General features: G+C 45.3%; 50 protein-coding genes and 2 pseudogenes (1 of these 52 running past the window's edge). 11 read left to right on the plus strand and 41 right to left on the minus strand.

The window, feature by feature from the left end; all coding sequences use genetic code 11:
- Positions 1-680, minus strand: a 680-nt coding sequence (locus AB4Z17_RS12030) for a DUF2600 family protein (RefSeq protein WP_441959960.1), incomplete at its 3' end; no start/stop codon positions are given.
- A gap of 23 nt (positions 681-703) precedes the next feature.
- Positions 704-1,021 carry a hypothetical protein gene (locus tag AB4Z17_RS12035; RefSeq protein WP_076266822.1) on the minus strand — a complete coding sequence of 106 codons (318 nt, stop codon included), beginning with the start codon at positions 1,019-1,021 and terminating at the stop codon, positions 704-706.
- A gap of 134 nt (positions 1,022-1,155) precedes the next feature.
- Here AB4Z17_RS12035 and AB4Z17_RS12040 point away from each other — a divergent pair, with 134 nt between their 5' ends.
- Entirely contained in the window at positions 1,156-2,343 is a 1,188-nt protein-coding gene (locus AB4Z17_RS12040) for an MFS transporter (protein ID WP_441959962.1), read from the plus strand.
- Positions 2,344-2,476: 133 nt separating this feature from the next.
- Here the strand turns inward: AB4Z17_RS12040 and AB4Z17_RS12045 are convergent, their stop codons facing one another.
- The 3 genes from AB4Z17_RS12045 to AB4Z17_RS12055 all read right to left on the minus strand — a co-directional run bounded on the left by AB4Z17_RS12045 (position 2,477) and on the right by AB4Z17_RS12055 (position 4,563).
- On the minus strand, positions 2,477-3,196 hold the full coding sequence (locus AB4Z17_RS12045; protein ID WP_441959963.1) for a YebC/PmpR family DNA-binding transcriptional regulator: 720 nt from the start codon (positions 3,194-3,196) through the stop codon (positions 2,477-2,479).
- Positions 3,197-3,490: 294 nt separating this feature from the next.
- On the minus strand, positions 3,491-3,688 hold the full coding sequence (locus AB4Z17_RS12050; RefSeq protein WP_054024152.1) for a cold shock domain-containing protein: 198 nt from the start codon (positions 3,686-3,688) through the stop codon (positions 3,491-3,493).
- An 83-nt stretch (positions 3,689-3,771) separates the two neighbouring features.
- Positions 3,772-4,563, minus strand: a complete 792-nt coding sequence (locus tag AB4Z17_RS12055; RefSeq protein WP_441959964.1) for a class I SAM-dependent methyltransferase — start codon at positions 4,561-4,563, stop codon at positions 3,772-3,774.
- A gap of 56 nt (positions 4,564-4,619) precedes the next feature.
- Between AB4Z17_RS12055 and AB4Z17_RS12060 the strand changes: the two genes are divergently transcribed.
- The 3 genes from AB4Z17_RS12060 (at position 4,620) to pepF (ending at position 7,153) form a co-directional block, all read left to right on the plus strand.
- On the plus strand, positions 4,620-4,853 hold the full coding sequence (locus AB4Z17_RS12060) for a hypothetical protein (RefSeq protein WP_076266819.1): 234 nt from the start codon (positions 4,620-4,622) through the stop codon (positions 4,851-4,853).
- Between the two features lie 132 nt (positions 4,854-4,985).
- Complete coding sequence (locus AB4Z17_RS12065; protein WP_076266818.1) at positions 4,986-5,168, plus strand: hypothetical protein; 183 nt, start codon at positions 4,986-4,988, stop codon at positions 5,166-5,168.
- Positions 5,169-5,362: 194 nt separating this feature from the next.
- A complete protein-coding gene (pepF, locus tag AB4Z17_RS12070; RefSeq protein ID WP_441910513.1) occupies positions 5,363-7,153 on the plus strand; it encodes an oligoendopeptidase F in 1,791 nt (596 codons plus the stop codon).
- 73 nt (positions 7,154-7,226) lie between these two features.
- Here pepF and AB4Z17_RS12075 read toward each other — a convergent pair whose 3' ends face one another.
- Positions 7,227-7,574 carry a winged helix-turn-helix transcriptional regulator gene (locus AB4Z17_RS12075; protein WP_441910488.1) on the minus strand — a complete coding sequence of 116 codons (348 nt, stop codon included), beginning with the start codon at positions 7,572-7,574 and terminating at the stop codon, positions 7,227-7,229.
- Between the two features lie 188 nt (positions 7,575-7,762).
- Between AB4Z17_RS12075 and AB4Z17_RS12080 the strand changes: the two genes are divergently transcribed.
- A complete protein-coding gene (locus AB4Z17_RS12080) occupies positions 7,763-8,491 on the plus strand; it encodes an SDR family oxidoreductase (RefSeq protein ID WP_441959966.1) in 729 nt (242 codons plus the stop codon).
- Positions 8,492-8,565: 74 nt separating this feature from the next.
- Here the strand turns inward: AB4Z17_RS12080 and AB4Z17_RS12085 are convergent, their stop codons facing one another.
- From AB4Z17_RS12085 to AB4Z17_RS12150, 14 genes are all read right to left on the minus strand, one after another.
- Positions 8,566-9,060, minus strand: a complete 495-nt coding sequence (locus AB4Z17_RS12085) for a DinB family protein (protein ID WP_441959968.1) — start codon at positions 9,058-9,060, stop codon at positions 8,566-8,568.
- A gap of 465 nt (positions 9,061-9,525) precedes the next feature.
- Positions 9,526-10,386 (minus strand): DUF92 domain-containing protein, encoded by an 861-nt coding sequence (locus AB4Z17_RS12090; RefSeq protein ID WP_076266814.1) that lies wholly within the window; start codon positions 10,384-10,386, stop codon positions 9,526-9,528.
- Between the two features lie 80 nt (positions 10,387-10,466).
- Positions 10,467-11,228 (minus strand): glycerophosphodiester phosphodiesterase, encoded by a 762-nt coding sequence (locus AB4Z17_RS12095; RefSeq protein ID WP_441959970.1) that lies wholly within the window; start codon positions 11,226-11,228, stop codon positions 10,467-10,469.
- A gap of 24 nt (positions 11,229-11,252) precedes the next feature.
- Entirely contained in the window at positions 11,253-12,545 is a 1,293-nt protein-coding gene (locus tag AB4Z17_RS12100; RefSeq protein ID WP_441959972.1) for a CapA family protein, read from the minus strand.
- Positions 12,546-12,645: 100 nt separating this feature from the next.
- Entirely contained in the window at positions 12,646-14,112 is a 1,467-nt protein-coding gene (hemG, locus tag AB4Z17_RS12105) for a protoporphyrinogen oxidase (protein ID WP_441910493.1), read from the minus strand.
- Between the two features lie 5 nt (positions 14,113-14,117).
- Complete coding sequence (gene hemH, locus AB4Z17_RS12110) at positions 14,118-15,071, minus strand: ferrochelatase (RefSeq protein ID WP_430054089.1); 954 nt, start codon at positions 15,069-15,071, stop codon at positions 14,118-14,120.
- Positions 15,064-16,134, minus strand: coding sequence for a uroporphyrinogen decarboxylase (hemE, locus tag AB4Z17_RS12115; protein WP_441959974.1), 1,071 nt, complete (start codon positions 16,132-16,134; stop codon positions 15,064-15,066). Before hemE ends, hemH begins: the two co-directional genes overlap by 8 nt.
- Before the next feature lie 220 nt (positions 16,135-16,354).
- Positions 16,355-16,954 (minus strand): hypothetical protein, encoded by a 600-nt coding sequence (locus AB4Z17_RS12120; protein WP_441910496.1) that lies wholly within the window; start codon positions 16,952-16,954, stop codon positions 16,355-16,357.
- Positions 16,947-18,458 carry a pilus assembly protein PilM gene (gene pilM / locus AB4Z17_RS12125; RefSeq protein WP_441959976.1) on the minus strand — a complete coding sequence of 504 codons (1,512 nt, stop codon included), beginning with the start codon at positions 18,456-18,458 and terminating at the stop codon, positions 16,947-16,949. Before pilM ends, AB4Z17_RS12120 begins: the two co-directional genes overlap by 8 nt.
- Before the next feature lie 16 nt (positions 18,459-18,474).
- A complete protein-coding gene (locus AB4Z17_RS12130; RefSeq protein WP_441959978.1) occupies positions 18,475-19,230 on the minus strand; it encodes a prepilin peptidase in 756 nt (251 codons plus the stop codon).
- A gap of 104 nt (positions 19,231-19,334) precedes the next feature.
- Positions 19,335-19,841, minus strand: coding sequence for a type II secretion system protein (locus AB4Z17_RS12135; RefSeq protein WP_441959980.1), 507 nt, complete (start codon positions 19,839-19,841; stop codon positions 19,335-19,337).
- Between the two features lie 73 nt (positions 19,842-19,914).
- The gene (locus AB4Z17_RS12140) at positions 19,915-21,123 is read right to left on the minus strand and encodes a type II secretion system F family protein (protein WP_441959982.1); all 1,209 of its coding nucleotides are present in this window, start codon (positions 21,121-21,123) and stop codon (positions 19,915-19,917) included.
- The gene (locus AB4Z17_RS12145) at positions 21,123-22,169 is read right to left on the minus strand and encodes a type IV pilus twitching motility protein PilT (RefSeq protein WP_441910501.1); all 1,047 of its coding nucleotides are present in this window, start codon (positions 22,167-22,169) and stop codon (positions 21,123-21,125) included. The genes AB4Z17_RS12140 and AB4Z17_RS12145 overlap by 1 nt, the downstream gene beginning before the upstream one ends.
- A 15-nt stretch (positions 22,170-22,184) precedes the next feature.
- Positions 22,185-23,849, minus strand: a complete 1,665-nt coding sequence (locus tag AB4Z17_RS12150) for a GspE/PulE family protein (protein ID WP_430054107.1) — start codon at positions 23,847-23,849, stop codon at positions 22,185-22,187.
- 263 nt (positions 23,850-24,112) lie between these two features.
- On the opposite strand from AB4Z17_RS12150, the gene AB4Z17_RS12155 reads away from it, so the two are divergent.
- Complete coding sequence (locus AB4Z17_RS12155; protein WP_441959984.1) at positions 24,113-28,330, plus strand: DUF5057 domain-containing protein; 4,218 nt, start codon at positions 24,113-24,115, stop codon at positions 28,328-28,330.
- Between the two features lie 123 nt (positions 28,331-28,453).
- Here the strand turns inward: AB4Z17_RS12155 and AB4Z17_RS12160 are convergent, their stop codons facing one another.
- The 3 genes from AB4Z17_RS12160 to AB4Z17_RS12170 are packed head-to-tail and all read right to left on the minus strand — an operon-like array spanning position 28,454 to position 31,206.
- Positions 28,454-30,202 carry a hypothetical protein gene (locus tag AB4Z17_RS12160; protein WP_441959986.1) on the minus strand — a complete coding sequence of 583 codons (1,749 nt, stop codon included), beginning with the start codon at positions 30,200-30,202 and terminating at the stop codon, positions 28,454-28,456.
- Positions 30,203-30,212: 10 nt separating this feature from the next.
- Complete coding sequence (locus AB4Z17_RS12165; RefSeq protein ID WP_441910505.1) at positions 30,213-30,701, minus strand: PilW family protein; 489 nt, start codon at positions 30,699-30,701, stop codon at positions 30,213-30,215.
- Positions 30,685-31,206 carry a type IV pilus modification PilV family protein gene (locus AB4Z17_RS12170; protein WP_430054114.1) on the minus strand — a complete coding sequence of 174 codons (522 nt, stop codon included), beginning with the start codon at positions 31,204-31,206 and terminating at the stop codon, positions 30,685-30,687. Before AB4Z17_RS12170 ends, AB4Z17_RS12165 begins: the two co-directional genes overlap by 17 nt.
- Before the next feature lie 188 nt (positions 31,207-31,394).
- On the opposite strand from AB4Z17_RS12170, the gene AB4Z17_RS12175 reads away from it, so the two are divergent.
- Complete coding sequence (locus tag AB4Z17_RS12175) at positions 31,395-32,618, plus strand: MFS transporter (RefSeq protein ID WP_076266798.1); 1,224 nt, start codon at positions 31,395-31,397, stop codon at positions 32,616-32,618.
- Between the two features lie 707 nt (positions 32,619-33,325).
- Here the strand turns inward: AB4Z17_RS12175 and AB4Z17_RS12180 are convergent.
- Positions 33,326-33,958 (minus strand): O-methyltransferase, encoded by a 633-nt coding sequence (locus tag AB4Z17_RS12180; RefSeq protein WP_441913040.1) that lies wholly within the window; start codon positions 33,956-33,958, stop codon positions 33,326-33,328.
- A 142-nt stretch (positions 33,959-34,100) separates the two neighbouring features.
- On the opposite strand from AB4Z17_RS12180, the gene AB4Z17_RS12185 reads away from it, so the two are divergent.
- Both AB4Z17_RS12185 and AB4Z17_RS12190 read left to right on the plus strand, forming a co-directional pair.
- Entirely contained in the window at positions 34,101-35,243 is a 1,143-nt protein-coding gene (locus AB4Z17_RS12185) for a THUMP domain-containing class I SAM-dependent RNA methyltransferase (protein ID WP_441913042.1), read from the plus strand.
- A 63-nt stretch (positions 35,244-35,306) separates the two neighbouring features.
- On the plus strand, positions 35,307-37,304 hold the full coding sequence (locus AB4Z17_RS12190; RefSeq protein ID WP_441959987.1) for an LTA synthase family protein: 1,998 nt from the start codon (positions 35,307-35,309) through the stop codon (positions 37,302-37,304).
- A gap of 198 nt (positions 37,305-37,502) precedes the next feature.
- Here the strand turns inward: AB4Z17_RS12190 and AB4Z17_RS12195 are convergent.
- From AB4Z17_RS12195 to AB4Z17_RS12215, 5 genes and pseudogenes are all read right to left on the minus strand, one after another.
- Positions 37,503-38,759: pseudogene (locus tag AB4Z17_RS12195) on the minus strand (IS1182 family transposase); the annotation flags it as partial.
- Between the two features lie 237 nt (positions 38,760-38,996).
- Positions 38,997-41,141, minus strand: a complete 2,145-nt coding sequence (locus AB4Z17_RS12200) for an oligosaccharide flippase family protein (RefSeq protein ID WP_441959988.1) — start codon at positions 41,139-41,141, stop codon at positions 38,997-38,999.
- Positions 41,142-41,268: 127 nt separating this feature from the next.
- Complete coding sequence (spoVT, locus tag AB4Z17_RS12205) at positions 41,269-41,811, minus strand: stage V sporulation protein T (protein WP_054025813.1); 543 nt, start codon at positions 41,809-41,811, stop codon at positions 41,269-41,271.
- Between the two features lie 343 nt (positions 41,812-42,154).
- Positions 42,155-42,340 (minus strand): hypothetical protein, encoded by a 186-nt coding sequence (locus AB4Z17_RS12210; RefSeq protein WP_076271291.1) that lies wholly within the window; start codon positions 42,338-42,340, stop codon positions 42,155-42,157.
- Positions 42,341-42,352: 12 nt separating this feature from the next.
- Positions 42,353-43,225, minus strand: coding sequence for an SPFH domain-containing protein (locus tag AB4Z17_RS12215; protein ID WP_339205884.1), 873 nt, complete (start codon positions 43,223-43,225; stop codon positions 42,353-42,355).
- Between the two features lie 155 nt (positions 43,226-43,380).
- On the opposite strand from AB4Z17_RS12215, the gene AB4Z17_RS12220 reads away from it, so the two are divergent.
- Positions 43,381-43,872 (plus strand): hypothetical protein, encoded by a 492-nt coding sequence (locus AB4Z17_RS12220; protein WP_441959990.1) that lies wholly within the window; start codon positions 43,381-43,383, stop codon positions 43,870-43,872.
- 26 nt (positions 43,873-43,898) lie between these two features.
- Complete coding sequence (locus AB4Z17_RS12225; RefSeq protein ID WP_441959991.1) at positions 43,899-44,771, plus strand: phosphotransferase; 873 nt, start codon at positions 43,899-43,901, stop codon at positions 44,769-44,771.
- A gap of 87 nt (positions 44,772-44,858) precedes the next feature.
- On the opposite strand, the gene urtE is transcribed toward AB4Z17_RS12225, so the two are convergent.
- The 12 genes and pseudogenes from urtE to glmU form a co-directional block, all read right to left on the minus strand.
- The gene (gene urtE / locus AB4Z17_RS12230) at positions 44,859-45,554 is read right to left on the minus strand and encodes an urea ABC transporter ATP-binding subunit UrtE (RefSeq protein WP_441959993.1); all 696 of its coding nucleotides are present in this window, start codon (positions 45,552-45,554) and stop codon (positions 44,859-44,861) included.
- Positions 45,532-46,305 (minus strand): urea ABC transporter ATP-binding protein UrtD, encoded by a 774-nt coding sequence (gene urtD, locus AB4Z17_RS12235; protein ID WP_339205878.1) that lies wholly within the window; start codon positions 46,303-46,305, stop codon positions 45,532-45,534. The genes urtE and urtD overlap by 23 nt, the downstream gene beginning before the upstream one ends.
- Complete coding sequence (gene urtC / locus AB4Z17_RS12240) at positions 46,277-47,359, minus strand: urea ABC transporter permease subunit UrtC (protein ID WP_441959994.1); 1,083 nt, start codon at positions 47,357-47,359, stop codon at positions 46,277-46,279. Before urtC ends, urtD begins: the two co-directional genes overlap by 29 nt.
- A 22-nt stretch (positions 47,360-47,381) precedes the next feature.
- Positions 47,382-48,287 carry an urea ABC transporter permease subunit UrtB gene (urtB, locus tag AB4Z17_RS12245; protein ID WP_339205875.1) on the minus strand — a complete coding sequence of 302 codons (906 nt, stop codon included), beginning with the start codon at positions 48,285-48,287 and terminating at the stop codon, positions 47,382-47,384.
- A 129-nt stretch (positions 48,288-48,416) separates the two neighbouring features.
- The gene (gene urtA / locus AB4Z17_RS12250; RefSeq protein WP_441959996.1) at positions 48,417-49,691 is read right to left on the minus strand and encodes an urea ABC transporter substrate-binding protein; all 1,275 of its coding nucleotides are present in this window, start codon (positions 49,689-49,691) and stop codon (positions 48,417-48,419) included.
- Between the two features lie 327 nt (positions 49,692-50,018).
- A pseudogene (locus AB4Z17_RS12255) lies at positions 50,019-50,357 on the minus strand (iron(3+)-hydroxamate-binding protein yxeB); the annotation flags it as partial.
- A gap of 94 nt (positions 50,358-50,451) precedes the next feature.
- Entirely contained in the window at positions 50,452-51,522 is a 1,071-nt protein-coding gene (locus tag AB4Z17_RS12260) for a foldase protein PrsA (protein ID WP_441959998.1), read from the minus strand.
- Positions 51,523-51,593: 71 nt separating this feature from the next.
- On the minus strand, positions 51,594-55,121 hold the full coding sequence (mfd, locus tag AB4Z17_RS12265) for a transcription-repair coupling factor (RefSeq protein ID WP_441959999.1): 3,528 nt from the start codon (positions 55,119-55,121) through the stop codon (positions 51,594-51,596).
- Between the two features lie 109 nt (positions 55,122-55,230).
- Positions 55,231-55,461 carry an anti-sigma-F factor Fin family protein gene (locus tag AB4Z17_RS12270; RefSeq protein WP_339205871.1) on the minus strand — a complete coding sequence of 77 codons (231 nt, stop codon included), beginning with the start codon at positions 55,459-55,461 and terminating at the stop codon, positions 55,231-55,233.
- 63 nt (positions 55,462-55,524) lie between these two features.
- Complete coding sequence (gene pth / locus AB4Z17_RS12275) at positions 55,525-56,085, minus strand: aminoacyl-tRNA hydrolase (protein ID WP_076271325.1); 561 nt, start codon at positions 56,083-56,085, stop codon at positions 55,525-55,527.
- A 184-nt stretch (positions 56,086-56,269) separates the two neighbouring features.
- Positions 56,270-56,920 carry a 50S ribosomal protein L25/general stress protein Ctc gene (locus tag AB4Z17_RS12280; protein ID WP_441912670.1) on the minus strand — a complete coding sequence of 217 codons (651 nt, stop codon included), beginning with the start codon at positions 56,918-56,920 and terminating at the stop codon, positions 56,270-56,272.
- A gap of 296 nt (positions 56,921-57,216) precedes the next feature.
- On the minus strand, positions 57,217-57,671 hold the 3' portion of the coding sequence (gene glmU / locus AB4Z17_RS12285; protein WP_441960001.1) for a bifunctional UDP-N-acetylglucosamine diphosphorylase/glucosamine-1-phosphate N-acetyltransferase GlmU. 943 nt of this gene lie beyond the right edge of the window; 455 of the gene's 1,398 nt are visible here — the last part of the coding sequence; the start codon falls outside the window, past its right edge; its stop codon occupies positions 57,217-57,219.

Consider the following 57,671-nt stretch of genomic DNA (forward strand, 5'->3'; position numbering starts at 1 on the left):
GAAAGAAACAACATAAACATGCCCAGCGTCGAACCTGATGCCGCAGCAAATTCATTCCATTTCAGGTTTGGATAGTTCCCTCGATGCTGCTCCCACCATGCAAACAAATGCTCCTCGCGCAATTCCTTGCGTATATGCTTGTACACCTGCAAATCGCCATATAAAGTGACTAGCTCAATCACATGCTGTTGAACACTTCCATAGGAAGGCAATTGCGCGACATGGATCTGACAAGTTCGAACCAGATGATGCAAATAACCGCCATCATCTTTTTCATCACGAAATGCATAATAATCCTGAAGCTGAGCCTCGGGATTGACGGCATCGAGCATCGATTGATGCAATAATCGAAAATCATTCGGATCAAGAGAGGTGCTGCGATCACATAGATTATCCAAATAGTCGCTAATGGTCTGCAGCGCAACAATTAACGGTATGAGCACATGTCTGTGCTCTAAGTTCGCCGCTGCATAAACTCCGCCGCCTTGGCAATGAAACTTCTTGCTGTCCATACTGCTAAGAGCTTGTGTTCGCAGCTCAGCATCTGGTATTCGCAGTGCAAATACGCGATGTTGCTCGAGCTCTCGCGCCACTTCGGGAAGTACATATTTATATACGCGATGCATGAGCTTTAGTGGGCTCTGGGGCACTCGATGGCCTGTCAAAGTCGTCAATCTCATGATGCACCTCTCCTCAAAATCGTTCATGAATGCCAGCGCGGCTCTAATTGCTGCTCTAGGCGATACCAAATATGAAGGTCGTTTATCCTACTTGCATAATCGGCAATTTCATAGTTTAGTATACAGGATTGCTCAAAGCTATCTTCTTCAAACAGCTTTGCCTGCTTTTCATTGATGAACGCTTCAAACTCTTTCACGCGATCGGGGATCGTCCCACGAATGAGTTCCCACTGCTCTACGATCGCAAGCTGCACAGCTGCTGCATACTGCTCCCATTCCATTTCCAGCACGGGAATACGGATCCGAAGCCGTTCATTCCAGTCAAAACGATAAGCACCCATTGTAAACCTCCGCCTCTAAATGTATCATCTCAGCTCATAATAATCCAGCTTCAAATCTCATTGGTTCGATAACTAATCCATGTTATACTGAGAACCATATTGTTTTTGTAAAGAGATGGAGTGAGCTTTAAAAGATGGACACATCTGAGATTGCGCAAGCAGAGCGCTCTTCGACTGCACGCAAGGAAACACTTTCACTGCGAATTTACAGCTTCTCTTCTTATTCTACCGCTGCGATGGTTGTTTCCTTTATCCCGTTATACTTTTTGGATAGAGGTTTCTCTGAGCARCAAATTGGAATTATTTACTCAACGGGACCGTTCATATCAATCTTTGCGAATATCCTTCTTGGGATAGCCAGCGACAAATTCAGAACGATAAAAAAACTGCTTATGATTCTGTTATTTGGGCAGCTTGTCATGATTTCATTGCTTTTCCCTATTGAGAACTTTGCTCTTGTTTGCCTTGTTATGATGGGCTTTTATTTTTTTCAGACACCTATTAATCCATTAAGTGACAGTCTGCTGCTATTATCAAGTCAGTACACCGGAACGCCATACGCTTTAATACGCATATTCGGCTCGCTTGGCTTTGCAGTAACGGCTTATACGTTCGGACTTATTCTAAAAGAAATTGGCTCAAAGTGGACGCTTCCGCTAGCACTTTGTACCATAGCCATCACCCTCGCCTTAACGACGAGAATTAGAGACTATCAAGGAAGCGCTCGTAAAATCGATTTCTCTGGATTCTTTAAGCTTATTCGCCAGCGCGATGTCCTATTGTTCTTTTTAATTATTTTGACCATTTCGATCCCGCACCGTATGTACGAGGGATTTCTTGCCGTCACCATGCGCCAAATGGGAGCAAGCGATTCTTTGGTTGGACTTGCATGGCTCGTGTCCGCGATGAGCGAGATTCCGATCTTGTTTCTGCTCGGCAAATACGGCCATAAATTTAAGGAGCTGCCGCTGCTTATGATCGCATCCATCATGTATGCTGTCAGACTATGGCTGCTAAGCGACATTCAAGATCCACGCTGGGTAATTGCTACCCAAGCCATGCACAGCGTTTCGTTCGGCATTTATTTTTCAACTGCGCTGCGTTATTTGTCCCACCTGATTCCCGACGAGTTCCGCGCATCCGGCCAAGCCGTTTATGCCGTTGTCTGGACTGGACTTGCCGGTGTGATCAGCGGCATGTTCGGCGGTTATATTTATGAGCATTTCGGACGCGAGACCTTCTTTCGTATGGGAGCTGCCTTAGCACTGGTTGCAGCAGCTGCCTTCCTAACAAGATACTTTTTCAGTCGCACGAACCGATAATGAGCTCTAGTTCATCCAAGCAAAAACACCTTCAGTGTCACAAATGAAATCATTTCTTATAGTTAAACAAAGGCTGCTCCAGAAGGCGTATCACCTACGCTTGGAGCAGCCTTTTTTATTGCTTACGCAGATACTATTCTACAATTTCAAAATTGGAGTATACATCCTGCACATCGTCGTTGTCTTCAAAAGCATCCATCATCTTAAGCAGCTTCTCCGCATTTTCGCCGTCGACTTTAACAATCGTTTGCGGAAGCCAGCGCACGCCAGCATTTACGAAGGTGTACCCTTCCTTCTCAAGCGCATTTTTCACCTGCTCGAACTCATGCGGATGTGTCAAAATTTCAAAGCTGTCGTCATTGACGATAACGTCCTCAGCTCCAGCTTCAAGCGAAACCATCATCATCGTATCCTCATCTGTCTCATGAGCATCACGATCGACAACAAGCAATCCTTTATGGTCGAACATATAACCTACACAGCCGCTCTCACCCATATTGCCGCCACGTTTATTAAACGCAGAACGAACGTCCGCTGCCGTACGATTCCGATTATCCGTCAAGCATTTAACCATAATAGCTACGCCGCCTGGGCCATAACCCTCATACATAATATCATCGTATTCGACGCCATCGCCTGCACCAGCTGCTTTCTTGATCGCACGCTCGATATTATCGTTTGGCATTTGCTCCGCTCTTGCGTTGGCAATCGCTGTTTTCAAACCAAAGTTCGCGTCTGGGTTTGGTCCGCCTCTGCGGGCTTGTACATAAATTTCACGTCCAAGCTTGACGAACTTGTTATTTTTAGCCTGATCGGCCTTTCCTTTACGGTCTTTGAACAATTTAAATTTCATTATGCTCGCTCCCCTGACAAAGTTTCCAAGCAACAGTTTATCATTGCAAACAGGTCTTGGTCAATGAAAGCAAGCGCAAACGGCGGTTATTTCACGTTATCTATTGATCTGATTATGGCTTGGAAATTCGTATTGCAAAGATGGTTTAATAGTCCAGCTTCAAAATATATAAAAAATGCTTTGATTATTTATAAAAGGCTGACATTAGAATCTAAAAATACTGTTAATGGTAATATGTTCATATTAAAAAAGGGCTCCCTGCTTCCAGGGAACCCTCTCCATTCGCACATTTTCCTATAGTTTAATGACGTTGGCCGCTTGAGCACCGCGGTTACCTTCAGTAATGTCGAATTCAACCGCTTGCCCTTCATCTAAAGATTTGAAGCCATCGCTTTGAATCGCTGAGAAATGTACGAATACGTCTTCTCCGCCCTCTGTTTGGATAAAGCCGTAGCCTTTCTCTGCATTAAACCATTTAACTGTTCCTTTCAATTGAACAACCTCCTAAATATGACCGCCGTTTTATTTGAACGTGCGAGTAAAATTATTATAGCTATCCCATTTCAAAAAAGCAATTAAAGTAAAATTTTCAAATATTGACTAGATCCAGGGATAAACGGAAGATTTGAGTTTCCAAGCTCTGTGCGCCCTCCGTTAGGAGCTATCATCGCAATCAGGTTATCTAGTTCCGAATAAGGTTCCCAGTTAAGCGATATAAGCGGATAAATTCGAATTTGACCGCCTGGCTTACAAATACGCATCAGTTCCAGAACAGCCAGCGAATGAAATTCATGACCAAATTGATTCGCATACAAAAACATAAAATGGCTGCACAAAATGAGTGAAAAGCGATTTTCCTTGAAGGGCAGCTCTGGAAGCTTGCCATCTATATAGATTTGTTTATTCTCGTTTCTTAATACATCGGCTTTAAATCGCTCAATGGATGCTTCGCGTCCAGCTCGATGATTCTCAACCGACCCGTAATAGCTCCAGTCAAAATGCTCCTGAATTTTTGCAATCTTCGCCGTTGATGTTTCGATTTCCTCAGCAGCCTCAGAAATCCATTGCTCAATTCCTGCCCCGTAGCGCGGATCAACAGCAGTTGCTGAAAAACCTTTCTCGTTTACTTCTGCAGTAAATGATGAACCCCCGGCTGCAACATCAAGAATTTCCCCTTTAGCAAGATCCTCCTGCTGTAAATCAAACATCCTTAAATACTCTTCGTAGCTTCTGCAAGTCATAGCGACTCCCATTTGCTCATAGCCCTGTTTACTCATTCTTGCACTCTCCTCTGCTCGTCTCATCTCAACTATTCTCGTTACAGCTATAGCTTCTTCTTGCAGCGTCGTATTGATTACCGCCGACATAATGGCTATGATGATAAGAATACCATAATTAACTACTATAAGGGTGGAATTTACGCATGTTTAAGAAACACGAAATTTACAAGACCGACAAATACAATATGTTGACGGTTGAAGTTCAAGGCAAAACACTTATTGTTCGGGAAATTTCTGATCAATGGGGCGAGGACACACATACTTTTATTAGCCGCCCTGAGATGCTTCACTGGGCACAGAATCGGTTTCGCGCAGCTGACTTTGTTGGACGCGAAGATGAACTAGCATCCATTATGAGTGCGCTAAAGGAAGTATAAGCAGTCTATTTCTAACCAATCAGCAGGATATTTCACACATCGCGGCGAACATATCGTTACGCATTTGTGCATAGGTAAAATTAGAATGCTGCCTTTTGAGGCCAGCTTACAATCAGGAGGACTTACCTTCAAATGGATGCTACCGCTTCAGTTATTTTCATTATTGCAGCCTTTGCGCTAGGAGCCATCGTTATCATGAAACGAGATACCTTGCCTCCTGGCATACGCAGAGGTCTTGCGCTTGTATCCATTGGATTTATTGCATTTGCGTTTTTTCTGATCGTATATGCTTTTTTCACAATGGGTACAGCTTAGCCGGCAGGCAGCTGAATATTCATTATCCCGTACGGACATAGTAGAAACAAACTGTGTCCTGAGGTGATAACTGGATGAAATGGCTTCCCCTGCTGCTTGTTTTAAGCCTCGTGCCAGGTGCTTCCGCTACAAATGAGACCGCGGCACATGCAGAGCATGCTTTACCAACCTTATCCATACCAAGGAGGAATTCGATGAATCACGTACCTAAACGTTCAGAATCGGCACCTGAGACCCGCTGGAAGCTAGAGGATATTTTCGCAAGCCAAGCGGCATGGGACAAGGAATATGCAGAAGCAAAAGGATTAATCAAAAAAATATCCGAATTCCAAGGCAAATTAGCCGACGTCGCGCAGCTTAAAGCTTGCTTCGAGCTTGAAGACGAATTGTCACTGCATGTTGAACGGCTTTATGTATATGCAAATATGAAGCATCATGAGGATACGGCAGAACCTACTTATCAGGCTCTTTCCGAGAAATCCAAAAAACTAAGTGTGGAATCCGGCGAAGCATTATCATTCATCACACCTGAGGTTCTCAGTCTATCCGATGAGCAGCTGGAGCAATTGATAACCAACGAATCCGTTGCCAAATTCCGCCACACACTCGAAGAAATGCGTCGCCAGAAAGCTCATATTTTATCCAAAGACGAGGAAGCGCTGCTTGCACAAGTAGGCAATATGAGCTCCGCTCCTGGTACAATCTTCAGCATGCTGAACAATGCAGACCTCAAATTCCCAAAAGTGAAAAACGAAAAAGGCGAATTGGTTGAGCTGACACACGGCAGTTACATACAGTTTCTTGAGAGCAAAAACCAAGACGTACGCCGCGAGGCATTTAAAGCAGTGTACGAAACATACGGCAAGTTAAAAAACACACTTGCTACAACATTGACGGCTAACGTTACAAAAAACAGCTTTTATGCAAAAGCTCGCAAATATGACTCCGTGCTGGATATGTCCCTTTATGGTGACAACATTCCGCAGGAAGTATATACAAACCTTATCAACACCATTCATAAGCATCTGCCATTGATGCATCGTTATATGGAGCTTCGCAAAAAGCTGCTCGGTTTGGATGAGCTGCATATGTACGACTTGTTCGCACCGCTCGTTGACGAGTTTAAAATGGACATTACGTATGAGGAAGCCAAAAAAACAGTAAAAGAAAGCTTGAAGCCACTGGGCGAAGATTATTTGAAGGTGCTGCAAGAGGGCTTCGATAATGGCTGGATTGATGTGTACGAGAATGAAGGCAAACGCAGCGGTGCTTATAGCTGGGGCGCTTTCGGCACGCATCCGTATGTATTGCTCAATCATAATAACAACTTGAACAGCATGTTCACATTGACGCACGAAATGGGTCATGCTCTGCATTCCCATTATTCGGATACAAATCAGAACTACCGCGACGCACAATATACGATTTTCCTTGCTGAGGTTGCTTCGACATTAAACGAAGCTTTGTTGATGGATTATCTCCTTAACAAATCAACTGATCCAAAAGAAAAAATGTATTTGCTCACTTATTATGCGGATCAGTTCCGTACAACCGTATTCCGTCAAACGATGTTTGCAGAGTTCGAGAAAATCATCCATGAGCGCACGGAGCAAGGCGATTCGTTAACGCCGCAAGACCTTAGCAAAATCTATTACGATCTTAACGTTCAGTACTACGGCTCAGGCATGGTCGTAGATAAAGACATTGAAATGGAATGGGCTCGTATCCCCCATTTCTATAACAGCTTCTATGTGTACAAATATGCAACGGGCTTCTCAGCTGCAACCAGCTTCTCCAAACAAATTTTGGAGGAAGGCGAGCCTGCGGTTGAGCGTTATCTTGGCTTCCTCAAAAGCGGCGGCAAAGACTTCTCGATTAATATCTTGAAAAAAGCCGGCGTGGATATGTCTTCACCTGAGCCAATTGAGCAAGCAATGAGCGTCTTTGAAGAGCTTATTGGTCAAATGGAGCAATTGACGAAATAACCGAAATACGTAAAGAGACCGTCAAGCCTGCTTGACGGTCTCTTTGCTGTTTATTTTTGAGAAGCTGGATTGATTATTTTATTTCTTTCGTATTAACGTAAGCCAAATGCTCCCTACCCCAGCCGCACATGCTGTCTAGCACCGAGGTCAGTGTTCTTCCGTGTTCAGAAATGCTGTACTCCACCTTCGGAGGCACTTCTTGATAGATAACACGGGTAATGAGCTCATCCTCTTCCAGCTCGCGAAGCTGCTTCGCAAGCGTGCCTTGCGAGACATCAGGAATAAGCCGTCTTAGCTCACCAAATCGTTTGGTCCCGTCAATTAATAAAATAAACAATATAAGCGGCTTCCATTTCCCGCCAATCATATGAAGGGTGGTAAGTACACCTTTTAGCCTTGGTTCCTTCAAATCCGTAATCATCGTATCCCCTCCACTATCATCATACCGCATGTTATTTGCATGCGCACGTTAGTTCCAGTCATTATATTTTTTTATGATTAGTACGATTTTTCGTACTAAGTACGAACAAAGTGCGTACTTGGCAGTCTTGTTTTTGTCATGAATAATAAACATTAGAAGTGATTTGACTGCAAAAGGAGAACATGATCATGTCTAATTTTTCATTAAAAAATAAACGTATCGTCATTATCGGAGGAAGCTCAGGAATTGGCTTAGCGACTGCAAAACAAGCGATAGGGCAAGGGGCTCAAGTTGTCATTGCCGGCCGGTCCAAAGAAAGGTTGGATGCTGCACGGCAGTACTTAGGCCATGAGCATGTTGAAGCCTATGCATTAGATAACAAGAATGAACTGGCGCTTCTGTCTTTTTTCGAGCAGATCGGTCATTTCGACCATTTGTTTACACCGGGAGCCTCCTATGTTCGAGGACCAATTACGTCAAGTGTTGAGGTTGCACACAGCTGCTTCAATTCAAAATTTTGGCCGCAGTACAATGCGGTGAAATACGCTGCTCCATTTATTAATTCGAATGGCTCAATTGTGCTCATGTCCGGTGCCTTTGGCCAACGGCCGCTTGAGGGCGGCGCTTCCTATGCTGCCTGCAACGGCGCTATCGAAAGTCTTGGCAAAGCGCTGGCGGTTGAACTTGCTCCGATACGTGTCAACGTTATATCTCCCGGCACCATCCATACGAATTTCAACTGGGAAGGTGCAGAGCAGGAAGTCAGAGACCAGTCTTATGATGCCTATGCAAAAATCAATCTGTTAGGCAAAATCGGTCAAGCTGACGAAGCAGCCCATACTACGATTTATTTAATGACTAATACGTATACAACTGGAAGCACCCTTTTTCCTGATGGCGGATATATTTTGCGTTAAGCAGGTATTTTGTAGAGCTCGGATAACACCAAAAGATTCCTTAGCAATGGCAATGAATCTTTTGGTTCTGCAATCTATTCGTATGACTTTGGGCGAACCACTGAAGTGGATGTGTATTCCTCTTTCAAACATAGTTTTGCAATATAGAATAGTTGTCCCATATGTTCAGAATAATGGGCAGTACATTGATGCAGCATATCCAAGTTCGTTCTTTCCCGGTTCCTCACCGTTTGGGTTTGTTCCAACGCTTCATCCGAAATCGTCTGAATCGTATCGATGACTAGCTGCAGCCTATCCTGAATAATCTTTTGCAAGACTGCCTTCTTTACATATTCAGGTTTAAACTCATTGTCACGGCTTCTTTTATTGTCTTCGCGTAAAATGCCTTTTACGATTCTCTCTTCAATATTGCCATCTATATGATTGATCAACATCGATATGCTGTGACTAGCGAGATCAGGCTGCCAATTCAACTGGTCATCATCAAGCTGATCGATCGCCTTCAGCATTCTTTTTCGGATTTCTTCAAATTTATTGGTTAACCACTCTCGATTAAAACTGTCGTTCATAAGAGTCCCTCCTTGGATTTCGGGTGCTGTAAGCGCATTTGTGTGCTAAATGCGCGGGTTTGAGGTTGCTCATGCGCTGAATTTACTCTGTAAGCACGTATGTGTTCTTACATACATCTAATTAGGCTGCTTTTGGTGCTGTAAGCRCATATTTGTGCTTATTGCGCGGGTTTGAGGTTGCTCATGCGCTGAATTTGCTCTGTAAGCACGTATGTGTTCTTACAGACAGGTAGTAAGGTTACTTTTGGTGCTTTAAGCGCATATTTGTGCTTATTGCGCGGGTTTGAGGTTGCTCATGCGCTGAATTTGCTCTGTAAGCACGTATGTGTTCTTACAGACAGGTAGTAAGGTTACTTTTGGTGCTGTAAGCGCATATTTGTGCTTATTGCGCGGGTTTGTTAAAAAAGACTGATCAGATGAATTTCTTCATCCTGATCAGTCTTTTCACATAGCTATTCGCATCGGTCACAGAAAAACTTGACCGATCCCCCATGCTAGCACGCCTGCGAATAACGACGACAGAAGGTTCACTCTGTCGTTGTTCAGCCAGGCGAAGCCGCGCACTTGCTCCGCCGCGCTGCCGCAATGCGCGGCGCGCTCGATCTCGCTGCCGCATACCCGGCAGCGATACATGGCCTGGCCGGTTGCGCCGAGCAAAGAGTCGGCGAACGCCCCGGCCAGGCCAGCGGCGGCCGCTGCGGCGATATATACCGCCGCCGCGCCGCCAAGCGTACCCGCAGCAGCCTCTGCTGGCTGCGGGGCCGCAAGCAGCAGCGCGGCAACGGCGCCGATGAACACGGCGCCTGCGAGCGCTGCTGCGCTGCCGAGCGGCGTGACGCCGCCGCTCGTTCCAGGCGTGACCGGCTTGCCGCTCGTCACCGATCGCGGCGCCGTCTTACTTAAGGCCCCGATCTCCGTGGCCCATGTATCCGCGTTTACAGCAGCCATCACGCCGATGTACGCGAATAGCCACCCCTCATCAGGCCAAATTGCATGAGCGGCGCATAATAGGAGTCCTACGCCGCCATTTGCCCATACTTGCCCTGCATCACGGCGGCCCGTCTTCGCATATTTGGCTTCAGCAGCTTCCTTCGCTCTATGTTTTCTCTTCCACTTCGACCATACACTCGATGAAACAAAAAAACCGATCAATAACCCAAACCAGACCGGTTCACCTAGTGTTACGAAGCCGGTTCCCATTACGATCGCCGAGCACGCGCCTGAAGCAGACAATGATTTCACATGATAGGCTGCTGCCGCAATAAAGCAGCTGCCCACTAAACCGATAATCAGACGCAACCACCATTCATCTATCCATCCTACCATCTAGCGAGCAACCTCCTGCTTATTCACAACCCCATAAATGCTTGCTATCTTATTCTTTGCACTCTATTTATTATTTTTAATCATTTTTTTCTATTCACTACTTCTAATTCCATGCTTTCAGCCCGCAGCTCATGCCAGCGTTCCGGGTAATTTGTACATATTAATAATTCCGGATCAAGTGCAGCAATTTTACGGATCGTACGTTTCTCATTGATCGTCCAGGCCATAATTTGAATGCCTGCATTTTTCAGTAGCTCGACTCGTTCCTTGTTTAGCTTGGAATAGCTGATCGATAAAAAATCTGCTCCAAGCTCTTTTAGCTCCTTAGGCAGCGAATTCCGCCAGCCGTCTATAATAATACCGGTACGAATTTGGCTGCATAGGCGCTTCATTCGGTATAATGTCCCTTCATGAAAGGACGTGATGACTACTTCACTTTCTGCTTGATATGCCTGTATACATTCAAGCACCTTCTGCTCGATCAACGGATAACGGATGCCGTCTGTCTTCAGCTCGATGTTAAGCTTGCAATGTCCGACTGATTCTTTAAGCACCTGAGCAAGCGTCGGAATATGCTCGCCTTGATACTTTTGTGAAAACCAATTGCCCGCATCCAGTGCTGCAAGCTCATCAGCCGTCTTTTTTTTCACATCGCCTTTTCCATCTGTCGTTCTGCGCAGCGTGTAATCATGAATCACCATCGGTACATGATCCTTTGAAAGATGAACATCAATTTCAATCCATTCAATTAGCGGATCAGCGAGCGCCAATCGTATAGCTGCCATCGTATTTTCCGGCGCGCGGCTAGACCAGCCTCGGTGCGCTACGCACGGATTTTTCATTAAACGCTCATCCTCTCACTCGGCTCATTTTTCAGGTGTAATGCGTCCATCCTCGTTCAGCTTTACGCCAAAGGAGACCGATGTTAGCCGATCGAGTAACGCTTTTGCTTTTTCACCCTCGAGTGGGGTAGGCTGCGCATTAACTGTAAACATCGGATGAAACGTCATCTCGCAATCCCCATTTTTTGTGCATACAGCGTCAAGAACACCAGTCTCTCCCGCTGTCTCCTTGGGATATGAGCTAAAAATAAAGTTTCCTAAACTGTATGCAATCCATTTGCCTTTATACATTTCGAAGCCTTGCAGCACATGCGGGTGGCTTCCGATCACCAGATCTGCTCCCGCATCGATATATTGTTTGCCAAAATCCTTTTGATAAGGCTCGGGCTGATCGACTCGTTCCTTGCCCCAATGCACCATCACGACAACGATATCGGCTTCCTTCTTTGCTTTCGCAATCGCTTCAGTAGCACGCCGAGTATCATAGGTTTCAGCTAATCCTGCTGTATTTTTATCCGCTTTCCATGAAGAGAACGGCACGACTCTGCTGAGGCCAATATAAGCTACTTTAATGCCCCGAACCTCTTTGATCACCGGAGTGAAAGCCTCGGTATCATTATTGCCCGCCCCCATATGCGATAGGCCTGCTTCATCCAAATATTTCATCGTGTCGAGCATGCCCTCAACACCTTGGTCAAGCGCATGGTTGTTAGCTAAGCTCAAAACATCAAAGCCTGCATTGCGTATCGATGGAAGAACATCAGGCGAACCTTTAAACACATATGGCGTTCCGGTTACCGGAGTACCACGCTTCGTTACTGGAAATTCCAAATTGCCAGCCGTCAGATCCGGTTCGCTTAAGTACAGCATGGCAGGTTGATAGAGATACTCATAGCCTTCACGGGCAGTGATGGCGCTCACATAATCAGCAACGAGCAAATCCCCTACAAAGGAAAGGCTGACTCTCTCTTCCTCGCTGCCGGCTCCGTTAGGATCCGTTACAGCAGAAGTATCTTCCTCTTCATTTGGTAGATTGGACCCTGTATCATTTCCAGACAAATCGACGTCTTCTGTTAAATCCGGCTCTTTTTCTGAACCTTTATCACCTGTGTTAACCGTTTGATTTTGTCCTTTATTCCCATTACTCGCGAAGCTTAACAACCCTTTGAGCTTATCTGAATTTTCAGCCGCAAGCCAGGCACCTAATATGATGATAATGATGCCTAGCAGCGACAAATTAACGAAAATGAGTCTTCGAAGCCTCTTTTTACGTTTAGACCTATCCTGCTGATGCGYTTCAGAACGTGATATGTGCATGGAAGATGGCTCCTCTTTAATAGAATCAAAGTCTATGAATAGCTAGACTCTTCCATTATAGCAATGATCCACCTTCGCGGGGAGAACTATTATTGCGAGCTTACTTTAATAGTTCCTGAGCAGCTTCCTTGCCCTGTCTTATGCAGTCCGGAAGACCTACTCCATCGAATGCTGCACCCGTAACCCAAACTCCTGGCAGCTCCTGTTCGAAGCGTTCTCGCAGCTGTTTCATATTCTCAACATGACCCACCGGATATTGCGGCATGGAGCGCGGCAACCTCGTAATTTCAACAAACAAAGGCTCTGCCTTTATGCCCATTGTTTCTTCAATATCTCGCCGTACAGCCTTAATAAGCTCAGCATCCGGAAGTCTAACACTTTCTTCATCACCCGACCGTCCGACATAGCAGCGAAGCAGCACCTTGTCTTCCGGACTCGAATGCAGCCATTTATTTGATGTCCATGTGCAAGCTGTAATTTGCAAACCTTCAGAGCGAGGCACTACAAATCCCGATCCGTCAAAATCGAGCCCAAACGTCGCTTTATCAAATGCCAGTACGACGTTCGCAACGGATACATAATTAATAGCGCGCAGCTCATTAACTTCTGTCAAAGGCGCAAGCAGCTCTGCCGCGTTATATGCAGGTGCCGTCATCACGATTTGATCCGCCCACAGCGTCTCGCCGCTATCAAGGACAACCTCATAACGAGCTCCCTCTGACGCACTCGAAACAGCTTGATCGCTGCTTAATGCTAGATCCGCACATCGTTTAATTTCCACAACTTTTGTACTGAGTCGTCGCTGCACTTTACTCAAAGCTTTATCTAGTGCGTTAACAAGCGAAGACAAACCACCCTTGAACGTCAAAAAAGTTCCACCCTTTGCGACGGCTGGAAGCGCTCCTGCAGCAGCACTCACTTTACGGTTATGCTGCATGCCGCGAATAAGGCTGCCATGCTTGCGCTCTGACGCGGCAAACTGCGGAAACGTAGCTTGCAGACTTAGCTTTTTCAGATCACCTGCATAAATACCTGCTAGCAGCGGCTCTGCGATGCGCCGCATTACTTGATTGCCTACTCGCCGTTCCAAAAAACCGCCAAGCGACTCATCGCTTTGCTCCTTGCGAACAGGCAGCACCAAATCCATCAGCGCTCGCAGCTTGCCGCCCCATGACAATAAGCCTGTTTTCACGAACGGCCCAATTTCAGTCGGAACCCCAAGCACGAGCCCCGCCGGCATCGGAAACAGCTTTCTTTGATGCAAAATATATGTTTTTTTCGCTCCTGGATTCGTTGTCGTAAGCTCGTCCGCTATGCCTAGCTCCTCCGCCAAATCAATGATGGCAAGCTTGCGCGCCAAAAAAGAATCCGGCCCTTTCTCGATGACGAACCCGTCACGCTGCAGCGTATTAATTTTTCCGCCTAAGGCAGGAGCCCCATCTACGATGGTTATCTCCAGCTCCCTGCCTTGCCGCTCCGCTTCCCGCTGCAAATAAAAAGCGGAGCTCAGTCCGCTGATCCCTCCGCCAATAATGACAATTCGATCAGGTTTTCCGATTCTCCGCATCTCATTCATTCCTTCCCTTGGCTGTCCAAAGCCTCGATGACCGATTCTGCCAATGTTTCCATATATAAAGGATCGCGATTCAGCATCGCAATTCTATCCAAAGTCATATTCAGCTCTTTCGCAGCAGCTTGGGCTTCAATATCAAGATCGTACAGCACTTCCAAATGATCTGATACGAAACCAACTGGTGCAACAAGTACTGCTTTTACACCCTCTTCAGCGAGCACTGGCAATGTTTCCAAAATATCAGGGCCAAGCCAAGGATCTCTTGTTCGTCCTGCGCTTTGCCAAGTAAACTGCCAATCCTTCACGTTAGCTGCTTTCGCAACCGCTGCGGATGTTTCAAGCAGCTGCTGCTCATAAGGATCACCAAGCTCACGAATTTTTTCAGGCAAGCTATGCGCGCTAAAGAGTACCTTCACACGCTCTTCACCGTCTGTAGCAGCGTCCAAGCGTTCTAATCCAGCTACAACTCGATCCGTAAGCGCCTCAAGCAATTTCGGATGCATATGGTATTGCTTTACGAAAGTCATCGCGATACCTAGCTCTTTCGCCTTTTCTTCCGCACGCTTAATATAACTGCCCACACTCATCGTTGAAAAATGTGGCGCAAGTACGATACCCACCGCTTGCGTAATGCCGTCCTTCGCCATTTGCTCAACACCGTCTTCAATATACGGTTTTGCGTGCTTCAAGCCCTGATAGCATGTAAATTTATTAGGAGCCAGCTGCTCTAGTTTGTCCTGCAAGCCGGCAACCTGACCGTTCGTATTTTCACGCAGCGGGAAAACCCCGCCAACAATCGCTTCATAACGACCCTTTAGCTCAGCAAGCAGCTCAGGAGTTGGTGCATTGCCACGGCGAATATGCGTGTAATACGTTTCAACATCATCCATCGATTCCGGCGTTCCGTAGGACATTACAAGTACGCCTATTTGTTTCGCTTTATGCTCAGACATGACTAGTCTCCTTATGGCTGCGTGCAGCGATTGCCTTTTTAGAATACGATTGTACGAATGCAGTTAACTGAGCCAGCTTCTCGAGTGATGCTTCAGGGAACAAACCATGACCAAGGTTGAAAATAAATCCTGGCTCCTCTATTCCGCTGTCAATGATCTCTTTCACATAGGACTCAATCACGCTAATTGGCGCAGTCAGAATGGTAGGATCTAGATTGCCTTGCACGGCAAAGCCATGATCCAGTCTCCGGCGGCCTTCTGCGATTGAAACGCGCCAGTCGAGACCGATAACATCTGATTTGACATTTAATAGTTCGGGAAGCAGTTCACCTGAGCTTACGCCTGGGAAGTAAATTTTCGGCTGCGGCAAGTCTGACAATTCTGCAAAAATACGCTCAATCGTCGGCAAGACAAATTTCCGGAAATCCGCTGGCGTCAAAGCGCCTACCCAGCTGTCGAACAATTGAAAGGCTTTACCGCCTGCCGCGATATGCGCGCGCAAATAAGTGATGACCATGTCGCCAAGCTTACGCATCAATTCATGCCATAGCTCCGGCTCGCTGTACATCATTTCTTTCGTACGCAAATAGTTTTTGGATGGCCTTCCTTCAATTAAATAGCTGGCGATGGTAAATGGCGCACCAGCGAACGTAATTAACGGCACTTCCAGCTCACGGTCCAGTATCCGAATTGTCTCAATGACATGGCCTAGATCGCCCTCCACATCAATCGGCTTCAAGCGCTCAACATCAGCAGCCGAACGAATCGGGTTCGCAATTACGGGTCCAATATTAGCTACGATATCAAAATCAATTCCGATAGATGCTACCGGATTCATAATATCAGAATACAAAATAGCTGCATCGACACCTAGCTTACGAACCGGCATCATCGTTACTTCAGCCGCAAGCTCCGGCTGTTTGCATATTTCAAGCAAAGAATACTTCTCTTTTATTTTGCGATACTCCGGATCATATCGTCCCGCTTGTCGCATGTACCATACAGGTAATTGATCTACTTGTTCCTTCCGGCAAGCCCGTATGAAACGGTCGTTATAAGACATTCCCGTTCCCCATTTCTATGTATTTTCCTATGCTTCCATTATGCCCTTTTTCCGCAAACCTAACAACCGCCGACACTCCACTTCCTATGACAATAGTATGACAATCAGCAGCAGCTTGCATGAAGGATGTATGAATGTTCAAATAAAAAAAGCACGAAAGACTTGGAAATCAACACCAAATCGTACTCGCGCTTTTATTTATTCGTGATTAGCAGCAGCATTATTCAGCTGCTTTTGGCAAAACCGGATTATCAAGCATAAACGCATACGAAGGATCAAAAAAGGCTGTAATTGAAATTTCTGCAGAAATGGATCCGCTAATCGCCATTGAATATCGGATATTATCAACGATGACCAAACGTGGCAGCTTCTGAACCTCAACAAGCCAGCTCCGTATCTGTTCATAACTGCCTTGTATGACTAACTGCGTCTTCAACTCTTTTACACTTGGGTACATCGGTTCTTTAGTTCCAATTAAAGTGTTCAGTTGGTTCGTTTCCGATACACTAAATGAAACACTGCTCAGCTTTGTTTGTGTGCTCAGTCCGATCTCCTTCAAACTGACGATCATCTGCTCCGTATTGTCCCAAAGCGGCAAAGTCGCTTGAATCTCTTGCTCGGGCAACTTCCCTTTTTCCTTTTTGTTGCTAAGAGCTTTGGTCAGCAGCTCGGTCGTTTTTTGCAGCTGAACAACCTGATCTTTTTTGTCCCCAAGCTTCTTATAAGCCGGTTGAAGCATCGTCACATAGCTAACTAGCAAAATGAGAAACATCAGCATGATCGCGAGGATGATGAGCGAATGGTTTTTGTTGTTATCCATTAGCAGCAACTCCTCCTTCTTCTGTCGTTCCCGTAGTATCTTGCGTTTCGCTTTCCAGCTGACCCTTCCATTTCATCTCGAAGCGGGCGATTTGCTGCGTTTCTGTCCCTGTAAAGCCTTGAAGCAGCGCTCCGCCTGAAAAAGGCAGCGTTCTTAAAACACTTAAATAATCAGCAACATCCTTCATATCAACAAATTTCACAATAAGTGCTATGGAGCCCGGCTTGCTGTACTCCATCGTTTGAATAGCAGCGAGTGCTGGCAAATGGTCTTGCAATTGATCAAGGACAGCGACGGCATCTTGTCGATGCTCTCGAATGCTCTTAATAACTGACTCCGGATCAACATCGAGCTGACTTTGCTTGTTTAAATTAGCGAGCTCTTGTTCTAATAAAGCATTGCTTTGCGTCAGAGCGTCAGCTGCTTTCGTTTGCTTTTGCAGACTAGAGCTAGCCCCTGCATACAAGGACACAATGACGATCAGGCATGCAAACCAAAGGACACTTGCAACGACAAGCTGAGCAGAAAATTGCTTCTTGTTAATGCTTCTCTCTGGAAGAAGATTTATAGCCTTATCCTTGTTTTCTCTAATCGCAAGTCCAAACGCCATGCGGTATTCGTCCGCTTCATTGCCCTTCATCTGAGGTGATGAGGAAGCAAAGCTTTGGCTTTCAACCAGCATGTCCGGCTGCAGCAAGCTGAACTCACTAATGAGCTGCTCTTTTCCTATGACATTGCCCGTTACAAGCGTATGCGTTATTTTCGATTGGCCCTCGTGAATACTATATTGATAAAAGTTTAATAGTCTCGAAATTTCCGCATTGATGCTAGCTATTAATTCAGGAGCAAGTCCCGTCTCTTTGATCGCTAGCTGCTCATATTCATTCATGACTCGCATAAATACGGGCTGGCTATTATGGAACATATAAATTTCAATATTCGAATCATCCAAATTAATCAGCATCGTGCTCTCTAGCTTTGTATCATTTTTCTCTTTAATAGCCCGTGCTAGAGCAGTAGAAGCTAATTCAGCATACTTTACCTTTAGACCTGCACCCTCTAATAGTGCCACGCACTGCTGAATCCATTTGAGCGGCGACACATAAACGAGCACTTCACTTCTATCATTTGCTGAAGATATGATCACATAGTCGTATACTGGTTTTTCAAAAGGCAAATGAAGGGCTGTTTCGATTTCAAGCTCGATCAGCTGCTTTAATTCCTTTGCATTTGACGATTCAATAAAAAGCTTACGAATAATCACTTGAGAAGTCGGTATCGACACAGTAACAAATGCCCCTGTTAGCTTTTCAGCTTTTACCCAGTGCTTAAGCTGATTTCGAAGCTCCTCAACCGCTGTAAATTGATCCTCTACTATTAATCCTGCTGCAAAAGGCAAAAAGCCGCTTTTTTCGATTTCCCAACCCTTTTTCTTCTTCGCTTTCACATATCGAACACCTGTATGATCGATTGTCAAACCTATTCGGTTCAATCCCGTAATCATTAATCATCACATCCTGCTACTCAAATATCGATAAGTAAAACGAAATCCAATCCTCGCCATAAGCAAAGGCTAATAATGCGCCAAACACAAGAAAAGGGCCAAAAGGTATAGGCTGTTTTCTCTGCACGATACGCAGCAGCAAGAGAGCCCCACCTACGAGAGTACCTGCTAAACAAGCAATCATGAAAGCTGGAATTAAATTTTTAAATCCAATAATCCAGCCAAGCAGCATAATCAGCTTCACATCGCCCATTCCCATCCCGCCGCGAGTCACTATTACGACCAGYAGCAGAACACCCCCGCCAAGCAGAGCTCCCCACACATGAATCCAAATGGAGTCCAGCGGATAAATAAGACGAAGAATGATAAACAGCGGCGCAAAAGCAAGCAAAATCCGGTTCGGAATAAGCATATATTTCAAATCAGAAACGGTGATGATTACTCCCATACTGACGAGCAATAAACCAATTACCATTTCCCACGAAATTCCAAAAGTTAAGTATATCCATAAAAACAAAAGACCTGTCGTTAATTCTCCAAGCGGATAAACAACAGATATTAGAACACTGCATTGTCTGCACTTTGCTCTGGCAAACAGCCAGCTTAGTACAGGGATAAGATCTCTAGCTTTCAAGCGGTTCCCGCAATTCGGGCACTGCGAAGGCGGATTAACAATTGATTGTTTCATTGGAACTCGTAGTCCTACTACATTAAAGAAAGAGCCAAAGATGAGGCCGAGGATGAATAGGTAGGTGGAGATTAGTAGGTTCATGGTTATTGGTCGCTTTCTTATTTCTAAAAATCTTGCATCATTAAAATTATTATTGTGGGAGAGTAACTAATTAATCATTAGTTACTCTCCCGTAACCTCATCTACTATTTCCCACTTTTTAGTACAGTGGCACCAATATAAAGTTTATTACCTGCAGTTGTAATATTATCTGTGGCGCCTGTAAGAAGAGATCCATCTGCAATTGTTGGGGCAGCCGCAGTGCCTCCCGTTGCTAACGTTACTGAAGTTAGATTACCATTTCCATCAAATATAACCTCACCATTTGTTAATGGCTCTTTATTACTAGGAAGCATAATTTGCGGTTCAAGGTAACCTTTACTTACTAGACCTTCAGTAGTGCTATTACCTACTACTTTTATTTTTTTGCCTTTAAAATCACCGTTCAATTCAGAAGTAACATACAACCGAGCCGCATCATAAACCTGACGAGCAGTCGCTACATCAGCATCACCTTTAGTTTTACTAATAATATTACCAATCAAAGGAACCGCGATTACCGCGATAACAGCCAAAATAACGATTACTGCCAATAGCTCGATTAGCGTAAAACCTTTCTCTTCCTTCTTAAAACGTTTCAATAACATTTGCATTTGTAATTCCTCCTGAAAATAGTTTATTTATGAATAGCAGCAGATAGATGAGCGGACTCATCGCATCCTGCGCTTACCCAACAGTAGAATATAAGCTAAACATCGGCAGCATGATCGCCATAACGATCAAACCAACAACGCCAGCCAGAAATACGATTAAAAGCGGCTCAATTAATGACTTAAGACGGTCAACCGTGTTGTCGACGTCCATTTCATAAAAATCAGCTACTTTCGAGAGCATCTGATCGAGCGCTCCCGTTTCTTCTCCGACCGCTATCATTTGCGTAACGAGCGGCGGGAACACCCAAGATTTTTTGAGCGGATCGGATAACGGACTACCTTGTCTTAACGAGTCTCCTGATTTGCGAATTACTTCTCCGATAACCTTATTGCCAACTACTTGCTCTACGATAGCCAGAGACTGCAATACCGGCACGGAACTCGCATACAGGGAAGAAAGTGTCCTAGTCATTTGTGCGATGGCGCCCTTCTGGAGCAGCTTGCCGAAAATCGGAATCTTCAGCTTCGCATAATCAATAAAGTAACTTCCTCGCTCCGAGCGTATCGCAAATTGATAGGCAGTGAGGACAGCTACTAGAGCCAGCACCCATATATACCACTGATTAGATATACTATCGCTTAATGACAATACGACTTTCGTAATCATCGGCAATTCAGCGTCAAATGAAGCGAACATCGTGACGAATTGCGGCACAACACCTTGAAGCAAGTAAACGACCGCCGCGAGAGACATTATGCCAACTACAATCGGATAGGTCATCGCCGATTTGATCTTTTCCTTCGTCGTATGTGCTTTTTCGAAAAATACAGCAAGACGATCCAGCGTACCCTCTAAATCTCCCGTYTCCTCGCCTGCGCGAACCATGCTGATGAACATAGGCGGGAAAATCCTCTTATGATCCTGCGCTGCTTGCGAGAACGAAACCCCTCTTAGCAAAGACGAGTTCACATCAACTAAAGCCTTTTTCAGTGGTTTGCTCTCCGTCTGCTCAGACAAAATGGCGGTTGACTCGACGAGTGTAACACCTGCACGAATGAGCGTTGCAAACTGTCTGCAAAAAATAATGAAATGAATCCCTTTTACTGGATTCCCAATGTATAGCTCGGTTGATAAAACCGTATATCGAACCTCTTGAACCGACAACACCTTTAAGCCTCGTTTACGGAGCTCCTCCACTGCAGAAGYTTTATCCATGCTCGAGAGCTTGCCTTTAATCAGCCGTCCGGTGTTTGCCTTGACTTGATAGTTATATTGCGGCATTAGAGTCCTCCCTCCACCAAATAAGATTTGGCTACCAGCGGATCAATCATGCCCTTTTGCAGCAATTCCTTAATCGACATATCGAGAGTATGCATCCCTAACGCTCGACTTGTCTGCATCACGCTTCTAATTTGATGAACCTTCTCTGTACGAATTAAGTTTGCTACTGCCGGAGTATTGACTAGAATTTCTGTCGCAGCAATTCTGCCTTGACCGTTTATTCGAGGAAACAAACGTTGAGATATGACTGTCACTAGAACCGCAGCTAGCTGTGCTCTAATTTGCGCCTGCTGATGACCTGGAAAAGCATCGATAATACGATCAATCGTCTGAGGCGCATCCGTAGTATGTAATGTAGCCAGCACGAGGTGGCCTGTCTCTGCAGCCGTTACGGCAGCAGCAATCGTCTCCAAATCTCGCATTTCCCCTACCAAAATCACATCTGGATCTTGCCTGAGCGCAGCACGCAAGCCATTGGAGAAACTTCTTGTGTCACTGCCTACCTCGCGCTGATCGATAATCGATCCTTCGCTCTTATGTACGTACTCAATCGGATCTTCCAGCGTAATAATATGTTTCTTCTGCGTTCGATTGATATAACCTAAAAATGCAGCCAGCGTTGACGATTTCCCACTCCCAGTCGGGCCCGTCACAAGAATTAACCCTTGAGGTTTATTGGCAAGAGGCGCAATCATCTGTGGAAGCTGAAGCAGCTCCAGTGTAGGAATTTGCGTCGGTATTAATCTTGCCGCAATACTTACATTGCCCTGCTGCCGATAAATATTAATCCGGTAACGGGAATAGCCCGTCATGCTGTAGGAGAAATCAATCTCCCCTTGATCCTGAAAAAATTTCATTTGCTGCTCATTAAGCATCGAACCCGCCATTTCCATAGCTTCCTCTGAGTTAACAGGCTCGACTCCACTTGCTTTTAAACCGCCGTTTACCCGAAATGTTGGGGCAGAACCAACCGAGATATGAAGATCGGATGCTTTCTGCTCATGGGCTTGCCTAAGCAGATCCATTATTTTCTCTTTTGCAGACATGTTACCACCCTCCGCCTAATGTGCTACCGTCTCGCGCAGCACTTCCTGCAGCGTCGTAATCCCACGTGTTACTTTTTCCAAGCCGTCGTCCATCAATTGAATCATACCTTGCCCTGCTGCCGCTTCACGCAATTGTTGAACCGATGCCCCTTCGTTAATAAGCTCGCGCAGCTCATCATTTACAAACAATACCTCGTGAATAGCAACTCGGCCGCGGTATCCAGTATTGTTGCAGCTTCCACAGCCTTTGCCTTTTATAAGCGTCTCTATCTCAATTGAACGACTTCTCAAAAATATTCGTTCCTGGTCGGTCACAGCATGCGACTGCTTGCAGTCCGCACAAACGCGTCGGACAAGCCTTTGCGCAACAACGCCTACGAGAGAGGAAGCAATCAAATAGGGTTCAACACCCATATCTCTAAAACGGGTAATCGTACTAACCGAATCATTCGTATGTAAAGTCGACAATACCAAATGCCCCGTCAACGATGCACGGATCGCAATTTCTGCAGTCTCGCTGTCTCGAATTTCACCCACCATAACGACGTTCGGATCTTGCCGCAAAATAGAGCGCAGTCCCGCTGCAAATGTCAGCCCGATATTCGGACTCACATGCACCTGATTGATGCCTTCCAGCTGATACTCAACAGGATCTTCAATCGTAATAATATTTGTATCTTCCTGATTCAAATGCTGAAGTCCAGAATATAAAGTAGTTGTTTTACCGCTGCCTGTAGGGCCAGTAATAAGCAAAATTCCGTACGGCTTGTCGATCATTTCTTTAAATAAGGTGAAGTTATGCTCGTTAAAGCCTAGCTGGTCAATGGCCTTCACACCTGTACTTAAATCGAGAATACGCAATACAATTTTTTCACCGTGTATTGTAGGAAGTGAGGATACGCGAATATCGACATTTTTAAAATCAACCTGCATCTTGATGCGTCCGTCTTGAGGCAATCTGCGTTCGGCAATATTGAGCTTTGCCATAATTTTGAGCCTGGCTGTGATGAAGCCTTGCATTTGCTTCGGAACCGTCTTCTCCGTTCTAAGCACACCATCAACCCGATAACGAATCGATATTTGCATCTCGCCTGGGTCCACATGTATATCCGATGCCCTTAGTTGAACGGCTTGCTGAATCATCTGATTCACAAGGCGAACGACCGGCGAATCTTCATCCATCACTTCTATTTCTTGAATATCATCCGAAGAAGAAAGATCGACCAGCATCTGATTCATGGAATCTTGAAGACCGTAATGACGAGCAATAGCTCGTTGTAGTTCATCTCTGCTTGAAATGGCTGGTTCGATACGGAAACCCGTGCTCATTCGCAATTCTTCTATTGCAAAATAATCAAGCGGATCGGCCATTGCGACCATCAGCCTTCCGCCTTCTTTTTGAATCGGGATAGCTTGATATCGTCTTGCCATGCTCTCTGGAATAATCTGAGCGATTGCCGGATCTATTTGAAATTTGTATAAACTCACATGCGGGATACCGAGTTGGAACTCTAAAACCTCTATTAGTTGCTGTTCGGTAATATAACCTTGTGTAATGAGCAAGTCACCCAGCTTTTGCTTGGTCTTACTCTGTTCACGCAATGCTTCCTGCAGCTGCTCCTCAGAAATCAGCAAGCTCTCAACAAGCAAATCTCCTAGTCTTTTTTTGATTGCCGCCACAGCTTCAACCCCTATCTCTATCCCTATTCAAATGCCAATAAATAGTTTTATACATTTGGTTCTATATACCTACTTCACATTGAATCCTATTTTTATATCTACAATATTCGTACTCTTATATGTATTTCGTTAGTTTATCTTGCAACAACTAGCGTTGTCGCTTACACTGATTATATCCTACATATGGCAAATTACAACAGTTTTCATTGCAATTTTTAGGTAATAAGACTCATTTGATTTTAGTTTACAAGGAGGAAAGGATCATGAATCTATCATTTCTTAAGAAAAGAGTTTCAATCGTTTGCATTATTACGATACTAGCTATGACTTTTACATACATCGGGGTTCAGCCTTACTTAGTTAAAGCAGCAGTGCCTAGCACCACGATTACATTGAGTAATAATTCGAAGTTTGTTTCCGTGAAGAACGATTCAATTAGCGTTAGTACAAACCAATATTTCTTTGATGAGTTATTTGAACTCGAGGATCATGGAGATAATATTGTATCTATTAAGTCCAAGAGCAGTAATAAATATCTTTCTTATTCCACATCAACTAATTCAAATTCGATCTATAGATTGACTTTAATTGCCAAAAATGATCCTAGCGCAACTGAAAAATTTGTAAGAAGTATACTTACTGATGGTACTGCTACATTTAAAACAATTAAAAACACTAATTTGGATCCACGCTACGTAGAAGTAGGGTCCGCAACACTTGTAGTTCAAAACCCCATTACTTCTGATGCGAATAATAATCAAAAATTCACTTTGCCTTCCAAAAAATTCCGCCCTACTATAAACGTATTGGAAATTACAGAAACAGGTGTTTCTGATTTGAACGCCATCATCGGCGGTAATTCCCTAATCACAATAAAAACGTTAAAAATGAAACATTTTGTGGCATCACGAGAACAGTTAGATGGTAACTATGACGCGATATACATTGGTAAGGGTAGTTATAATATCACACTCCCTACTCAAAGCTCTACGTCAAGTGCCCATAATACTGCTAGCAAGCAAAATGATATTACTCAATTAAAAGCTACAGAGATTATTAAAAACTTCGTTGACAAGGGGCTTCCCGTAATACTCTACAGCGATGACAGCAGCAAAAAAGGATTACTATACCAAGACGATCTTGGAAGCGGTAATAACAAAAAAGAAGCTCTTTTGAAAAAGAACTTCTCCATCTACAACCAAACTGGCAAGACTAAAAGCAACGTAATTTTTGTGAACAATAATGACATTTCTAGCCAAGCTAATTTTGTATCAAAAATCAATCTTCTGGATAAAGGGAATATTAGACCTTTACTCACCTTAACCGAGAAGCCTGACGGGTACACATCAACTTCTACAAAAAAATACTCTCCTGATGAGATCATCACATTTAAGTATGCAGTCGATAACCTTGGCGATGTCGCTTCCAAAAACATTAATTTAAACTTATATATTGGAACTGACAGCTCTCTGCCATTTGGCGCTGAACAATTTGTTACTTCTCAAACAGTTACAGAGAAGAGCGGTACGCTTACGTATAAGCTTCCACCCGGATACTCTGGTCTTCAATATTGGAGGCTCGAGCTATCTGAATTCGGCAGTCCTTTAAAAGATATTCAAACTGGTGTATACCGCTTCCAAGATGAGAAAATCAATATTAAAGTACTTCAAGTATTGCCGAACAAAAACACAAACGACAGCAATTTAAACAATAATTTACAATCCAAAGATTTAATAACTAATGATTATGGCATTACCATCGATACGACCTCAATTACTAATTTTAATAACAGCGGGTACAACACATTAAACGGAAAATATGACATGCTCATATTCGGATTTGTCGATGAGTACAACAACTTTGCACCAATCGGTAATAACGCAACAGCTGCTGTACAGCAGTTCATAAGTACAGGTCAGAGCGTTATGTTTACGCATGATACTATTTTTGTGAATAATAATAGCGAAAGTCAAAACTGGCTCAATAAATTCCAAACGACAACTGGACAAATTGCCCCACGTACAGACATGGGACTCGGAAATCCACTACAAGCTACATCAACAGAAAAAGTAAATGAAGGACTATTAACGCAATACCCTTTTTTATTAAACGAATCCACACAGGTCGCTACGACGCACAACCAGTATTTCACTCTTGATTTAGAGGACGCTACTGTTATCCCTTGGTACAATATGATCGGTGGTGTCCGTACTTCCGGTGACAGCTGGAATCATTATTACACGTATTCAAAAGGCAATGTGACCTATTCAGGTTCAGGTCATACGAATAAAGGCTTCCCAGCGTGGGAGCAAAAGTTGTTTATCAATACCATGTATAGAGCATTTATGGGATCTAATCATGCTCCTCAACTGACTGTCTTCAGTCCAATTGAGTATAATCAAGCCGACAATAACTTTATCCCCTCCTATCAGGATCTTCTGATTAACTACAAGGCTGAGGATTTCGACTTGAACGATCGAGAACTAACAACATCAATAAACCTGATATACAATGAAAAATCTTATCCTGTAACAACTAACGAAAAGATTCTATCAGGATCAACCGTGAATAAGACTGTTACTAATCCTCTTCCAAACGGCGGAGATTTGAAAGTACAAATTATTGCTAGCGATGCTAAAGGTGCTGAAGTAGTTAAATTCATAAATGTAAGGGTTGTAAAAGTCTCCTCCAACCTCGAGCTGAGTCGTACCGTTTCCAGTAATGTCGTTCAGGAGACCGTTGAGAAAGATACAGCAGCAACCTTCACTTATACACTGACACCTAGACCAATAAACAGAAACGAAGCACTTGCCGCTGATCGAATGATCGTTACATCGTTGAAATTTAAAGAAACTTTTCCTGCTAATTTAGAGATAGGAGCACTTCCGACTGATTTTAATAAGATCGGTACTTTGGCTACAGGCTACACTGTCACTGGAACAATTAAAGATATCAGATATACGCTTTCTGGAAACACATACACTGCTAATCCGTTTACTTTCAGTATTCCGGTTACACCGAAAAAAGACGGGTCTTATCCATTACTTGATGCCCAATTAGACTTTAAAGATATTGGTGAGCAGGCTTCCAAAAAGCTGCAATTCCCACATTATGTATTAAAAGCAATTACTAAAATCAAGACGGTAACTGTAAATAATAAAACGATTTTAGTAGGTGACAGACTGCCTTTGATTCCCGTATTTACGCCTGAAGATCCTACTAATAAGCAACTGATCTGGACGTCTGATCATCCAACTGTTGCTTCCATCGATAGCAGTACTGGCATTATTACAGGCATCACATCAGGTACTGCACACATAACTGCGTCAACAACTGATGGCAGTAAAATTACAACAAGCGCAGTCGTTACCGTTATTAGCCCAGGGCTTAATATTACTGGCCCTGAAAATGTCGCCGTTAGTGAATCCATTATTCTGGAATCAAAACTATTTACAGCAGATTATGAGAATATCACGTCCTATAACTGGAAAGTCACATCAAACACTGGAAATATAAGCTTAAGCAACACCAGCGGCAGCTCAACGAATGTACAAGGATTATCAGCTGGCGATGCAACCATTACCCTAAAGGTGACTACTGATCAGACAGATCCTGTAACGAACAAAAAAAGAGAATATACCGCGACAAAGACAATATCGGTATACAAGAAGCTAATAAGTATCGATTTAGCTGATGCAACGCTTTTACTTAACGAAACAAAGCAAATGACACCTGTGTTTAATCCAGTCGATGCAAAAAACAAAGCGGTTACCTGGTCATCGAGCGATACCTCTATTGTAAATGTCGGAAGTGACGGTAAAATTACAGGGGTTGGTATTGGAGCAGCAACGATTACAGTTACAGCTTCGGATGGCAGTGGGATATCCAAAAATGCATTAGTAACCGTGACAATACCGAACCCAGTCATTAGTGGACCAAGTAATATTCCATTAGGTACGAGCATTGCATTATCGGCTGTCATTCCTGCTTCTGGCAATGACCCGATTAAAACAGCAGTTTGGAGTGTTACGGAAGGAAATGCGAATGGTATTTTGACTTCACAAGCACAAGACTCTGCAACACTTAAAGGCATAAAAGCTGGCAATGTAGAAGTTAAACTAACGGTGACGACGAACGCAGGGCGTATTTACGTTTCTAACAAGCTAACCATTGAAGTAAACCAGGTTAAATTGAAATTGTTAAACAGCAAAACAGTTGACCCAGGAGCAGTTGTAGAATTATGGGGTGAACTTCAATCCATTCCTAGAGATGGTAAAGACAAAATTAAAAACGAGCTTTTATGGAGCAGTAGTAACAACGAGATTGTGAGCGTGAATGTTGACGGAGTGATTACTGCTCTTAAATCAGGCACAGCAACAATCACGGTAGCTTATACAAATGATCCAAAGGTTGCTGCTCAGATCACCATCATCGTTAATAATCCAACCACAACAACAACAGACGGCAAAGGAAGATACTAGTATGACAAAGCCGCCAAGCATCAAATGCTTGGCGGCTTTGTTGTTCCTTAGCTTTAATTGGGCAATAAAGGCAATAAAGTAGCCTTCAGAGTTAGTTCTCAGAAGGCTACTTTATTTTGTATACTAATTTATTAATTCAATTCTACCGACCATCACGCTTATTCGTTGCACTCTAGGCAAACCAGTCGTGTACTGTTCTTCAAAAATATGAGGGTTGTGTTCTATAATGAATCTTGAATCGAGACTGCCTAAACTTCCTATTTGAGGAGGGAAATCTATGCCAGAAGCATCTAATTTCTCTTTAACATCCCCTAAAACGGCGTTTATCGTAAGATTCTTTTTTGCAAAAAAACCACCGTTTAACCAAAACGTCGACCCTACTCCATATAACTCTGCTTCATCTTCCGTATAAAAGAAAGCATCGAGTCTATTTTTATCGATATTCTCTCCCTCGTATTTCTTATAATAGGAGAATGAATCAAATCGATTAAGCAAGATTTTTTTCTTGGATATGAGGACAAGCTGCTTTGTATCGTTTCCCACTTTCATACCTTTTATCTCAGCATCCTGTATAATAGTTTCTTTCTTTTCTGACCCTGCTCCTAAACAAAATATCGTACTATCTACTTTAATCTTCTTGCCTGAAATCGACACATTGCCCGTTACAAGTATATTAGCAGAAATGAAAAGATCACTATTGCTATCAGTGTTATTAATCGTCAAATCACCATTCACAATAAACCATTTCCCTGATTTTTTCGCCGTTTCTCCATAGGTGAGTTTTTTAAAGAGCACGCCCTCTAAATTCAGATCTCCCTGATGAATAATAGATTCTGATAACACACTGTTAAATGTATTTATGTAATTGTCATACTTCTGCTTCTTTTTATTGTAATTATCGACTTCTACGGAATTTTCAAAATTTGGTAATGGTGGCTCATGCTCAATCGAAACTTCCTTTATTCCGTTGTTGAGCAATTCATTAATAAATGGAGTCATGTTATCATCATTAAAAGCCAATTTGAGCTTACCTCGAACAACTTCATTCACCACACCAGTCGCTTCTACTGCCTTGTCAATGAACGATTGATCAATATTAATGGATCTAAATTTACTCGCATCTTTGATATGAATTTTATCATAATTAATACCGAGTATTTTTTTGAGCTCGTTCTGATCGTTTGTTAACAGACTTTTATAGCCATTTTCCGGATTTAAGTCTGAGCCTTCATAATATTTGATAGCATTGAAGGAGGGCACATATACGTCTCCATTATCTTCATTAAGCTTGGGAAACTGCGTAGGCTGTCGTAAATTCACATTTTTGTAGTCATAAAAAGCTTGGTTGTATATTTTTAATTCATCACCTGCATAAATTTTCCCTATTGCATAGGGAGCCCCATTGATAATGACATCCTCCTCAGAACCAAATGCATAATCGAGAAATTCAGGATAAGAATCAATCTGTACAGTTTGCTGCATCGCACGCTTAACACCATTAACAATCGCTTCAGATGTTAGCTTGATTTTATAGCTCTTTGGATCATTGCCACTAACAACTTCAATTTTTGTTTTGGCGTTTGCCCCGTCAAGCTTTGTATTTGTAGTATTTGATTTCTCAAACTCATTCATATATTTTTTTAAGTCTTCAGAGCTAATATCATCTCGTCCATCATACTCGGAAATTAAATAAGACACGGCTTGATTAAGAGACTTTTCCGCTAAATGAAGGCTTTGCACATCGTTTTCGCGTGTCTCTGTTCGAGTTGCTCCGCCTAAACTAGCACCTAAAATGGCAGTCCCTAATATCGTAAATAAAAGAATCATAAATATAACAAGCAATAACGCATAGCCGCGTTCATTTCGAATCATGGCATATCTCCTAGAATCCAAATTTACTTTCTAATGCTAATTGCTGTGTTTTTCCAGCGTGGGTTTGATTAAGTACAAGCTTAATCTCAATAAGTCCTGTACTGCAGGCCCCAGGCTTCTCACAAATGAGTTTGATGGTAGATGCTGGAGCAATCGTTGATTTTATTTTGAGATCGCGGTTTCCTACCATTATTTCGCCATTATCGATCTTGATCATCTTCACTTCGACGGGATCGCTTTTGGACAGCTCAATGCCATACCCCGTTGACCCTATTAAATCTGGCGCGAAGGTATACAACTCGTTAATAACAGAGGACATAACTAAATCTCCCTCATCACGCAAGGAGTTTTCAACCTCGATTTTGTTATAAGTGCCAATTCCGAAGACGAGTACTGAATATATGATTCCTCCAAATATCGAAAGCAAAGCCATTGATGCGATGAGTTCAATTAATGAAATTCCTTCTTCATTTCGAAGCTTACTAACGTATTTTCTCATTTGTTATGTAGCCCTCCACCCTTGTTACCTCACGAGCATTGTTGCTGCCCCCAATAGGCTCTACAAGAACGTTAATCGGGATTAAATAATTCGCTGTTTTTCCTTGAAGCGAAAGATCGGTCATAATGTCTTTCTGATATTCAATCGATATTTGATATGCAACACCGTTAATCGTTGGGTGAAGAACCTCAAATAATATATCCCCATTCGAAACCAGCTTTTTCACTTCTTCAGAGCAGCTTGTCGCCCCGCATGAAATCTCCGTTTTGCCATCCACAACAAAGTATTTTTTGATCGGATCAAATTCTTGCTTCTCCATATAAAATAAAGCATTCCGTGCTAGATTCACCATAACTGTCTTATTCTGATTCCCTTTCGCATAGGTGAGTGCATTCGTGAAAAATGCTGTCATTGCTAGAGCAACGATGGATAGTATTGTAAATGCAGCTAGCACTTCAATTAGTGAAAAGCCTGCTTGTCCTTCTGCTTTCTTATAAAATCTCATTTGTGATTCCTCACCCGCTTCTTCATAGCCACCATCGACATAATTAATTCCTTTTCTTCTAATCTCAGTTTACTATAGCTAGGTATATTTTTCTATGACAAAAGAACGAGTTTCGACATTAATATGAAGATTTGATAAGTCATTCGAACCATTTTTGTTGCCTTGATCACATATGTTATAATTTTCTTATGGAACAATGGAAAAAAAATCTGATCGTGTTGTGGTTCGGACAGTTTCTCGTTATGGCTGGGATGACGATGATCATTCCGTTCCTGTCCCTCTATTTGCAATTTGATTTAGGTTTAACCGATAAGCATGAGATCGGCGTGTGGGCGGGGCTTATTTTTGCGGGCAACTTTGTGACGTCATTTATTTTTCAACCCATATGGGGAAAGATGGCTGACAGGTACGGTCGCAAAATGATGCTTCTCCGCTCTGGTTTCGGTATGTCCATCGTTATGGTATTGATGGGATTTGCCACAACTCCATGGCACTTGCTGCTGCTTCGTATGGTTAATGGGACAATATCCGGCTTCAACCCTGCATCTATCGCATTAATTTCAGCAACAACGCCTAAAAACAAGATGGGCTTCGCGATGGGAACGATTCAATCAGGAGGCATTGCCGGAACGATACTTGGCCCATTTATTGGCGGCTTGCTCGCGGATTCCATTGGCTTTAGGCCGATCTTCTACCTGACAGGAGCCTTGCTGTTCGCAGCCTCGCTGCTTGCTCTATTTGTTGTAAAAGAACCGTTTGACCGCATGAAAGCAGCTGCTCGCGTGCAAGCCTCCGTCATCGAAGGTTTTCGGAAGTTAAGCGGCATTCCTCAGCTTACTGCGTTATTTGCCGTCACTTTTCTCATTCAATTCGCTATGATGAGCCCAATGACGCTTATTCCGCTTTATGTTCAGGAGCTTCACGGGACAACGGCCAACCTTGCTTTCTTGGCAGGCTTCGTCGGATCAGTCACCGGTCTCTCTAATCTCGTGTCCTCGCCGCTGCTCGGTAAGCTTAGTGACCGAATCGGCGCAGAGCGTGTACTTGGCGTAGCACTTGTTGGTTCGTCGCTCGCCTTTATTCCGCAAGCGATGGCAGGCACTGTATGGCAATTGCTCATTGCCCGCTTTTTTCTTGGCATCTTTCTCGGGGGGCTTATCCCAGCCGTAAACTCCCTTATTCGAAAATACACACCTGACGGTATGGAGAGCCGTTCCTACAGCTTCAACACCAGCACAATGAGTCTAGGCAACATGATTGGCCCGATCACGGGTGGTGCCCTCTCCGGTTGGATCGGCATTAAAGGTTTATTTCTTTTATCTGCGGTCATGCTCATGATTAACGCTGGATGGGTATGGCAGTCGCTGCTTCGCAAGCGGCCACAGCCAAAAGAGCCGGTCAAGGACGGCTGATCGATTACATGGAGACAGCAAAGGGTCATGAAGGAGAGTGTAAATTCCTTCATGACCCTTTTTTAGATTAAAGTTGTACCTTCGTTGTACATGCATATAGGTTCTTATTGAGTTCAAACGAAACGACACATGCGACATCTACCGTATGAGCACACATATGCGCTTTAAGTTTACTTCCAACGCCAAATAGAAGCTGTAAGAACACATAGGTTCTTACAGCTCACAAATCAACGTTACTCCTACCCCATAAGCACACATATGCGCTTAAAGCCTACTCCGAGCACTCCCAACACGCCAGATAGAAGCTGTAAGAACACATAGGTTCTTACAGCTCACAAATCGTCGCTACTTTCACCCGATAAGCACACATTTGCGCTTAAAGCCTTCTCTGAGCACTCTCAACACGCCAAATAGAAGCTGTAAGAACACATAGGTTCTTACAGCTCACAAATCAACGTTACTCCTACCCCATAAGCACACATATGCGCTTAAAGCCTACTCCGAGCACTCCCAACACGCCAAATAAAAGCTGTAAGAACACATAGGTTCTTACAGCTCACAAATCAACGTTACTCCTACCCCATAAGCAAACATATGCGCTTAAAGCCTACTCCGAGCACTTCCAACAAACCTAACTCCCACCACCAATCAAAAAAAAGCCCTGAACCCCTCCAGCATTATACCGATGGAGGTCAGGGCTTGCTCTTTTACTTCACAATCGCTATCGCTAATCCATCGTAGCCCGGCAATATCGTGCTCTGCAAACGATCGTCTGTTGCGATGATCTCATTAAAAGAGCGCACGGCACGAACCGCTGGACCTTCCTTAGCTGGATCGATCGTTCTTCCGCGCAGTAAAATATTATCGCCTACAATAATCGCCCCCGGATTAGCGAGTGCGATCGCGTAGTCCAGATAGATGGGATATCCTTCCTTATCTGCATCGATAAAAAAGAAATCAAACTTCCTGCCAGCAGACTTCAGCTCCGCAAGGCTTTGCTTCGCATCACCGACCCTATACTCTACCTTATCTCCGAGTCCTGCTGCTTCCATATGCAGCTTGGCTAGATCAGCATAGTTTTGCAGCAGCTCAAGCGATACTAATTTACCGCCCTCTTGCAGGCCCCGTGCCAAGCAAATGCCGCTATAGCCGCCTAGTGCTCCAATTTCAATAATATTTTGTGCTTTCGACAGTGATACAAGCATCGTTAACAGCCTGCCATACCCATCAGCAACTGATATATCAGGCATTCCATTAGCCGCTATACCTGCTTTTGTACGCTCAAGATCAGCATCTGCCACATAAAGCGAATCCACATATTGTTCATTTTGCAACGTCATTCTACTCTCTCCAATTTTACAATTTGTAAAAACAAGCTAGTTTGTCCTATACTTGATTGTATGTTTTTGTTCACGGGGTTACAAGCTTATGCTTTAGATATGAAGCTAAGGTCACCAAGAATTAATGAAAAGAGAGTGTAAAATGGAAAAGTTACAATTGATCGCAACTGCGCCAATGGGGCTTGAAGCGGTTGTTGCACGTGAATTGAAGGATCTAGGTTATACCGATCTTCAGGTAGAGAACGGACGCGTTAATTTCACAGGCGGTCCTATCGATATTTGCCGCACCAATCTTTGGCTGCGCACAGCAGGCAGAATTCTAATCAAAATGGGAGAATTCCCTGCTACCACCTTCGATGAGTTGTTTGAGGGCACCAAAGCGCTTGATTGGCCGACATGGATTCCGAACGACGGTGAATTCCCTGTAAATGGACGCTCGCAAAAATCTCAGCTGACAAGCGTACCCGCCTGCCAAAGTATCGTAAAAAAAGCGGTCGTTGATAAAATGTCTGCACGTTATGGTACCGAATGGTTTCCCGAAAACGGCGGACGTTATGTAATAGAAGTTACGCTTATGAATGACCGTGCCATGCTGACACTGGACACTACAGGCGATGGCTTGCATAAACGTGGATACCGGAAAGTAGCTACCGAAGCTCCAATTAGGGAAACGCTTGCCGCTGCTCTCGTTCAGCTTAGCCGCTGGCGTCCTGATCGGCCGCTCTATGACCCATTTTGCGGTTCCGGTACGATATTAATTGAAGCAGCAATGATTGGCTGGAACATCGCACCTGGCCTTCGCAGAAGCTTTAACAGCGAAGGCTGGCCGCTTATTCCGAATGAGCTGTGGGATGAAGCGCGCGATGAGGCATTTGATTTGGTAAAAGATGATGTTCCGCTTCAAATTGCAGGTTCTGATATTGATCCAGGAGCGATTGAAATCGCAGAAGCTGCGATTAAGAAAGCGGGTTTCGGCAAAGAAATCAAGCTTTCTGTACAGCCTGTTGCCAAAGTGAAGCTTGAAGGCGATTACGGCGTCATTATTACGAACCCGCCATACGGCGAACGTCTCGGCGATGATGTACAAGCAGAGGCTGCGCTGCGTCAGTTCGGATTGACTGCGCTCCATTACCCAACTTGGTCGTATTTCTCGATTAGCCCCTCTACGACAATCGAGCACTATTTTGGACGTCCTGCGGATAAGAAGCGGAAGCTGTTTAATGGACGTATCGAGTGTAATTACTTGCAATTTTTTGGCCCGCTTCCCCCTCGCGGAAATCGATAGTAACGAAAGAGGAAGGATATTTTATAGATGTTATATAATAACCACTCGGCTTTACGCCGCTTGATGAGCAAGATTCTGATAGGGCTCGAGCGGCTGAAGGCTGTAGACTTGCTTTTATTTGTGGCTGTGATGATGGCGAAGGTTTATCTATTCAATGCTATTCTTGACGTACCAAAAATGAAAATGACCGATAAAGATGCCCTTATCGAGCTCGGAGCCATTTTATTGTTCAGCTTCTGGACTATATGGCTGCCCGCACGCGGACGGATCGTTGCACTTATCGTGTTGAATGTGATCGCATCCTTTGTTTTGTATGCCGATATTATTTATTATCGCTACTTTCAAGATCTGATCTCCGTTCCCGTATTGCTTCAGTTCAGTCAAGTGGACTCCTTAGGCGAGAGTATCGGCACACTTCTTCGAGCGACGGATTTTATTTTGTTCCTTGATTGGATTATTATCATTCCCTTTGCGATTTACGCATTATGGCGAGGGCGGAGTGATCTTCGTCAAGCGAATGAGTATCGTCGCAAGCCTGCTGGCATGCAAAAGGCAATCGTCCGCATCGTTCTAAGCGCTGTGATTTTTGGCATCGGAACATCGCTTGTTTTCACAAACGTAAATGAAGCGAAGCGTACGTGGGGACAAGGTATTTTGGTCGGCAATTGGTGGAATCTGTCCATTTACAACATGACGGGCGCGCTTGGTTTTCATGGCTATGATGTGTATCGGTATGTCAAACAACACTGGCTGGATGCGGAGACGGTTACCGCTGAGCAGTATTCTGGTGCGAAAAACTGGATTCAAGAACGCGGCGACCAGCGGAAATCGCTCGAGCAGGATGCTTTATTTGGCGCATACAAAGGCAGCAATGTCATTATGCTTCAGCTCGAAGCTTTCCAAAACTTTATGGTTAACAAATCAATGGGGGGTCAAGAAATTACCCCGAATTTAAACGATTTAATCGAGCAGAGCGCCTATTTCAGTCAGTTTTATCAACAAACCGCTCAAGGCAGAACCTCGGATGCCGATTTCATGGCAAACTGCTCCATGCAGCCCGTCACGAACGGCTCGGTTTTCATCCAATATGCACCAAACGAATTCGATTGTATGTCCAGCACCTTAAAAGCAAACGATTATGGGACATCCGTCTTCCACTCTTATGAGGGTGGTTTTTGGAACCGAAATACGATGTACAAAAACATGCAATATGATCAGTTTTACAGCTTAAAGCATTTTCAACTAGATGAAAAAATCGGCTGGGCTCTCGGAGACAAGTCTTTCTTCCGACAATCCTTTGACGTCATTGCCGATCAGAAAYAGCCCTTTTACTCCTTTCTGATCACACTCTCCAGCCATTATCCGTTCACGATGCCGGAAGAGGAGCAAAAGCTTAACCTTGGCGAGCTGGATGGTACATTAATGGGGGATTATTTGCAATCCATTCATTATGTAGACGCCGCGCTCGGTGAGCTGGTTGATCGAATGAAAGCAGAAGGACTCTGGGATCACACGATTCTCGTCATGTACGGGGATCACGACAACTCAATTAATGACTGGTCGTTGTTTGAGACTTTCCTTGGCAAGCCGCTGAATGATTTAGAGCGTCAAATGATTGTGAAGCAGGTACCATTGCTCATTCATTTGCCAAAGAACGAGCATGCAGGAACGTATACGAATGTAGGCGGTCAGCTGGATGTAACGCCTACGATCATGCATCTGCTCGGCATCTCGACGGCTGATCAATATTTAATTGGCATGCCTCTGCTTATGGAGAATCCTCTCCTTGGCAAGAAGGTCGTGCAAAGAAACGGTGCCTTCACTGATGGTACCCTCTACTTTATGCCTTCAGCAGATGGCATTGCTGAGAACGGCGCATGCTGGAACATCCAAGACAATGCATCCATACCAGTCAGCGGCTGCATAAGCGCCTTTGAAGACTCGCGCACCGAGCTGAACATGTCGGATCAAATCGTCATGAACGATCTTATCGCTGACTTTAAGGAGCAAACCGCTACAGAAGCTCGCAGCAGCAATGGGCTTGAGACAGCTGGTCGTTAACGTAGCAGCTTGGTAAGCTATCAAAAAGCAAAGGGGCTGTCCCAAAAGCGTTAAGCTCACTGAAGGGATAGCTCGCTTTGAACAGAAATATTGCAAAATATGAAAAATAGCCGTACAGGGTGGTCTATTCCTGTACGGCTATTTTTTTCTTTTGGTCTATGGTTGCTTGCTTCATCAGATTGTGGGCAAGCGAAAGCCCGGACATCCTTCACAGCCCATGCTGCGGTAATGACGTTGTCGGATTTCATAGCCACTCTCCGTTACACTTTTACTTTCGTAGCGAAAGACAAGCTTCTGTCCATTCGCGCATGTCCATGTATCTTCTTCCTCATCGTATCGCATATTGTCGAGCTTACTGATGTCCGTTTGCCATTTCTTCGATTTTTCCTTATGGTACGTGCTGTATTTAACTAGCGCCTCAAGCTGTTCCTTCTCTAAGTAAGCGTAATTTTCTTCTCCGCCATAGCCAGCATCTGCGATGATCGTTCTGGGGAGCTTCCCAAGTGAGGCTTTTAMTTTCTCTAAATGTGGTTTCAAGCATCGGGTATCCGTCGGGCGTTGGTGAAGACTGTAACCGATAATGAATTGATTTTCTGTTCCAATCTGTACATTGTAGCCAGGCTTTAGCTGGCCGTTGCGCATATGGTCTTCTTTCATTCGCATGAACGTGGCGTCTTTGTCGGTCTTGCTATAGCTATTTCGATCTCCAAGTATGGTTTGCTGGTTTTCGTATTTTTGAAGACGAGGCAACAAGTCTTTTCGAAGGGCACGAACGGCTTTCTTAAGCGGCTTATCCTTCGGCTTTTCTTGYAGTCTTTCCTCGAGCTTTTTGACGGCGGTTTCTAGTTTTTCGCTTGTCATTTCAGCAGCTTCTCCAAGCTCACTTAAATCCTGATTGCTGTGCTCCCGTTCTTCTTGTTTTTCGGTTTCCTCAATAGTTGCGAACAACGTCTTCACTTTCTCTTGCAGCTTAGCCTTGTGTTTCACCACCGCTTTGCCCCAGACAAACGTGTAGCGGTTGGCATTCGCTTCGATCTTTGTTCCATCGACAAAGTAATGCTCAAGCTTTACATACTTCTCCTCAGCCAGAAACTGTAGAACAGCGGTGAATACCGTTTCGAGTACGGACTTCATTCGCTCGGAGCGAAAGCGATTAATRGTACGGAAATCTGGTCGTTGCCGGCCTGCAATCCAYATAAACATGATGTTTTCACGGACTGCCTTAGCGATTTGACGGGAGGAGTAGATGCGTTGGGTGTAGGCATAGATAATGACTTTTGTTAACATTTTGGGATGATAACTGTCTCGACCGCMACCTGGATAGGCGGCTGAAAAAATGCGATCACTCAAACGGTTCACGGCAGTGTTCACGACACGAACGAGGTGATTTTCGGGAATATCTTCAGCTAAATCCATTGGCAGGGTAAGTTGGTCCATGGTATATTGAATGTACATAGAGACCTTCCTTTCGAAGATGGTTGGGTGGTACCTCCATTTTACCAAAGGTTGGTTTCTTTGTTTTTTACAGATTTCAAAACTTTGAAGAGGGTGCCTCTAAAGCCTATGGCTTTTGGGACACCCCCCTAATAATCTACACGAGATAACCTGTGCAGATCAGACAGTTGGTGTTTTTCATATTACTCCATGAAAAACACTTGCTTTACAAGCGCTCACCGCCGCCAAATTGCGGCGCTAGCGCTCATCTTTCGCTGGCGGAATAAGCCGCCAGCGCTGCAAACGGGCGGCCAGCACCGCGCCGCCCGGCAACGCGCGCAATTCGCGCGCGCTGATAGCGCCGCCGCGCAAAGCTGCGGCGCCAAAGGCGCAAGCGCCGACGGCAACGCACGTCAGCGCAAGCGCAGCTGCTGCCGCCCTAGGCGGCAGCCCGCCAAGCGCTGCGCTCAGCGCTCGCTCGGCGATAACAAGCGCCGCGGCCATGACCGCGAGCGCAAAGACCGTGCCCGCCGCCGCACGCCCATGCGACGGCTGGCGTCCATCTTCTCTCCCTTGCATTCGCTCCAGCTCCTGCTCCTGCTCTTGCACTCGCCCCTGCCCCATCTCTCGCACTCGGATCTGCTCTTCCTTCAGCATTCGCTCCTGCCCTTGCTCTTGCTCTTGCTCTCTCCACCACTCTCGCCCTTGCACTAGCCCCTGCCCCATCTCTCGCACTCGGCCCTGCTCTTCCTTCAGCATTCGCTCCTGCCCTTGCCCTCGTCCCTGCTCTTCCCCCAGCACCCGCTCTCGCACTACCTTCTCACCAACCACCCGCTCGCCCGGCTTCACACGCCCATCCACTCCCGCTCGTCCGCCAGCTAGCGCCGCTCCAGAACCCGACGCTGCATACCGCACTGCAATAATCCCAAGCAAAGCCGCCACGCTTAGCGCAGCGACACCTGCGATGGCTGCGCCTTCAATGCCATAAGTGGGTACAAGCACAGCGTTAATTACGCCTTTAAGCAGCGCTGCAACCAGCAACAGAATAGCTGGAATACGTACAGCGCCTAATCCTTGAAGCACAGGTGCCGTCACCGCATTCACACTGCCCGCAAGAGCAGTGCAGCCAACCAAAGCGAAGGCGAATGTGCCTTGAGTATCCGAATACAGCATCATATTGAGCGGTTCCGCGAGCAGTGCCAAGCCGATGGCTGCTGCAGCGCCGATTGCCCACGCCGCCCGCTCGGCAAGCGAGAGCTGCACTCGAAGCTGTCCGTATGCACCACGCATACGTGCTAACGCAATGCTTGGTACGAGTGCCGCTGCCGCCGCTCCGGCTACCATAACAACAAGCTGAACAAGCGGCTGCGCTCGGCTGTACACGCCAAACAATGTCATTGCCGCAGCTTCCGAAGCTCCGCCTTCCTGCAATAAGCGAGGAACCATAAATGCATCCACAACGCCAAGAACAGGAACAACCACCGCGCCAAGCGCGACAGGCAGTGCAATAACGGCAAGCTTTCTCATCTCTGCTCGTATTGCCCCTGCCATCCGATTAAGCCGCTCCCCGCTGCGTCTGCGCCATAAATATATAGCCAGCAGCAAAAGCGATGCGCAAGCTCCGAATGCCGAACCGCTCATCACACCAGACGCCACAGATGCATCTGCCCATCCAGCGGACCAGCTTAATGCAAGCACCAGCAGCATTACGCCTACACGAATCATTTGCTCAACAACTTGTGAGGCGGCAGACAATCCCATTTGTCCGATTCCCTGCACATATCCTCTTAACGCAGCAACGAATGGAGCAAGCAGCAGCGCAAACGAGACCGAACGCACTGCACCAGCCGTCTGTGCATCGCCAATCCAACCCGCTACTTGATTCGCTCCACCCCACATCAAGCCAAACGAAATAATACCCGTCACACCAAGCAGCAAAAGCGCAGCGTATAACGTTCGCCTGACGCCTTCTGCATCATCTCCCTTGCGAAGCCTCTCTGCAATGAGAAGCGATACGGCCGTTGGCAATCCCGCAGTGGCAAGAACAGCTGCCAGCTGATAAAACGGATACACGGCGTTGTAAATGCCAAACACGCGGTCCCCAGCTAGATTTTGCAGCGGTATTTTTTGAAAAACACCAATCAGCTTTGACAGCAGCGCCGCACCCGCCATGAGCGCAACTCCATTCATGAGATGCTGCTTCGAGCTTCGTTCTAATTGAACCCGTCCTTCAACTGCAGGTTCCGCTGCTTTAGCTAGCGACTGTTCGCCGGCACAAGGTCGCTCTTGGCTCTCCGTAAGTTCAGCTTGGCGTGCTTCGACCACTCCCACGCTTGTTTTTCGCTTACCCGCCTGCCCCAGCATTTCCGCCGATTGCCCATTTTCCCCCGGCTTGCGGTTCATCCCGTTCACTCCTGCCTATCGCACGATTTCTATTGGTATCTATTATACCTCACAATCGTAAACGTGGAAAAAGCTTCCCCAATCGAGTGTTTCTCGATTAAAGAAGCTGTTATAGCCACATTTCTTACTATTGCTCCATCTGTTTTGCCAAAAAGCCCGCTGCCGTCTCAGCCATTTTTGTTTCCATAGTAGACATTTTTACCGATTCATCCTTGCTAAGCAGCACGACTGTTCCAATGGGGTCGCCACCCGCAATGATCGGCGCAATAACGAAGGAGCTGTAAGTTTCCTGCGTATCCTTCACAATTTCAAAGGCACCGCCATTTGCTTCAGCAAGCGTCTTGCGATTTTCCATACAGCTCTCCAAAACAGTGCCTACCTGCTTATCAAGCAGTTCTTTCTTGGAGGCTCCAGCTACAGCAATTATGGTATCCCGGTCCGTGATCAATGTAACATGATTTGTTCCCTCAAATAACGATTCCGCATATTCCTTAGCGAAGTCGCCAAGCTCACCGATAGGAGAATATTTTTTCAAAATAACTTCGCCATCACGATCTACAAATATTTCTAGAGGGTCTCCCTCGCGAATACGCAGTGTACGGCGGATCTCCTTCGGAATGACGACACGCCCGAGATCATCGATGCGACGTACAATTCCAGTTGCTTTCATTTCTTGTTGCCCCGCTTTCCTAGAGGATTTTGAATCGACTGGATTCTTGCAGCTTGTTTATAACGAAGAAGAAACTTCCTTCAAAAGATTTTGAATCTGACCATAGTATTCATCCGCTCCCAATTTCTTATGCACGGACTACAGTTCAAGCCAAACGTTCCATCTCTTTGTGAAAAAGGCCGTCGACGTATCGTCCAGCCTTCGTTTTACGCTTCCCCGAGCTCGTTTTCAGCATTCCCCATTTCTCCCTTTTGCTTGCATGAGAAGCAAATGCATTTTAATTGTTTATGGATTAAAAAAGGCAGTTATCGATTTGAATCGATAACCGCCCTTTGCCTAAATATTATTTACCTTCATTATTGTCCATCTGATTCGTTTTTTTGAGCCTGCCTGCCTTGCCAAGCGCTTCTCTGAGCAAAAACTCAATGTGCCCGTTGACGCTGCGGAATTCGTCTGCGGCCCATTGCTCAAGAGCACGATGGATATCGGGATCCAAACGAAGCGGAAATGCTTTCTTTTCTTTAGCCATAATAATCAGCCTCTAGCCGTAAAGAGTTCCTGTATTAATGACTGGAGTTGCAGCGCGATCAGATACAATCGCCACCATTAAATTGTTCACCATCGCCGCTCTCCGTTCGGCATCCAAGCTAATCCCGTTTTCCTCCAACTGCCGCAGTGCCATATCTACCATACCAACTGCACCCTCAACAATTTTGGAACGTGCCGCTACAATTGCAATCGCCTGCTGCCTTTGAAGCATTGCACTAGCGATTTCCTGAGCATACGCCAAATGAGTCAAGCGAGTCTCAAGCACCTTTACGCCGGCAACTGCAAGACGGTTTTGCAGCTCATTGCCTAGCTCCGCCGCTACCTCATCCGCATTGCCTCTAAGTGAGGAAGCCGCGTCTGAAGAGAAAACATCGTAAGGATATTGCGCGGCAATGTGACGTATCGCCGTCTCGCTTTGAATTTCTACAAAACGCTCATAATTATCAACGTCGAAGCTCGCTCTTGCCGTATCCATTACTTTAAATACAACAACAGCACCAATCTCCACCGGATTTCCTTCCGCATCATTCACCTTTAGTGTTTGGCTGTTGAAATTGCGTACTTTAAGTGAAATATTAACCTTGTTCGTAAGCGGAAGAACCATCCATAAGCCGCTTTCAAGAACAGAACCCATATACGTTCCGAAAAAAGTAACCACCTTCGCCTCATTCGGCTGCACGATCGTAAGAGAGGATAAACAAATAACTGACAGCAAAATTAAAAAAGCGCCAACACCGATAATTACCCCAGACCCGCTGTCCTTGGATGCTTCCGATATCGTTAGAAAAATACCGCCAGCAGCAGCAACTACCGAAAACAGCAATGCCATGTATCCGCTAACATACCAGGCTTTCTTCTCGTTCATTAAACCCCACTCCTTCATCTTTTTCTATATTGTTTTGATATAAATATGATATCACTTTTTACATATATAAGCAATTATTTCTTTTTACATCCAACCTCTTTTTGCAACAAAGGGAGCTGCCGCTTCGTCACAAAAAGCAAAGAGATTAAGAAGGGATGAATACATTGAAATATTTATTAATCCTATTTCTGCTATCCTTGTCGATCGGTTGTACAGGAGAAACCAAGACAACGTCAGAGCAATCCATTTCTCAAAGCTATCTTGAAGAAAAAGGATATCGAATCAGCTCAAAAGAAGGGCAAGTTGAGAGCTACGAGCTTACCGAACAGAAATTATCAGTATTGCCCTATATGATGTACTGGGGGTTGCAGCGGGTGAACCCCTCCGATTATATTGGAAAAACGATTCATATACAGAAATTTACCGTAACGAACCATCCGCTAAGCAAAGGGAAAGTAGATGTTTTTGTTTATTTGGCTGATGGTCAGCCTATAGGAGGAACTTCATTTCCAACCGGAGACACTGCAGACGGCGGGTATTGGTCTATAGACGGCAAAAATTTAGAAGATATTCAAGGAATGTCTTATCAAGAGTGGCGTAAAAGCTGGACTGAGAAATATAAAAGCACTTCACCAGATGAAGCATAAAACATTCCATATACAGGGGGATTTAAATGAAAATAAAGAACGACGTGCAGCAAATCATCGAACATCTTCGGCATACAGGTGCCATTGAAAAACAGTCCGAAATCCATAAACAAATGGACGGAACGACGGAAGGTCTTGTATACCTCATTAAAGTCGATGAATCGCCCAAATATGTGCTAAAGCTTGATCAGCCAGATGCACTTTCTTTAGTTGAACAATATAAAAAAACATATCCAGATGCACCTATGTTGCCTAAGCTTACTTACACCGCTCCAGATAAAACATATATCGTTTATACGTTTCTTAAGGGTTCAACCGATTATATTGGCGGCTCTAAGGAGCAATGGTTGAAGGCTTTAGCGAGCGGACTTATTCAGCATTACACAAGCTGCTCACCATCACTGAAATGGGGTGATTGGCTGGAGAATCCCCGCGATACTTGGCGAGAATTTATGGAGGAGAACATCGATTACGCTCGAAGCTATATCGGCGACCGCTTGCCATTAGAGGATCATACCCTTGTAAAGTCGCTTTTAAAGAAAGCAACGATGAGCGAATCTCAGGGGAAATTTTTGCTTCACGGCGACTGCGGGGTTCATAACTTCATCTTTAGTCATAACGAGTTAATTGGCGTTATCGATCCTTCACCAATAATCGGACCTCCGCTCTATGACTTGCTTTATGCATTCTGTTCCTCACCTGATGACTTGAGCATAGAGACGTTAATGCCTGCATTCGCTATGCTTAATCAATCAGATACAGATCAGCAGAGGTTAACTGAAGAAGTAATCATTCAGCTCTATTACCGCTTAGGCATTTGCCTCAAGCATCACTCTCACGATATAGACGATTACTTAAAAGCATGGCGTTACTGGAAGTCCTTAATAAGCATTGAATAAACCACTATCACCACATCTCAAAAACAGCTCTAACAACACAAAGCAAAAAGCGCCTCTCATAAAGGCGCTTTTTGCTTATCATTCGTTTTATACCGTCAAATATTTGCGTATGACCTCATCATCCAGCGACTCCAAGCCGCCCTCCCACGCAATCGCCCCCTTTTCGAGCACGTAGAAGTAGTCTCCTACACTCTTCACGAAATCCAAGCTTTGCTCCACCAGTAAAATAGCCGTCTTGCCATCCGCTTTAATCGAGCGAATAACATCCCTTATATCATCTACGATAGAAGGCTGAATCCCCTCGCAGGGCTCATCAAGCAGCAATACTTCAGGTTTTGAGGCTAATGCCCTTGCGAAGGCGAGCTGCTGCTGCTGTCCGCCGCTGAGGTCGCCGCCGCGGCGTGTATACATTGCCGGCAGCACAGGGAATTTTGCAATAGCTTCTTCTGGAATAGAAGACATTTTCGACTTTGAAGCTTCAAGGCCAAGCAGCAAATTTTCATAAACGGATAGCTGAGCAAATATTTCGCGTCCTTGCGGTACATAGCCGATTCCGCTTTTAGCCCGCAGTCCCGGCGCTTTCTTCGTTAAATCCGAGCCATTGTAAGAAACAGAACCCTCTCGCGCCTTCAGCAGCCCCATAATGCTYTTCATAAGCGTTGTTTTGCCTACTCCATTCCGCCCGAGCAGACATACTACCTGCCCTTGCTTCACCCTCAATGACACATCGCGCAAAATAATGCTTTCACCATAACCAGCCTCAAGCTGTTGAACGGCTAACATCGGCATCCCGCCTTTTCCCCAAGTACACTTCCGCCACGCGGTCATCTCGTTGAATTTCATCCATCGAGCCTTCCTTTAGCAGCTTCCCTTCATGCATAACGGTGACCTTGCTCGCAAAATTACGAACAAACTCCATATCATGCTCCACGACTACAATCGACCGCATACGGGCTATCTGGTGGAGAAGCTCGCCCGTTTTATCCGTCTCCTTATCGGTCATCCCCGCCACCGGCTCATCGAGCAGCAATATTTCCGGCTCCTGGAGCAGCATCATGCCAATTTCGAGCCACTGCTTCTCTCCATGCGACAGACCGCCTGCCCGCCAGCTCGATTTTTTCTGCAAACCAATCATAACGAGCTGCCCGTCAATTTTAGCCCGCTCATCCTCAACCATCTTCGCAAACAACGTCGCGAACACGGTACGCTTCTGACGCATCGCGATTTCCAAATTCTCAGCAACCGTCATCGAAGGGAATATCGAAGGAGCTTGAAATTTACGACCGATGCCAAGCTCAGCAATTTGATGCTCTTTCTTTTTCGTTATATCTACCTTCCCGAATGTGACACGTCCCGCCGTAGGCCTTACTTTCCCACAAATCACATCCAAAATTGTCGTTTTGCCGGCTCCATTTGGCCCAATGAGGAAACGAAGTTCCCCTTTCTCAAGCTTTAGGTTCATGCCTTGAACCGCTTTAAAGCCATCGAACTCAACAGTCACATCATCACACAGCAGGATTGCGGACTCCTTCATGCTTCGGCTCCCTCCCTTTTTTGCGTAATTTCAATTGGCCAACTAAGCCAGCAACACCTTTAGGCATAAATACGACCACGACCACAAACAGCAGCCCCATAAAGAATAACCAGCCCTGCGGATAAGCGGTACTGAACTCACTTTTAGCCCAGTTCATGAGGATAGCGCCGAGTGCGGCTCCAACCAGCGTTCCACGTCCGCCAATGGCTACCCAAAGAACCATTTCAATCGAAGGCACAATTCCGAGCATCGATGGTGAAATAATACCGACGTGGAGTACAAACAGCATGCCCGCTATACCTGCAATGCCTGCCGAAATCGTAAATACGACCATTTGATAAATTGCTGGATTGTAGCCGATAAACCGCACCCGGTTCTCGCCATCACGAATCGCGCGAAGCACCTTGCCGAAGCGGCTGCCGATGACGTAGCGGCAAAAGATGAAGATAACAATGAGAGCAAAGACGGTAATATAGTAAAGCACGCGCTTCGTCTCAGGAGATCCTATAGAGAAGCCAAGCACGGTGGAGTAGCCTGTTATCCCATTTGTACCGCCTGTAAAAGCTTGCTGACCAATGAGCAATGTCGTCGTAATAATAACGAGTGCTTGCGTTAAGATCGTGAAGTAAACGCCGCGAATTCGGTTGCGGAATGTGACGTAACCAAGCACAAGCGCAAGCAGCGCAGGTATGGCAATTCCCATCGCTACCGCAAACCAGAAGCTCTGAAATGGCTGCCAGAAAAGAGGAAGCTCCTTAAGACCGCTCCAGCCCATAAAATCCGGCGGCCTTCCGCCGCTTGCCTCCAGCTTCAAATACATCGCCATAGCGTAGGCGCCTAAGCCAAAGAAAATGCCATGCCCTAAACTTAAAATGCCGGTGTAGCCCCATATCAGATCAAGCCCTAATGCTACTATGGCAAAGGCTAGAAATTTCGCTAACAAATTGAGCCGAAAATCACTTACAAATAGCGGAGCGGAGAATAGTGCTGCCGCTGCTGCCGCATAGCCAATTAAGATCCATATCCGTGTAGGAGTAAACTTTTGCAAGCGCATAAGCGTTCCACCTTTCTTTTCCCTAGTCAAGCGACCGCGAACGCATGGCAACGAGTCCCATAGGCTTCCATTGGAGGAAAGCAACTATACAGACAAACACTAGCACCTTGCCAAGCGAAGCATTCGTCCAATACTCAAACAACGTATTAAACATTCCAATCCCTGTTGCCCCGAGCACCGTCCCAACCAGCTTGCCGACTCCGCCAAGCACGACGACCATAAAGGCATCAACGATATAATAGGTGCCAAGTGACGGACCGATAGGACCAAGCAGCGTTAACGCACAGCCGGCAATGCCGGCAATACCCGAGCCGATAGCGAAGGTCATCGCATCCACTCGTCTTGTCGAAACGCCAAGGCATGCAGCCATATCGCGATTTTGCATCACTGCCCGCATCCTTCTGCCTTCATGGCTGCGGTAAATATAGAAATACATAGCAACTAAACAAGCGATGACGAGTCCGATAATGAATAACCTTTTGTAAGGAAGCAATGTTCCATCCATAATCTTCAAGCCGCCATTTAGCCATGCCGGGCTTGTGACTGCAACGTTTGGCGCCCCAAAAATAGATCTTGCTAACTGCTGCAGCACGAGACCCACACCCCAAGTGGCGAGCAAGCTATCAAGCGGCCGTCCATATAGAAAGCGAATCAGCGACATTTCGAGAATGAGACCAATGATAAATGCAACGATAAAGCTGACCGGAATGGCCAATACAAAATACCAATCAAACATCGATTTCGGCAAATAATCATGAAACACATTTTGCGTCAAATACGTGGAGTACGCACCGATCATAATTAACTCACCATGCGCCATATTGATGACCTTCATCAAGCCAAACGTAATCGCAAGCCCCAAAGCAACCAGCAATAAAATGGAGCTGATGCTTAAACCATTAAATAGCTGCAGCAGAAACACTTCCATATGACCGCTCCTCTCTAGCGTAAACGGCTGTCGCCTTCCTCTGTCATAAAAAAAGCAGAAGGGAGCATTCGAAGCGATCGAATACTCCCCCATTAATTGCTGTGTATTAGACCATTGTTTGCTTATGGATTATTGCGTTGGTTGAATGCTTGCTGCCCAGTCGTAGCCCTTGAGATACGGATCCGGCTTAACCGCTTCACCTGAGTTCCACAGCTCCTTGAATTGGCCGTCCGCTTGCACTTCGCCAATACGAACCGTTTTATAAATATGCTGAGTAGCGCCGTCGATTTTTACTTTTCCTTCTGGAGCATCCCACTCCAGCTCTTTGGCTGCTTCCTTCACTTTATCTACGTCCGTGGAGCCTGCTTTCTCGACCGCCTTTGCCCACRAGTAGACCGCTGTATAGCCGGCTTCGATAGGGTCCGCCGTTACACGCTCATCACCGTATTTCTTTTTGTAGTTTTCGACGAATGTTTTGTTAGCTGGCGTATCCGTTGTTTGATAATAGTTCCACGCCGCCAAATGGCCTTCCAGCACATCGACGCCAATACCGCGGATCTCTTCTTCTGCAACCGATACTGACAAAGTAGTCAAATCTTTAGCTGTAATGCCTGCATCCTTCAATTGCTTGAAGAACGCAACGTTGCTGTCACCGTTAAGCGTGTTGTATACGACATCTGGTTTAGCTTCTTTGATCTTGCTGATTAGCGTGCTGTAATCTGTATGGCCTAGCGGCGTGTATTCTTCTCCAACCAGTTCGCCGCCTTCAGCCTTCAACTGTTCTTTTATTACGAGGTTTGCGGTACGAGGGAATACATAGTCCGATCCGAGTAAGTAAAATTTCTTGCCGCGGTTTTCAATCAGCCACGAGACAGATGGAACGATTTGTTGGTTTGTCGTAGCGCCTGTATAAAAAATATTCGGAGAGGATTCAAGACCTTCATATTGCACCGGATACCACAGCAGGCCATTTAACTCTTCGAATACCGGCTTCATTGCTTTCCGGCTTGCGGAAGTCCATCCACCAAATACGGTAGCCACTTTATCTTCGGAAATAAGCTTGCGTGCCTTCTCAGCGAAGGTCGGCCAATCCGAAGCGCCGTCTTCAAGTACAGGTACAATCTTTTTGCCTAAAACGCCGCCTGCAGCATTAATTTCATCGATAGCCATCATTTCAGCATCGATAACCGATACCTCACTAATTGCCATGGTGCCGCTCTGTGAGTGCAATATTCCCACTTTTATTTCCCCGTCTGCTCCCGATCCAGCATTGGCAGCATTCGTAGGTTTATCTGTTTCCCCATTCGTGGATGCTGGTTTGTTGTTGTTTGCGCCACAACCTGTCAATACGATCGTTAAAGCTACAAACATAAGGCCAAATGAATAAAACATTCTCTTTTTCATCTTCCCACTCCCCATCGCTTCATATTTGTCTCTATATTTCCGAACATTTACGTGGAATTAACTTCCATTGTTCGTGCTTTTATTATAGATTGGGAATTAAGTTAATGTCAATATAGTTAACACTAATTTTTTCAAGGGATACATTTATACTTAAAAATGGTCAATTAGGGGCATTTTATTCACATTTATGTTAGGTATAATGACACTTATTTATCGATGTACTTCTTTTATGTTCGAATGGTTTATTTTATGACATATTTATTAACGCAAAAAAACCCAACCTAAGGCAAATACCTCAAGTTGGGTTAACTTGTTTAAATTCATATGTTATTTTTTATTTTCTTCTGCTCTTGCAATAAGCATGTCTACAATTAGATCGACTTGTCCGCTTATAGCAATAGGATCATAACGATAGAATGTATTAAAATCATTTTCAAAATATTGATTTGTTTTCACGGCGTCTAAGCTTTTCCAAACCGCTAAGTCAGCCAGCTGCTTAATCGCCTCCCCCTTCTTCTCCGGGTCATAGACGGTCACCGCTTGTCCCGATCTGCCTGAATTTTCGCCAATCATCCATATTTCGCCTTTATCCGTAAGCTCAAAAATGCCGACTGTCGTATTTTCATCGACAACATCTTTCAGCTTCTCGCGGCCCGCTTTCGCCTTCACGCAGCAAATACTGATTTGTGTTCAGCATAGTTTCAGAAAAAGACCCCTTAACCGGTGAATGGTTAAAGGGTCTGACATGTTTGATTTGCACTTATTTCGTTGCAGGAGCTTCTGTAGCAGGAGCATCTGTAGCTGGAGCATCCGTAGCCGGCGTTTCTTCACCAGCAGGAGCATCGCTAGCAGGAGTATCACTTGCTTTTGGAAGCTTAATGACGATTTCTTGCTTAGGAAGCTCGTCTGTCATATATTTGTTCATTTTCTCAGAAGCAACAGTACCTCTTACTGCTTCTTTGTCTGTTTCCGTTAATTTATCAAATGCTGGCGTATCACGCTTCTCAACAAGGATAACATGGTAGCCAAAATCTGTTTTCACAGGCTCGCCGATAACGCCAATTTCTTGTTTATAAGCAGCTTGTTTAAATTCTTCCACCCATTGGCCATTCTTCTTGTCCGCATATAGACCGCCTGCGTCCTTCGAGCCTGGATCGTCGGAATATTCTTTGGCAAGGGCAGCCCAATCTCCGCCTGCTGCCAGCTTGTCTTTCACTTCTTTAGCGCGAGCCAAAGCTTCTGCATCCGTGCGAATTTCTTTCTCTTCTTGTGTAGTTGGATCCGTTGTTTTGGTTGATACCAAGATGTGGCGAACAGAAACGGTTGCATAGTTAACACCGTTCTTTTCATATTCTGCTTTCATTTCTTCCTCAGTTACTTGAGCGTTCATATGAGCTACAAGCTTGGAAGTCATAAGCAAATAGTTTTCCATATCTTTGTCTTTTAATTTTTTAGCATCTACAGCAGCTTTCAATTCCGCATCTTGGGAAAGTGCTGTTTTGTACTGCTTCATTTGTTCTTTTACTTCTGTTTCAGCCTTTTTAACGTCTTCCTTAGAAGCCTGGCCGCTTAAAATTTTGTAGGAAATATACTGCTGGAGCAGCTGCTCCTTAAATTGCGGAATTTCAATAACTTGCGCATACGCTGGCTGCATTACCGTAAATACATCCAAATACTTGTTGAATTCCTTGTCTGTCACATTGCCGCCTTTATAGGTTGCAACTTCTGTTTCCTTCGCGCCGCCGCATGCCGCCATCGTCAAGACCAGCACGACTGCCACGATAAGCAGCGCGCCTTTGCGCCATGCCGATTTGCGTGAACTGTGTAACATGTTGAATCCCCTTTCATATTGAGAACTTGATAGTATTGTATCAGAAAAGGGGCGTATAAAGCGAATCTTGTCTATGTTGTCGCATCTTGCAATTCGTCTTTATAAAGGAGAACATCCTTGTACGCTTGCAAAAATTGTTCAATCATATGAATTTTCTGCTCCATATTCAATCCCTTGGCGCGCAGCAAAATACTTGGGTTTGGCTCCTGCTCGCTGCCCTGCTTAAAGCGGTTCTCATGCTTCAGACAAAGCTGATCCACCTTCTTACGGTCAATCCTTCGCTTCTCACTCGCTGCGTAACGAAGCAGCAGATCATCACCTTTGCCGCTGAGCTGCTCAATACCGTACATCGTGCCATACACTTTTAATCTAGCCACTGCGAGCAAATTGCTTACCGCTTGCGGTAAATCGCCAAAACGATCCACAAGCTCATCAATCACATCATCTGCCTCTTCGAACGTTCGGATAGCAGCCACTTTTTTATAGATCTCAATTTTTTGGATGCTGTCATAAATGTAATCCGAAGGCAAATAAGCATCTACGCTAATATCAATAAGCATGCTAACTGGCTTCTCTTCTTTGATTTCTTCGCCGCTCATCTCCGCTTTGCGCTTCGCGATCTCATCAGCCAGCATTTGCGAATACATGTCGAAGCCTACCGAAGCAATAAAGCCATGCTGCTCCGCCCCAAGCAGGTTGCCCGCTCCACGAATCGATAGATCGCGCATTGCGATTTTGAAGCCTGAGCCGAGCTCAGTAAATTCTTTGATGGATTGCAGACGCTTCTCCGCAACCTCCGTAAGCACCTTATCCCGTTGATACGTGAAATAAGCGTATGCAATACGATTCGAACGACCAACGCGGCCGCGCAGCTGATACAGCTGAGAGAGCCCCATTTTGTCAGCATCATGCACAATAAGCGTATTCACGTTCGGAATATCGACGCCTGTCTCAATAATGCTGGTGCTTACCAGAACATCGGATTCACCATCGAGGAAATCAAGGATGGTCTTCTCCAGCTCCTGCTCTGACATTTGCCCATGGCCGACCGCAACTCTAGCACCTGGTACAAGCGCATTGATCTGCTCCGCCATTTGGTAGATGCCTTGAACACGGTTATACAAGTAATAGACTTGACCTCCACGTGCCAGCTCGCGCTCTATCGACTCCCGTACGAGGGACGGGCTGTATTCCACCACATAAGTTTGCACAGGGAAACGATTTTCCGGCGGCGTTTCAATAACAGACAAGTCCCGCACGCCAAGCATCGACATATGAAGCGTTCTTGGAATCGGTGTTGCAGTCAGCGTAAGCACGTCGACATTGGTTTTCAGCTTCTTCAGCTTCTCCTTATGCGAAACGCCAAAACGTTGTTCCTCATCCACGATCAGAAGGCCGAGTGATTTGAAAATAATATCCTGCGACAGCAGTCGATGCGTCCCAATAACGACATCTACTGTTCCCGCTTTCAATCCCTTCATCGTTTCGTTTTGTTCCTTGCGTGAACGGAAACGGCTGAGCACCTGAACGTTAATCGGATAACCCGCAAAACGCTCGCGGAATGTCTCATAGTGCTGCTGCGCCAAAATAGTCGTCGGAACAAGCACCGCTACCTGTTTGCTGTCCATTGCTGATTTGAAGGCAGCACGAATGGCAACCTCGGTTTTTCCATAACCGACGTCTCCGCATAATAGCCTATCCATCGGCTGGGTTTTCTCCATGTCCTTCTTAATCTCTTCGATCGCTCTGAGCTGGTCACGCGTCTCGTCATAAGGGAACATCGCTTCGAACTCATTCTGATACGACGTATCTTGTCCAAAAGCGTACCCCGGTGCCGTCTGCCGCTCCGCATACAGCTTGATCAAATCATCAGCAATATCCTGAACAGATGCTTTTACTTTGCTCTTTGCCCGTGTCCATTCACTACCGCCGAGTTTATTAACCTTAGGCTCTTTATCTTCATTGCCGACATACTTCTGAATCATATCCACTTGCTCGATTGGAACAGACAGCTTATCGCCGCCAGCATAGAGAATATGCAAATAATCTTTATGAATACCTGCTATTTCTAGCGTGCCAATGCCTACATACTTGCCTATACCATGATTATGGTGAACGACATAGTCACCGACCTTAAGCTCCGTATAGCTCTTAATACGCTCGGCATTATCCACTTTTTTATCCATTTTCCGGGCTTTGCGCTGCTTTTGGGAGAACATCTCGCCTTCAGTAATAATAACAAGGTGAGAGGATGGCAGCTCAAAACCGGACTGCAAATTACCTTCTAGCAGAGTAGGCGTCTCAATGCTATAGTCGTCAAGAACTCGGCGCATGCGTTCCATGCGCTCTGCGTTGCCGGCAAGCATCATTACTGTGGCACCCGTCTTGCGCCAACGTTCCATTTCTGCCTTCAGCACATTCATTTGCCCATGAAAATTTTGCATCGAGCGGCTTGTCATGTTCAATATATTTTGCGGCTGCGAATGCGGGATTTGCCTTAAGAATAAGGACAAGAAAAGCGTTGGAAACGGACGGTGATGCAAAATCTCCTCTGTATCGCGGGCAAGAGCAAGATCCGGAAGAGACTTGCCGTTTTGCAGCAAATGCATGGACCATTCCGCTTCATCCCGCTCCAATTGCTTCGCTGTCTCTATTAAACGCGTTGGCTCGTCTAGTATGAGCAGCGTGTCAGCTGGCATATAGTCAAGAATCGTTTGACGCTCTGGGTATAACAACGAAATATATTTATAAATTTCCGGAAAATAAACATGCTCGCGCAGCCTTTCAATCTCTCCGCCCAGCTCCGTGCGAAGTCGATCCTTGGCTGTACGATCTGTCATCTTATCGAGCTGCTTCTCCAGCAGCCGCTGCGCATGATTTGCCGCAGTCTCCATCCGGTGTCCGTCTGCGAGCAGCTCTTGGCATGGCGGAACCACATAAGATTCCAAGCGATCCAAAGAACGTTGATCTGCTGGATCGAAGGTACGTATGGAATCAACGTCATCGCCAAACCATTCGATCCGGTACGCTTGTGAAGCCGTAAGCGGATAGAAGTCTACAATCCCGCCGCGTACGCTCATATCGCCGCGCAATTCTACGCGGTCAGCCCGTGTATAGCCAAGAGCGGTCATTTGCCGCAGAAAAGCATCTATCGGCAGTGACTGGCCCACTTGAACCTCTACTTGCGCTTCAGCCATAACACTGCTTATAGGCAAATAGCGCCGAACGCCGGAGAAGGGCACGACAACAATCCCGCGATAGCCTTGGGACAGCTTGATCAGCACATCCATTCGCTGCGCAAGCGTCTCAGGACTCGAGATCGCCGCTTCTGCAGCTACCAGCTCATTTGCGGGATATAATAATACATTTTCTGACGAAAGACATTCCTGCAAGTCCTCCGCAATCTTCTGCGCAGAGAACATGTTATGCGTCACAACAAGCATAGGACGCTGTACATCCTCCCGCAGCGCTGCAATGAGCACTTGTCTGGAAGAGCCTGCGAGGCCAGATATCATCTGCTCACGCATGCCTTTACGAATACCGGATATAACGGACTGAACGTCCGTATCCGCGGCAAAAGCATTAATTAAAGCTTTCAACTTTTGCGACACCCCGTTTCTTTACACAATCGGAGAGTGATACGATCGCTCCCTGTACATTGAAAATAAGCCTCAGCCATCTGCTAAGGCTCATACTATTCACTTTCCGTCATTGAAGAGGACTAGTTACCAAATGAAGCTCTGGGTTCGCATCAATCGCCTCGCGGCAATAATCACACACCACTTTTACCGTTACATCCCCATTTGGGTCATACGCTATTATATCGCTGCGTTCTTCGGGGGTCAAGAAATGGAAGCCCAGTTGATGCTCCGTTATATTTGACCCGCTAAGCGACCCCATCGATGTTCTGCAGTGCCGACAAATATAGTTTACTGCCATATGTATGCCTCCTGAAGGGTAGTTATATCCTTCAGTATGCCCTCATAATCATTTTCTAACAGATTATCGGTTAAACTTTGCCATTGTCTCCTCGAAAGGCGCCTTCAATCTAAACTCAATAGCATCACATGCATCTGCAACCATAGCAGACAATTTCTCATGCTCGCTCTTCGGAAACGTGGAGAGCACATAGTCCGCAATGTTCATGCCTGGCTGCGGTCGTGAAATGCCCATACGAACGCGGTCAAAAGTTTGCGTGCCCAAATGCTGAATCAATGATTTAATTCCGTTATGCCCGCCCGCACTTCCTTGATAGCGAAGGCGAAGCTTGCCGATCTCCGTATCCAAATCATCATAAACGATTAAGCCGTCCTGAACCTCGGCCTTAAAGTAATCTAGAAATGATCTTACTGACTCTCCAGACAAATTCATATATGTCATCGGCTTAATAAGGACAACCTTCGTGCCTTGTACGTTGCCTTCTCCGATTAATGCCTTGCATTTATTTTGCGTTACACTAATGCCCCAGCGCCTTGCGAGCTCATCAATAACCATAAATCCGACATTATGCCGGGTTCCTTGATAAGCAGCACCGGGATTGCCAAGTCCTGCAATCCACCTCATTGCTCACTCCACTCCTTTACGGACAAATGTAACATAATCTATTACAAGCGTAAACATCGGAAGCCGTTCTGCGTCAGAACTTTCATTCTATTTTCCCCAAAAAGCAAACAACGCCGCCCTGATGAAGGACGGCGCCTGAATATGCTCGGTACTGCGTAGTATACGTAATTTCTCAAAAGAGATTCTACAGACTCTTAACGCCCTCAAGCTTCGCTTCGTTAGAGCGTGACTCTGCTTCTGTAAGCTCCACTGCAGCAGCCTCTGCTTCCTCTTCTGTAAGCTCTTTTTGCGGCGCAAGAATCGTTGCAACTACCTGCTCAGGCTCGGCTAGTAATTCCACACCGCTCGGCAGCAACAAATCGCTTACGAGTATGCTTCCGCCAATCTCCAGCGACGATATGTCGACGGAAATAGAATCAGGAATACTGCCCGGCAAGCATTGCACCTCAAGCTCATGCAAAATCAACTGCAAGATACCGCCCTCGCGCACACCTTGAGAATCGCCTTCTGCATGAATACGAACGTTCGCCCGCACATTTTCGTTCATATTAATTTGATGGAAATCAACGTGCAGTACTTGCCTGCTCAAAGAATCACGTTGCACCTCTGCGATCATAACGGAGGTTTTTCCATGGGATGGAATATTAATTTCAAGCACCGCATTCGGCTGAGAACGCAGCAAAGCCTGCAATTCCTTACTATCCACCATGACCTGTGCTGCATCATTCAACTGTTTACCATAAATAACGCCCGGTATTTTCCCTTGGAGCCGCAATTGGCGCAACTCACCTTTCGTCGTGCCAGTTCGTTGATCCGCGTTCATAGCTATCGCCATATTGATTACCTCCCAAAAGTTTTGTGAAGCAAAACTTGCTTCGTAAGCATACACTTAGGTTTTTGTGAAGCAAAAACTCGCTTCGTAAGCATACGCTTAGTTTTGTGAAGCAAAACTTGCTTCGTAAGCATACACTTAGGTTTTGTGAAGCAAAAACTCGCTTCTGTTTTGATTTCCCTATAACTTACCCACTACAGCCAAAAATTAAACTTTAAACGACATATRCATAAAAAAAGATGCAGCAACGAATTCATCCTCTGAATTCGTCGCTGCATCTCTATATCAACCATTTGGTATTATGATTGCTTCTTTTCTTTTTTTGCTTTTGCACGTCCACGGATCTTATCCGCATAACCTGATTTATTTACTTGGCGCTCGCGTGCGATCGCAAGATCACCAGCAGGTACATCATGCGTTACCGTAGAGCCGGCAACAACATATGCGCCATCGCCAATTTTCAATGGTGCAATCAAATTGACATTGCTGCCGATGAAGGCATTATCGCCGATTTCCGTTACAAATTTATTGTAACCGTCATAATTGACCGTTATGGCGCCGCAGCCGATATTAACGTCTTTGCCAACCTTAGCGTCACCAACGTAGCTTAGATGCGATACTTTGCTGCCATCATCAAGTGATGCGTTTTTGAGCTCCACAAAGTCACCAACCTTGCAGCCAACGCCAAGCTTCGAGCCTGGACGCAAATTAGCGTATGGCCCCACAGCGCTTGTATCGCCAATTACCGATTCAG

Source organism: Paenibacillus sp. TAF43_2 (assembly GCF_052113545.1).
Classification (GTDB): domain Bacteria; phylum Bacillota; class Bacilli; order Paenibacillales; family Paenibacillaceae; genus Pristimantibacillus.

Bases quoted from the DNA above. Each gene is read 5' to 3' on its own strand.
- AB4Z17_RS12035 (WP_076266822.1), bottom strand. From the start codon at position 1,021: ATGGGTGCTTATCGTTTTGACTGGAATGAACGGCTTCGGATCCGTATT.
- AB4Z17_RS12045 (WP_441959963.1), bottom strand. From the start codon at position 3,196: ATGAAATTTAAATTGTTCAAAGACCGTAAAGGAAAGGCCGATCAGGCT.
- AB4Z17_RS12055 (WP_441959964.1), bottom strand. From the start codon at position 4,563: ATGTCGGCGGTAATCAATACGACGCTGCAAGAAGAAGCTATAGCTGTA.
- AB4Z17_RS12060 (WP_076266819.1), top strand. From the start codon at position 4,620: ATGTTTAAGAAACACGAAATTTACAAGACCGACAAATACAATATGTTG.
- AB4Z17_RS12065 (WP_076266818.1), top strand. From the start codon at position 4,986: ATGGATGCTACCGCTTCAGTTATTTTCATTATTGCAGCCTTTGCGCTA.
- pepF (WP_441910513.1), top strand. From the start codon at position 5,363: ATGAATCACGTACCTAAACGTTCAGAATCGGCACCTGAGACCCGCTGG.
- AB4Z17_RS12075 (WP_441910488.1), bottom strand. From the start codon at position 7,574: ATGATTACGGATTTGAAGGAACCAAGGCTAAAAGGTGTACTTACCACC.
- AB4Z17_RS12080 (WP_441959966.1), top strand. From the start codon at position 7,763: ATGTCTAATTTTTCATTAAAAAATAAACGTATCGTCATTATCGGAGGA.
- AB4Z17_RS12085 (WP_441959968.1), bottom strand. From the start codon at position 9,060: ATGAACGACAGTTTTAATCGAGAGTGGTTAACCAATAAATTTGAAGAA.
- AB4Z17_RS12090 (WP_076266814.1), bottom strand. From the start codon at position 10,386: ATGGTAGGATGGATAGATGAATGGTGGTTGCGTCTGATTATCGGTTTA.
- AB4Z17_RS12095 (WP_441959970.1), bottom strand. From the start codon at position 11,228: ATGAAAAATCCGTGCGTAGCGCACCGAGGCTGGTCTAGCCGCGCGCCG.
- hemG (WP_441910493.1), bottom strand. From the start codon at position 14,112: ATGCGGAGAATCGGAAAACCTGATCGAATTGTCATTATTGGCGGAGGG.
- hemH (WP_430054089.1), bottom strand. From the start codon at position 15,071: ATGTCTGAGCATAAAGCGAAACAAATAGGCGTACTTGTAATGTCCTAC.
- hemE (WP_441959974.1), bottom strand. From the start codon at position 16,134: ATGTCTTATAACGACCGTTTCATACGGGCTTGCCGGAAGGAACAAGTA.
- AB4Z17_RS12120 (WP_441910496.1), bottom strand. From the start codon at position 16,954: ATGGATAACAACAAAAACCATTCGCTCATCATCCTCGCGATCATGCTG.
- pilM (WP_441959976.1), bottom strand. From the start codon at position 18,458: ATGATTACGGGATTGAACCGAATAGGTTTGACAATCGATCATACAGGT.
- AB4Z17_RS12135 (WP_441959980.1), bottom strand. From the start codon at position 19,841: ATGCAAATGTTATTGAAACGTTTTAAGAAGGAAGAGAAAGGTTTTACG.
- AB4Z17_RS12145 (WP_441910501.1), bottom strand. From the start codon at position 22,169: ATGTCTGCAAAAGAGAAAATAATGGATCTGCTTAGGCAAGCCCATGAG.
- AB4Z17_RS12155 (WP_441959984.1), top strand. From the start codon at position 24,113: ATGAATCTATCATTTCTTAAGAAAAGAGTTTCAATCGTTTGCATTATT.
- AB4Z17_RS12160 (WP_441959986.1), bottom strand. From the start codon at position 30,202: ATGATTCGAAATGAACGCGGCTATGCGTTATTGCTTGTTATATTTATG.
- AB4Z17_RS12165 (WP_441910505.1), bottom strand. From the start codon at position 30,701: ATGAGAAAATACGTTAGTAAGCTTCGAAATGAAGAAGGAATTTCATTA.
- AB4Z17_RS12170 (WP_430054114.1), bottom strand. From the start codon at position 31,206: ATGAGATTTTATAAGAAAGCAGAAGGACAAGCAGGCTTTTCACTAATT.
- AB4Z17_RS12175 (WP_076266798.1), top strand. From the start codon at position 31,395: ATGGAACAATGGAAAAAAAATCTGATCGTGTTGTGGTTCGGACAGTTT.
- AB4Z17_RS12180 (WP_441913040.1), bottom strand. From the start codon at position 33,958: ATGACGTTGCAAAATGAACAATATGTGGATTCGCTTTATGTGGCAGAT.
- AB4Z17_RS12185 (WP_441913042.1), top strand. From the start codon at position 34,101: ATGGAAAAGTTACAATTGATCGCAACTGCGCCAATGGGGCTTGAAGCG.
- AB4Z17_RS12200 (WP_441959988.1), bottom strand. From the start codon at position 41,141: ATGAACCGCAAGCCGGGGGAAAATGGGCAATCGGCGGAAATGCTGGGG.
- spoVT (WP_054025813.1), bottom strand. From the start codon at position 41,811: ATGAAAGCAACTGGAATTGTACGTCGCATCGATGATCTCGGGCGTGTC.
- AB4Z17_RS12210 (WP_076271291.1), bottom strand. From the start codon at position 42,340: ATGGCTAAAGAAAAGAAAGCATTTCCGCTTCGTTTGGATCCCGATATC.
- AB4Z17_RS12215 (WP_339205884.1), bottom strand. From the start codon at position 43,225: ATGAACGAGAAGAAAGCCTGGTATGTTAGCGGATACATGGCATTGCTG.
- AB4Z17_RS12220 (WP_441959990.1), top strand. From the start codon at position 43,381: ATGAATACATTGAAATATTTATTAATCCTATTTCTGCTATCCTTGTCG.
- AB4Z17_RS12225 (WP_441959991.1), top strand. From the start codon at position 43,899: ATGAAAATAAAGAACGACGTGCAGCAAATCATCGAACATCTTCGGCAT.
- urtD (WP_339205878.1), bottom strand. From the start codon at position 46,305: ATGAAGGAGTCCGCAATCCTGCTGTGTGATGATGTGACTGTTGAGTTC.
- urtC (WP_441959994.1), bottom strand. From the start codon at position 47,359: ATGCGCTTGCAAAAGTTTACTCCTACACGGATATGGATCTTAATTGGC.
- urtB (WP_339205875.1), bottom strand. From the start codon at position 48,287: ATGGAAGTGTTTCTGCTGCAGCTATTTAATGGTTTAAGCATCAGCTCC.
- AB4Z17_RS12260 (WP_441959998.1), bottom strand. From the start codon at position 51,522: ATGTTACACAGTTCACGCAAATCGGCATGGCGCAAAGGCGCGCTGCTT.
- AB4Z17_RS12270 (WP_339205871.1), bottom strand. From the start codon at position 55,461: ATGGCAGTAAACTATATTTGTCGGCACTGCAGAACATCGATGGGGTCG.
- pth (WP_076271325.1), bottom strand. From the start codon at position 56,085: ATGAGGTGGATTGCAGGACTTGGCAATCCCGGTGCTGCTTATCAAGGA.
- AB4Z17_RS12280 (WP_441912670.1), bottom strand. From the start codon at position 56,920: ATGGCGATAGCTATGAACGCGGATCAACGAACTGGCACGACGAAAGGT.